Raw genomic sequence first — 57,671 nt, forward strand, 5'->3', positions numbered from 1 at the left:
GTATAGCGCGGGCGAACAACTCTTTACCAGTGCCTGTTTCTCCGACGAGAAGCACATTCGAATTGGTCACTGCGACTTTCCGAATCGTCGCTTGCAAATCGGCCAATCGTTGGCTTGAGCCGACAATTTGATCCAACGGCTCGTGTCGCCCCAGTTCGCGTCGCAGGCTTCGGTTCTCCGCATGTAAGTCCGCGAACTGAAAGAGTGTCTCTAGTTTGTGTCGCAAGTCTTCGAACAACACTGGTTTCACAAGGTAGTCGAAAGCACCTGCTTTAAACGCTTCGACAGCGTTCTCCACGGTCGCGTAGGCGGTGATGATCAGCACAAACAGATCGAGGTTGATCTGCTGTAGTTTGCGCAGCAGGGCCAAACCATCGCCATCAGGAAGTTGGACATCACAAATGGCAACGTCAAAATCGCGTTGCTGACACATTTGAACGGCTTGCCGGGCCGATCCAGTCACTTGCACGGCGTAACCCAACCCCGCCAGAAATTCCGCCAGGCTGGTTCGGATGATTTCTTCGTCTTCAACGATGAGAATAGAACGATGGCGTGTCATGAGGGAAAATTATTACTTGGTTGTTGTCAGTTGGCCAGTAGTCGCAGTGGACTCGACCGGCTTGTCCGACGGTTGCTCGGGACGAAGCCAAATTGTGAACGTCGTGCCTTCGGCATTCGACTGCGTGAGTTCGATGCTGGCGTCACCGATCTCTTGCAGAACGTGACGACACACGAACAGCCCCAGTCCGGTGCCCGAGTTTTTCGTCGTATAATACGGCTGAAAGATCGCCTCGCGGTCGTCTTCGGGGACACCGTGACCGTTGTCTCGAATATCGACTCGGATGTTTTCACCATCCATACTCGTGCGAATATTCAATCGGCCGCCGTCCTGGGTGGCGTCCAATGCATTTAAAATGACATTGAGGAACACTTGAACTAACTGGTCCCGAACGGCTCGCAATCGAGGTAAATCGTCGGCATATTGCGTGACGATCTCTCGGCCTTTTTTTCGTTTATAGTATTTGGCGATGCTGAGCGCAGCGTTGATCACTTCGTGCACATCGCAACGCGTCCGCTCCAGCGAAGCCGGTCGACTGAACCCCACGAGTTCCCGCAGCGTGCGTTGGATGCGATTCAGTTGGTCGGCCACCATTTGTAGCCGCTCCCGAGTGTAGTCATCGAGGTCTCGCATTTGCAGCAACTGTACGAGTGAACTGATCGCCGCCAAGGGGTTGCCGACTTCATGAGCAATGCCCGCGGCCAGCAGTCCGAACGCCGCTTGCTTTTCTTGCTGAACCAACAACGCCTGCGATTGCTGTAACTCGCGAGTTCGCTCGCGAATGCGATCTTCGAGGAGTCGTTGGTGATCACGAAGTTTATCGTTGGCCGCTGAGAGCCGGTGCCCAGTCTGCTTCAAAATTTCAGCCAACGCCGTCCCGGACCAAGCCAACCATCCCATGAGTACCAGCATGAAAATCAAGTCGGTGAGGGTATGCGCTTCGCTGATTCTCACCGAAGGTCCCAGTGAGAAAACGATCAGAAGAATGTAACTCGTCGAATGCAGGACAAACGTCGTGTAGGTGACCGTGCGAGAGTATCGAATGGCGCACAGTAGCAACGAGAGGAAGTAATAGAATCGAAACGGGCTGTTGACGCCGGTATCGAAATAGCAAAGCAACGCAATGAAAACCGCTTCCATCAGCGACGTGAGTAGCGGTAACCGAGCCAGGAAGATTCGTCCGCGAATGCTTTGCCACGCATCCAAGCACGCGTAAACCGCTCCCAAAGCGAGGATCGCATTTAACGCCGGCTGATTCGTGCTCCGTTCAATGAGATTGACCAGCACCCAGCCGACAATCAGACCGAACCAACGAATCCGTACGCTGATCGCCTCAGCCGCCAATTCCCAGGAGGATTCATCTCTCCCGATGTCCGATTGCACACGTTTTCCTTTGAAAAGCTGAAATGGGTGGTGCTAGATTATAATCGCACCACCTGATGCTGCCCACCATCGACCCCATCGACACATTAAACCATCCTTCGTGACTCCACGACCTGAGGACAATTGATCCTGAATCGTCGATTTCGCTTTTTCAAATGGTCCGAGTCATCTGGGACGCCGCCGGTATAATGCTGTGTTCTTCAATCCGATGTTTCGACCGGTTGGCTGCGGCATGTCCCACGAAGAGAATTCCTTTCTAGAATCGATCGAGACGAACCCATTCGAGATCGTCCCGAGGTTGATCTATGCGGATTGGCTCGATGAACAATCGGACCCACGCGGGGAACTTTTACGGGTTCACTGTGAGTTGACAGCCATTTCCACGAATGATTCGCGTTTCAAGGAATTGGTCGAGCGAGAAAAGGCACTTCTGCGATTCTGTGAACGGGAGTGGTACGAAACGATTGCAATCGGTTACGAGTTTGAGATCGAGGGAGTACTTCCGCAACGGGTGGGTACCGCGTTTGATCTTCCGGACGGAACAATCTTGTTATCGGGTTGGCTTCGGAATGGGCGAGCTTGGTCGATGCAGTCGGTGCGTGTCCCGCTTGTTGACGGTTCATATCACACGCATCAACGAACGTTTTTGGAACGGCTTGATGGATTCGTCGACTCGTGGGGCTGCAATGATGAGTCGGTCGGCGGGCTGTATCTCCAATTCGCCCGCACCGCGATCTATCCAGAGAACGTGGTGCGGGGCGGAATTTGCTACGCAGCGAGTTCGCCTTATGAGACGGGTTTTCGCGATGATCCACCATCTCCGACGGTCGCTGCAAACGACGGGAAATGGTGGAAATTCTGGCAGTGATAGGGATTACATCCGAGCCTTGTCGGAGATGTCTTTTCGACACCAGGCGCCTTCCCAGCGGATCTTTTTGACCGCTTCGTAAGCTCGCTTTTTGGCATCGACAATATCGTCGCCCATAGCCGTTACCCCGAGGACCCGTCCACCATCGGTGACCACGGAACCATTCTCAATCCGCGTGCCCGCATGGAAAACTTTCACATCTTCCATGGCATCGGCGTCCTCGATCCCCCGAATCGGTCGGCCTTTCTCGTATTTGCCCGGGTATCCTTCGCTCGCCATCACAACACATACCGCAGGACGCGGGTCCCATTCCAAGTCCGGGAGGTCGGCCAATCGCCCTTCGCTTGCAGCGAGCAGGACTTCAGCCAAGTCGGTCTTTAACCGCATCAACACGGGTTGCGCTTCGGGATCGCCAAACCGGACGTTGTATTCGAGAACTCGCGGTCCCTGGGCGGTCATCATCAACCCCGCGTACAACACGCCGAGAAACGGGCGGTCGTTCATTCGCAAAGTATGAATCGTTGGAATGAGCACCTTCTCGATGATCGTATCCATCGATTCTTGAGAAACCAGAGGCGTCGGTGAATATGCCCCCATCCCGCCAGTATTTGGACCTTTGTCGTCGTCGTATGCGGGTTTGTGATCCTGAGAAGACTCCAACGGCAGAATGCTTTTACCGTCGACGATCGCCAAGATGCTGGCTTCCTGACCGACCAGTTTTTCCTCAATGACAATCCGAGTACCCGCTTGCCCGAATTCTTTGATCTGCATGATCCGCCGAATCGCCTCGTTGGCCTCTTCCTTGCTTTCGCAGACAGTCACGCCCTTCCCAGCCGCTAAACCGTCGGCTTTGACGACGAGCGGTTGCTCGCTTCGGGTTTCGACGTACTGCAACGCGTGCTCGAAGTTTGTGAACGCCCGGAACTCTGCCGTTGGCACACCCGCTTGACGCATCAGGTTCTTCGAGAAAACCTTGCTGCCTTCGAGTTCGGATGCCAATCGGGACGGACCGAACACTCGCAGACCGGCATCGCGAAAGGCATCGGAAATTCCCTCGACCAAGGGAGCTTCCGGGCCAACAACGGTTAGGCCGACCGCGTTTCGTTGGGCAAATTGAACGAGTTCTTTGATGTTGTCGCTGGCGATGGGCACGTTCGTCGCGTCAATGTGAGTTCCCGCATTACCCGGTGCACAAAAGACCTGGTCGACCGACGGCGACTGTCGCAACTTCCAAGCCAACGCATGTTCACGGCCACCCTGGCCAATCACCAAGACATTCATAACCGACTTCACTTATCCAAAAAATCACAGAATCGTCGCGTTCGGTTCGAGTATATCAATCCGCCGCTGAAGTCAGTAGCCCCGAACCTGCGACAATTTGAGAGTGTCCCGGGATTTGCTTGTGATGGAGTTTCGATTTGCATCTGTGTTCTGCTCGCGTCTATAATTCGGACTTAGAAATTGAAGAGGGCTCATCGTGCGCCCACATTTACGCTGGGAGATCAACTGTGTTTGAGACTGTTGCTGTCGTTGGCGCCACCGGAGCGGTGGGGCGGATTATGTGTCGCTTGTTAGAGCAACGCGCGTTGCCCGTCGGCACGTATCGATTTTTGGCCTCCAAACGCAGCGCAGGAAAAACACTGACATTCGCTGGGAAAGAATACCAACTCGAAGAACTCACGCACGATGCGTTTGCTGGCACCGACTTGGTGATCTCCACCACGCCCGATGACGTCGCTGCGGAATATCTGCCCTCCGCCGTCGAGGCCGGAGCCATTGTGATCGACGAATCCGGTTATTGGCGGATGAAACCCGAAGTTGCGTTAGTGGTCCCGGAAATCAATCCGCAAGCGGCACTCGATGCCAAAGGCATCATCGCAAGCCCGAACTGCTCGACCACTCAAATGGTGATGGCTCTCAAGCCGTTGCACGACGCTGCGAAAGTTCGTCGGGTGATCGTTAGCACCTATCAGGCCGTCAGTGGTGCTGGTCTGCAGGGAACTGCCGATCTCATGCAGGGCACGAAAGCCCATCTCGAAGGCGAAGCCTACGACTATCAAGCTTTCGCCCATCCGATCGCGTTCAATGCGATTCCGCAAATCGGTAGCCAGAAAGCCGACGGATACACGAGCGAAGAATTGAAGATGGTCTACGAGACCCGGAAAATCCTGGGCGACGAATCGATTCAGATCAACCCGACCTGCGTTCGCATCCCCGTTGCGAATTGTCACAGCGAAACAATCACCGTGGAGACAGAACGCCCCGTTTCCCCAGAGGAAGCCCGCGAGTTGTTCGAAGGATTCCCCGGCATTGTTGTCGACGACGATCTTGCGAGTGGCGTTTATCCGTTGCCCTCGACCTGTACCGATCGGGATGAAGTCTTCATCGGGCGGATCCGCAAGGATATTTCTCACCCGAACGGGCTGAGTTTCTGGTGTGTCAGCGATAATCTTCGCAAAGGTGCTGCCACGAACGCAGTTCAAATTGCCGAACTGCTGGCACAGCATCGTACTGCTCAACCGGCTACTTAGTTCATCCCCGTTTTCGGAAGAGCGCGTCACGACGCGCTCTTCTGCTTAGTGGTTTGAGAGTCCTGCAATGAAAATCACCCGCATCGCGACATATCAGGTGGACTTGCCGCTCAAGGAAGGCCGTTATTCTTGGTCGGGCGGGAAGTCAGTCGATGTTTTCGATAGCACCGTCGTGCGAGTCGAGACGGATGCCGGCTTTACCGGATTTGGTGAAGTCTGCCCGTTGGGGCCGTTCTATTTGCCGGCGTTTGCCAAAGGCGTACGGGCCGGGTTGACGGAGTTGGCACCGCACCTGATCGGTGCAAATCCCATTGAACTGTCGAAGCTCAATCGCAAGATGGACGCAGCCCTGCAAGGGCATCCCTATGTGAAAAGCGGCATCGATATCGCATGTTGGGACATCCTCGGACAGGTGACAAACCAACCAGTTTGTAGTCTTCTCGGCGGGCGATACAACGAGGATTACGTCCTGTATCGGGCGATTTCCCAGGCAGAGCCCGAGCAAATGGCGGATAACGTTGCGGGTTATCGAGATGAAGGCTATCGCCGATTCCAACTCAAAGTCGGCGGGGATCCCGATACCGATATTGCCCGCATTCACGCCGTCCGTGAGCGATTGCAACCGACTGACAAACTCATAGCCGACGCGAACACCGGTTGGACGATGCATGAAGCCATGCGTGTGGTGCGGGGTGTGCGTGACGTCGATGTCTACATCGAACAACCCTGCCCGACCTACGAAGAGTGTTTATCGATCCGTCGGCAGACAAATCATCCTTTCGTGCTCGATGAAGTCATCAATGGGATTCAACCCCTTCTACGGGGCTATGAAGACCTGGCGATGGATGCGGTGAACATCAAGATCAGCAAGTTCGGTGGACTCACGAAAGCGAAGCAAGCCCGAGATCTCTGCATTGACCTTGGTATCGCAATGACGATCGAAGATAGTTGGGGCGGTGATATTGTCACGGCGGCGATATCTCATCTGGCGCATAGCACACCCCCCGAACTTCTTCTGACCTCGACCGACTTCAACAGCTACGTGACGGTTTCGATCGCAGATGGGGCTCCGCAGCGTCAACAGGGACGTATGTCGGCTTCGATGTCACCAGGATTGGGAATTCAACCGAAATCCGATGTCCTCGGTGAGCCGGTTTGGAGTACATGATTTCCTCAGCGGGGCCAATCAATTCGCACGATGCGGCCAGATGCAAACCCGCAGAGTAGCCAGTGACCGAGTGAGTCGACATCTAGAAAATGAATATCGTCCGGCACGCTTGTCGCCCACAGAAGTTCGCCGCGATTGTTGAGCCAGTATAAACTTCGTTCCTGCGTAGCCACGGCGATAAACCGGCCATCGTAACTGACTGCCACCCGTGATGGGGAACCGTTGACTAAGAAGGTCGGGCCGGGTTCGCCGTCACGGTCGAGGCTGACCACACCATGATTGAACGCGGCTAGCCAAATTCGCGGGCTGATTCCGTCCGTCGTTATATCGCCGAGATTCCCATACCGTTCGGTATGCCATAGCAATTCACCGTCGGCATCAAATCGTTCCACACTTCCGAGTCGTGCGGTGACAGTCACTTCAAACTCTCTTCCCGAAACCACCACAAATCGCGGCCGAGGTTTCGCGGTAAAGTCACCGAAGCGTTGGTTCTCAGCCCCGATGTAATATCCATCGCCCGTTTCCAAAACAATTGCCAACCAGCGACCGTAGGGGTCGACGGCTATCGCGTCGATGGAATGGGGAAAGCGACGCACCCAGTCTGGTTCGAAGTCTGGTGTGAGACAACGAAGTTCGTCTCGGAAGCCGATGAACACCGGAGCTTCGGCGGTCAGTCCACCGACAAGACGCGTGAGCTTGCGAAATCCTTGTGCCACTCGGAGACGATTGCCATGGCTGTCGAGTTTTGCAATGAAACCAGCTCGGTCGGCCAACAAGATACTGCCGGTTTCTCGGATCAGGTGCAGTGACCGCAGTGGTGCGTCGGCGTTGAATGTCCACGCGACTTTCGGTTGTTGTCGCGTGCTTTGTCCAACCCAATCCCATTCCTGCGGCATCGTTCGCCGTTCCTTCAGTCCGTAAAAATGCAGAAAACTCACCCGGCAGACGAGCCGAGTGAGTTTCCATCATACATGAAATTGATGGCTGTGAGACTGGCTTAGCGTGACGCCTGGCGATTCAACACTTCGATCCCCTTCCGCACATCCGCATCAGCCAGCAGGTCCGCATCTGGCGTGTAAGCATAGGCGGCGATGTGTTCGTCGACATCCTCCACAACCACATCCGGTCGCACGCCGACTTTGCCGTGAGTGTGGCCGTGAGGCGAGTAGAATTTGGCGGTGGTGAGTCGAAGCCCAGCCGAACCGCGAAGCGGAAAGATGCTTTGCACCGACCATTTGCCGTAGGTCTGTCGACCAATGATCGTGCCACGTCGGTGATCTCGTAATGCCCCAGCGACGATCTCGCTGGCACTGGCCGAGTCTTGATCCACTAACAAGACAAGCGGAATATTCGAGGTTCCTGACGGGCGAGCCGAGTAACTCCAGTTCTGATCTCGATTCCGACCCCGTGTGGAAACCAACACGCCGCCATCAAGGAATCGATCCAACACTTCGACGGCAGCTGTCAACAAGCCACCCGGATTGCCACGCACGTCCCAAATCAGGGAACGCATGCCTTGTCGATTCAAATCGGCAAGTGCCCGATCAAGTTCGGCGGCCGATGTTTTCTGAAATCCGGTCATGCGGATGTAGCCGATTCCTGCACGCTCATCGAGCATCTTTACAACGGGAATACTTTTCACCTGAACCGCACGCCGACTGAAACGACCTTCGCGTTCCTGCCCGGTCAGATGAACTTCGTACTTCAGTTGGACGAAACTTCCCGACGGACCCCGCAATAACTTGGCGGCTTCGTCGGTCGTCATGTCGCGACAATCCACGCCGTCAATTGCGACGATATAGTCCCCGGGTCGCAGGCCACCGGAGAGTGCAGGACTGTCGGGTAGCACATTCACAAGGTGCATTCCACGTCCGGCTTCGGCTTTCATCTCGATACCGAGCCCAACGAACTCGCCTTCGATGTTGCCGTACAAGTCGTTAAGTTTGTCTGGCGTGAGATAGCTGCTGTAGTCGTCCAACGCGTTGCAACCGCCGAACACGTATTCCAGAATTGTCGCTGTTTGGTTCAGTCCGCAAGTACGTTCCGCCAAACTCGCCACTTCCATAATCGTCCGGCGGGCTGTCAGATCGTCGGCGATTGGTTTGTTCCAATACTGTTCACGGAGAACGTCCCGCATTGCCTGGATATCTTCACTTCGGGCATTCCGCAAATGGCGGGCGCGGAACTTCCGATTGTTGAGTGCGAGATACAGGCTTTCGGTCCCGTGAGCCACAAACGATGTCGCACTGATCGAGTCCACAAATCCGGACTGCACTTTATCGAGCAGTTCGTCGAACCGACTGAGTGCTGACGCACTCGAAAGCGTGAGCAACTGGGTGTCGAAACTACGGTCTGCGTAACGACGTTCAATGCCAAAGTGAACCTTCGACCGCCGCAGGCCATACTTGAGGTAGTCGTTCTCTGGCCACTTGTCGAGCGCCTTTTCGTAGTGATCGATGGCTTGCAGCCATTGATACGAGCGTTCGAGTTCAGCACCCGACTGGATTGCGGTCCGATCGTCCTGTGCCGGTTTACTGAAATTCGGTGCGTCCAACGTCTCTTGAGCGTTGGCTGGAACACCGAGTCCCAAACACATGCCGCCTAGAAACAAGGCTGTCAGCGTCTTACGCATGTGAAATTCTAAGGTCGTCAATCTGAGTAGGCGTTGCAATTCTCATCCCCCCGGAATTCGGCAACGGCAGCACACCTGAAGTTGTTCAAGGTGTTAATGATGGTCGAAGGTGTCTGCCGATGTCGAAGAATTGTTGTTAATAGGCTGCCGCGTTGTTTTGCGTGAACGTCGTCAGCACAACTTGACTATATGGTGAGATTTTTCAGTCGTCAAACAAATCTCGGGCGCCTCATCCCTGTAGAATCGTTACAGGTTGCCCAAAGAACCTTCGCATCCGAACCAAATTCCGATCCGGCGACTTGGGCGTTTTTTGACGGCACTTTGCACGACGTTTTTTCGGATTCGCTTTGCCTCGATTTGTTGGACTGTTGGTTTTCCGAAACATTGGTCTCATGGTTTTGATGCGAAAAGCCGACACTCGTTGATTTGCGTCAACACAAACCTGGGCAGACCGACGTCAGACTTCAAAACGACAATTGCACCATGACAACGCCACAATCGATCCACGTGTTAAACGGTGAACCAACCGTTACAACCGCGTTCCAGCGACAACTGGCCCAAGCGTTCCAGAACATCGCCGAGCGAGGGCTACCGAGGAGCTGGGTCGAGGACATTCGCGAACGTTTTGAGATCGATCTGTCGAGCGACTATGGCGGAATTCCGATTGAGAACCCCTTCGGTAAGGCCTCCGGGCAGTTATCGATGACATGCAATCAGGTCGCAGAGGACATTCAAAGTCGCCTTGGATTTGTGGTGCTTAAGACGGTTATTGCTCAGGACGAATCCGGATTGCAGTCGATGTCGCCGTGGAGCGTGCGGGAATCGAAAATGACGGTGGAGCCGATTACCGGTCGATCTGGCGAAACCGGTTGGACTGTCAGTTGGAAGGGACGCGGCTGGTGGCAGAGCTTTGATGACTACCTGGAATTGGTCGTGGAGTCTGCAAAGCTCGCACGCGGAACAGGTATCCCGATTGTGCCATCGGTGAAATACCATCTACCGACACAGGAAACTGAGAAGTGGCGAGTCGAGGAATATCGCTTCACGACTCAGCGAATACTTGAGGCTTGGCAACGCGGAACCGGCGTGCAGACCGGCATGCCTTTGGAGAAGGATTTCAGTCCCACATTGGCCGGCAGCGAGAAGGCCCGTGATCAGGAACGGATTCTCAAGTGGCTCCGCGAAGTCCCTGGCTTGATCCGCGAAAGTGTGCCAACCGACAGCGTTCGCATCGGACTGAAATTGATGAACACGCTCTACGAAGATGAATTTCAGCGGCGGATGCTCCATGAGGTTACCACGGCGGAAACGTGCGCTGACTTCTTCGTATATGGCAACCGCTTGTTCGACCCGGACCGAATCTATGAAGGCCATCAAGGAATCGCGTTCGGAGGTCCTGATTTGAGCGATCGCAATCTCAAGGTGATGGAAAGCATGGCCGAAGAATGTCGATTGCCTTGGTCCGCCACGGGAAACATCACGACCGGCCGAATGGCGATGGAGTATGCGTTATGCGGTGCGAGCAGTTTTCAGATGCATACGGTCTTCCAACTTCCGACGACTGAATACTCAATGAAAACTGGTTCGCGAACTTCCCGAGCGTTACATGATCTGGTTTATCACCCGAGCGACGGACTCTTGGTCTGGATGAAACACATCGCCACGATCTGCGATATCGACCAAAATCCATTGCGCTTTCGCGATCTCATCGGGCTCCGCCGTCAGATGGCGGATTGAGTGACTACTCAAAAATCATCGGGGTCGGCCAATCGTCGGAGGTAGACGGCCAAGTCCATCTCCAGCTTCAATAAGCGTTGCCAGCGACTCCATTCGATTTGCATCGCGTACGGGCCATTTCCACGGCGATCTTCTTGGGCGGACTTCACCAACTTGTGAATCTGCTCGTGAATATACGCAATAGCATCGGAGACTTCCGCACGATGTGCCGGTCGCAATCCGTTCGGCGGATCGGGAACACCATCTGGGAACAACTCAAGTGAGGACTCGGCCGGGTCCGGGGGATGGTATGCCAAAGCGCCGGAACTACCGCCTGGTAACGTGTGATCTCCTGGCGGACAAGACGCCAATCCCTGTTGCCGAAGATCACGATGCCGTTGTTGCACTTCTTCATGACTGCCGAAAACCAACAGACACCGTCCGATGCTCAGTTGATCCCCGACTTGCAGAATTCGCATCTGGACCGGGTGCCCATTGACCCGGGTGCCGTTTGTGCTCTCGAGATCGGTAAGAATTACCCGACCGGCGTCAAGCTGAATCTTGGCATGAAATCGACTCACCCGCTCATCATTCAGGCGGACCGTGTTATCGTCTTCACGTCCAATCGTGACGGGGAGAGGCATCTGCGAGAATACCCGTCCGCGTTCTAACCCTTCAATTACCTGGATGGTCACCGTGGCCATCGGCCTATCGCCCCGCGAAGTCGCTCGTTTCGGAATCCCGCGGAAACACTGTAACACACTTCGCAGCGAACAGACAGCCTCTAATTTGAGTTCATGGGTTCAGCAGCCAATCTGGCACATGGGGATGACGATCAGCCAACGCAATCGATACAGATTTCAAAAGCAACCGGCGTCGAATCGGTTTCGACAGGATTTCATGGGCTTGCGCGGCGAGAGCATCACGTCGCAGTTGTTCGCTGACATCGGAAGTGATCAGAATGCACGGCGTCGCAGCGTGAACTCGCTTCAGAAGACGGACGGTTTCCAATCCGGTCAGGCGTCGCATATGCATATCGACCAACGCTAAATCGACCGGTTGCGATTCGGCTAGCTCGATCGCTTCCTCACCGGAACCAACTTCGTGGGTCTCAAATCCATCCTGGAATAGGTTCCGCAGTGTTTCACGAAAGCCGGCATCGTCGTCGGCGATTAATAACTGCAACGGCTGACGCGGTTCCGAGTCGCGGTTGTTTTTATCGACGGCAGTGTTGAATCGGTCACTCGACATGGACGGGCCGAATTGCTGATTGGGTAGCGAAACAGGAAATACGGTCTCGCTTAATTCTAGATCAGAAACCGAGTCAAACCAAACAAACGAGGGAAAAAATCGTCACGATCGGACCGGCGACTGCTATGCAGCGTACTTTGCCAGCACCAACGAAATGTTCTGACCGCCGAACCCAAAACTGTTCGACAAGGCCGTCTGGATCGGAACTTCCCGGGCCGTATTCGGGATACAATCGATATTACAGTTCGGGTCGGGTGTGGAATAATTGATCGTCGGCGGCAAAACGCCATCGCGAATCGCCAACAGGCAGGTGATAGCCTCGACACTTCCGGCAGCCGCGATCAAGTGTCCCAGCATGCTCTTGATGCTCGACACAGGAATCTTGTCGGCATTCTCTCCCCAAACTTGCCGAATCGCCGCTGTTTCAACTTTATCGTTGACCGATGTGCTTGTTCCGTGCGCGTTGACGTAGTCGATATCGTCCGGCGTTTTTTTGGCATCTCTCAGAGCGGCACTCATACACGCGACCGCCCCGCGTCCCTCAGGGTGAATGTCGGTGATTCGGTAGGCATCCGCGCTGGAACCGTAACCAATGACTTCGCCATAGATTGTTGCACCGCGTTTACGCGCGTGTTCGAGTTCTTCGAGAATCAGCATTCCCGCACCTTCGCCGATCACAAAGCCATCCCGAGTGGCATCGAACGGGCGGGAGGCCCCTTGTGGATCGTCGTTACGAGTCGACAACGCAGTCAGCAGGTTGAAACCCGTGACTCCGAACGGGTGAATCATACTGTGGGCACCGCCGGTCAACATCACGTCGGCGTCGCCCCGACGAATGATCTCGCGAGCTTCACCAATCGCTTGGCTCGAAGCCGCACACGCGGTCAGGCAATTGAAGTTCGGCCCCTCGGCTCCGAATAACCCCGCCAAATGAGCGGAAGGCATGTTCGGTTCTTGTTCCAATTCGGTTTGCGGAGTCAGCCGTTCGAGACCCGCTTTGATGAACTCCTCTTCGTTGAGTTCGCCATCGTGCGTGGACTTCGCAATCATGTCCATGAAGATTTGGAATTCTTGCTGCCCTTCACCGGCTCCCAGGTACACACCGAATCGGGTGGGATCGAGGGAGACATCACCGATACCTGAGTCCGCGACAGCTTGGTGTGCGGCTCCGATGGCAAAGAGCGTATTTTTACCGGCGTACCGAAAGCGATCAACGTTGTCGACGTACTTGCTGAGATCGAAGTTCTTGATCTCCGAGGCAAATTTCGTCGGGAAGTTCGAGGCATCGAAGCTTTGCGTCGGACCGACACCGCTTCGGCCTTCCCGCAATGCTTCCCAAAGTGTCGGAACATCATTCCCGACCGGCGTGATACAACCTAACCCGGTAACGACAACGCGACGGCTCATAGTTGTGGACCTGAACACTTTCAGTGAAACGAACGAATTTTTCTTCCCATGTCTCGGAAAGGAACCAGGGGTTTGGATTTCGGGGGCAGGAATTTCTAAGAAGTAAACTCCAGCCCCTGCTCCTCGATTCTAAGAAGCCCCATCGCCTGCTTTCCCGACTTGGAAAACTTGCATCAGTCCTGAGTTGAACACGAAGTTCTTTTGGTCGATGCCTTGAATGGCAGGGTCGTCGGCGTTCAAGTGGGCAAACATGATTTCCCCCTCGGCCACCAACCGATCCCCGACCTTCGCGGTACAGGTCACAGTGCCACCTTCGTCACGACGGTCGATTAACTCTGTGGTATAGACCAACGTGTCACCAGGCTGAACCCAGCTATGAAAAGTCATTTTCGGGACCTTCGCCAAAATGACGATATACCGAAACTGGTTACACTCGCCGAGCAAAATCCCGCCAGTTTGAGCCATGCCTTCGATCATGAGCGAACCTGGCATGATCGGAAAGCCTGGAAAGTGATCGTGGAGGTGTTCTTCCGCCAGCGTCACGTTCTTGATGGCTTGCGCGCGAACGCCACTTTCGAATTCGACGAATCGATCGATCCAAATCCAACGCATGTTTCGCGCGACTCCTCAACCACCGTGTTTCTAGTCTGCGACGCGGTCCCGTTCTCTGAACATGACGAAACATGCTCTCCACATAACGCAGGAGCATGTCTGGAATTCGTCAAGTTCGAGGATTCTAGGCGGCTTTGACTTCTGCGTCGCCGTTCAATTTGCGATCGAGGAAGTTCACAATCATTTGGACGGTGAACAAGCTCGGGATGTTCTCGGTTCGAGGATCATCCGCGAAGGAGTCGATGTCTGCATGAGGCATGGTTTCCCGCAATTGGGTAATGCCTTCCTGCGTGACTTGGCCGTCTTTGATGTAGTCAGAGTTCGCCGACAACACATGCTCGGCGAACAATTCTTCACGCGGAATTTGCGTGTCGAAGGTTTTGTCCAAGCGGAATTGGATATCGAGGTAATCGATCGATTCCGCACCCAAGTCACCGGCAAGCGTGGCTTCCGGGGTGACTTCGTCATCGTCCACGCCCAGCGCGTCGACTAGGACTTCTTGTACTTTTGAGAAAATCTCGTCTTGGCTTGGCATCTTTGCTACTCCTGAGAAATGACGCAATCCTTTGGCGTCAGCCCAGTTCGGGTCAAATTACCTAGCGAACACGCAGTCCGCTAGGACTCCAAATTTGCTCCACGCAAATCCGACACGGTTCCCCGCCGAATCAGTCCTGCGTTTCTGTCTTCCGTGACGTTTCCAGCATCCAATTACGATTCCACCGATTGGAATTAGAGACCGCCCAAAGTCAAACCGCCGTCAACGGTGAGAACTTGTCCGGTCACATAGGTGGATTCTTCGCTGACCAAGAACAACACCGCCTTCGCGATGTCGGCTGGTTGGCCGAGACGTCGCATGGGGATGTGTTTCTTGATTTGGTCCTCGGCGGCATTTCGCACTGCCTCGGTCATTTCCGTTTCGATAAATCCGGGAGCCACTGCATTGACAGTAATTCCGCGTTTCGCGTATTCGGTCGCCAAGCAACGGGTGAATCCTTCGATTCCGCCCTTGCTCGCGGCGTAATTCGATTGCCCGGGGTTCGAGTAATGAGAAGCCACACTCGACATATTCACGATCCGCCCGCTTCGAGCAGACATCATCGAGCCGATGGCCGCCTGGCAGAAATTAAATACGCCAGTCAGGTTGGTGTCGATCACCTCTTGCCATTGTTCGACTGTCATTCGGGCCAACAACGTGTCCCGCACGATCCCCGCGTTATTCACTAGAATGTCTAATTTGCCCCACTCGCCGACAACTTTTTCAACAACAGCGTCGGCGGCGGACTTGTCTGCCACATTGGCTTGGACCGCCAATGCCTCGTGACCTTTGGATTTCAGTTCTTCGACCAAAGCATTGGCTGCGTCGGCATTTGAGTGGTATGCAAAAGCAACTTTCGCACCTTCGCCGGCCAACGTTTCCACAATGGCCCGACCGATTCCGCGACTGCCTCCGGTGACGATCGCTGTCTTGCCTTCGAGCCTCATAAATCCGTCCTTCAGTTCAAGCGTCTAAATGTTGTCGATCGAGTGTTTCAATGATGTGTTGAACTACGCGAGTTTCGTTCCACCAATTCGAGACCATAACTGCTTGGCGTCATTGATATTACGTTCGTCAATTTCGGCCAAGTCTGCGTTCCGGTCTGCGAGATTGATTTGTTCGAGCGTGAGTTTCGCGCTCACGGTCGTGCCGACAGGTTCATGACCGCCGACGCTCCGAGTTCGCCCCTCGGCTTTAAATGTGTATTCGGTCGCTGATTTCTTCTGCAACGTCGCGGTGACTTCCAGAGTGTTTCCTGGGGTTACGAAGTTGTTGAACCGCACCGCCCGCGTTTGTTTAACCAGAATCGTACTGAAACGAAACTGCTCTTCATATCTCATAAACCAAGCACCGGTCTGGACTAACGACTCCAACATCAACACACCCGGCATCACGGGGAAACCGGGGAAATGATCGGCCAGGTATTCTTCGGCGGCCGACAAATTCTTGATGGTGGTAATCGAACGACCGGGTTCATGTTCCAGAATCCGATCGACCAGGGAAAATCGCATCAATTATTCCAAAGAGTTCTCACGAGGCAAACGCAGCTGGCAGCCGGGTACGCCTTTGTTCGTCATCGTTTCATCAACTGCAACCATTCAGCCGATGAGTCAATAGTTGAATCGAATGACACGATCTTTCTGGTTATCGACCGAAGATCATTCCGAAGTATAGTTTAAGCGAAAAACCGCTACAACCCCCATCATCGGAACTGGTTCTCACGACGACGGGAAATCGTTCCAAACCGCAATTTTGATTCAAATCAACGTCTGCCGGAAGACAAAATGCGGTTCCGACGGGAATTTAGTTTGTTCTCCGATTTGAGGAAAGATAGGTTTTCCGCAACGCGATAGGACAAACAGACAGCAATCCACAGGCGATACGCGATGGTGAATCAAACCGTAGTCGATCACTCTTCCCACAACGATGTGGTAGAAACCCGACAGCCGTCAACGGCGGACGTGTCGTCCGGTTTTTGGTCAGGAATTCGTCGCAACGACGCTGCAGGTCATGCTTCGTATAAAATCGCGTTGATGGAAAGGTTGGTTCCAGACCTTGTTTCCGAGGCTCTCTTGTGTGTACATGGTCTCAAAATTCCCACGGTTTCCGAGGTTGCTCCGACGACCGAGGCTGAGGGGGAGTTACCGGAGGAGGCTACAGAGACATTGACGGAAGTAGCCGACGCGGACGAAGACGGTTCGGAAGAATGTTTAGAGCAATTCGAAGAAGCCTTAGACCCGGAATCCAATTCTGATGACGCGCCGGTGATGCCTGAAGTCATCCTGGAACGTCGGGTGCTCCCGCGTCATCGTGGGAACGCGAACGTTCGGATCGTTCGTGTGCCCCAGAATGCCTCGTTGACTGGTCAGCAGAGAAACTGGGAACTTCACGGGACATCGCTTCGAGGCGAATTGGCCGAGATTACGTTGCGAAGTGTCGTTTGCTTGTTGGGCGAGCCATTTACTCCCGGCGACACCGTTTATGTTCGACTGACGAATCCTCGGACCCACCGCACGCTCGATGTGCCTGCCGAAGTTGTTCGGGTACGGTTTGTCAACGGAGACGATCGGTGGAAGATCGTTTTTGAACTTGGTCGGTCTTTGACGCTAAGCGAATTACAGCACTATGCCTATGCCTCCGAACAACCGTTGGCAGTCAGTGCCGTGAACGATGAACGCCCTCCTTCGGTGGAGACGGTTTCTGCGACGTAGGCGTTTCAGTGTCGGTTTGATATGCTCTCGGCAAGCTCTCACTGAGGAACTCGCCGATGAATTCGCCGCCCCGTCCACCACTTCTCAAGCTAATTGGCCCCGGTCTGTTGGTCGCCGCGACCGGTGTCGGAGCCGGCGATTTAGCCACGGGCGCTTTCACAGGCAGCAAGCTCGGATTGGCGGTGTTATGGGCGGTTGTCGTTGGGGCGTTTTTTAAGTTTGTCCTGAACGAAGGCCTTGCACGTTGGCAACTCGCGACCAATGAAACGCTGCTCGAAGGCGTAATTCGTCGCCTGGGAAAAGTGGCGGGATATGGTTTTCTGATCTATCTCGTCGCTTGGAGTTTCTTCGTTGGCAGCGCTCTGATGAGTGCGTGCGGCGTCACGTTCCACGCAATGTTGCCCTTGTTGGATCCGAGTCAGGACAAGATCATCTATGGCATTGCCCATAGCATCATTGCAGTTGTACTCGTGCGATTGGGCGGGTACCGCCTATTCGAACGTGTGATGAGCGTGTGCATTGGCATTATGTTCGTTGTCGTGTTAGCAACGGCGATCGCTATCCAACCGGATTGGTTGGCCGTCCTCAAAGGACTGACGATTCCCACCATCCCGCACCACAATGGCGACGGCTTAGCATGGACGGTGGCTCTGATGGGCGGTGTCGGTGGAACAGTGACCGTACTCTGTTATGGATACTGGATTCGCGAAGAGAACCGCAGCGGTGAAGCAGAACTTTCCGTATGCCGGATCGACTTGGCCGTGGGTTACGCGATGACGGCTGTTTTCGGTATCGGAATGGTCATTCTTGGTAGCACGATTGCAACCGACGGCAAAGGTGCCTCACTTGTTGTGCATTTAGCCGACCAACTCGAAAGCGTGTTAGGGGGCGTCGGGCCGGTCGCACGTTGGGCGTTTTTAGTTGGTGCTTGGGGAGCAGTCGGAAGCAGCCTGCTCGGAGTATGGCAAAGCGTGCCGTATCTGTTCGCCGATGTTATTAGACTTTTGCAGACGGATGAAAATCGCGAACTGGAACCAGTCAAGACCGATTCAGCAAGCTACCGCGGCTTTCTCTACGCCCTTGCGACAGTTCCCGCCATCGGATTGTTCTCAAGCTTTGAGCAAGTTCAAAAAGTTTACGCGATCGTTGGAGCGACTTTCATTCCATTGCTAGCTGTGGCGTTGCTGATCCTAAATACTCCATCGCGTTGGGTTGGATCACAGATGAAGAATTCGATCGCAACAGTCATTTTGCTAGTCTTCGCGATCGTGGCCTTTGCGTTGGCGGCCGGATTTGAGATTTATCAAAAAGTGTCAGGATGATGATTCACTTTCGGCCCGGTTAACGAGGTCGTCGACCTTCTCGACGTAGGCGTCGATATCGCATTTCCGTTCCAGACCACTGGCGGCCATGTAGCGGATTTTTCCGAAGATGGGGCGTTCCTTCCAAGGTCGATCGTGTACCCCGAATACCCAAGCCACGCCGGTGAAGGAATTCGCATCACGTCCGTCTAGAAAATACTTGTTGTTAATGGCGAGTGCGAAGCGATGCGCAGTTTGCGGGGTGTTCGTCCATTCGAGGATCTTCTTGCCCCAGTACATTCGCATATAGTTGTGCATATAACCCGTGTACCGCATTTCTTTCATGCAGGCGTTCCAATATGGGTCGTGAGTCTCGGCGGCTTCGAGTTCCTTTTGACTGTAGACATGTTCGCGGGGGTCGTCTTTGTGTTCGTCGAGTGTCTTTTGAGCCCAGTCAGGAATGCAGTTGTACGAATCGTAATTCGGGTTGTAGTAGACGAAGTTCATCGCCAACTCGCGACGACATAACAGTTCTTCGAGAAAGGAATCCCGGTCGGCTTCTGGATGGTTTCGCGCATCGAAAATCGTCAACGCGACATCAACGGGTGAGATCTGCCCAAAGTGCAGATACTTGCTCATGTGCGAAACGTAGTTGGTTTGCGGTTGATTGCGATTCTCATCGTAATCGGTCAGGCGTTTATCGCGGAACTTGCGGAGAATCGATTTTGCTCGCGAAGTTCCACCGCGAAAAAACTTCGTTAGGGCTGCAACGCTGGTATCGAGTTTCATCCGGCTAAGCAACGCATCGAGATCCGATAAGTCCTCGCCGGCTACACCGAGGTTGAGTGAATCCTTCTTCAACGGATTCGTTTTCAACTCGACGAGAAATTTCTCTCGATGCTTCTTAAGTTTCGGACGGATTGTACGAGCGGCGTACTCGGCTTTGTCGGAAGCGATTTCAATCGGGACAACCACGTCGGCTTCAACTTGCCAGACTTCGCAATCGGTTTCCTCGGCTACCTGTTTTCGCCAAGCTCGTTGATGCCGAAGATACCCGCGATCACACACGACAACAGAGGCGTCCTGAGCAAGTTCGACAGCCACATCGGCGGGTGCTCCACGCTGAAGGACAAACGGGATCCCTCGTTGCTCCAACTCTTGGGCGACATCCTGTAACCCTTCCAGCATGAAACGGTAATGCCGAAGGTTTGCCTCGGGATAGTCGTCCATTAAACCAAAAGCGACCAACAATCGGTCACCCCGATCATTGGCCGTGCGGATCGCGTATTCTAACGCGTGATTGAATTGTGCCCGTTGCGACTGCTGCATCCAATACAGCACATACTTGCCGTCGCGCGGCGGTTTGTCGTTCAGTTTTTTGATACGCTCGTCTTGGATCAGTTGCGTTGCCATCGTTGATCTTCGAATTCTCGGTCGCAATTCGTTGCACTAATGTTCTGTTCTAGACTTTAGCAACGAAATTTGAACCCCAAGAATTGTTGAATCTCGAAACAACTAGCAGATCATTTACTCGTCGAGCGCTTTGCGAATAGATTTGACAACCTCCGTCGCAAGTGCCTTGGAACCTTCCGGCGTGAAGTGCACGTTGTTCGGACGTTGGATGTCGTCCAGCCGCGAGTTCGCAAAGGTGTAAAGGTCATTAATCGCGATGCCGTTCTCCTTCATGATCTTCGCCGCAGCCGCATTGTATTTTTCAGGGTCGGTGGTATCACGGTGCGGTGAAACGCCTGTCGGCACCGGAGTCGTGTTGCAGAAGATGAGTTTGGCATCGGACTGCTTCAACTTCTCGACGATCGCCCGCAGTTGTTTCTCGTATGTTTCGACGTCGGCTTGTCGAGGGTGCTCGGGATTGCGAGATGCCTTTTTCGTTTTCGGGTCTTCCCGTTTCATATCGTGCAGACCCCAGTTGAAATGAATGACGTCCCAATCGCCACCATCGATCTTCAACCAACGGTCAACATTCTGCACGCCGTAGGTGGTGCCGGAACAATTCTCTGCACGCTTGTTGTCGGCTCGCATCGGCCGCAACACGACGGCTTCGCCTTCCATCATTTTCTGTACGTAAGGGGTGTAGCCGATGGAAATTGAGTCACCGAGAATCAACACGCGAGGTTTGTCGGCCGAGAATCCAACCGAACAGACGACCAAGCAGATGGCCGCAGCCAATCGCAATTGACGTAGCGAAAACATGGGGCGTTCCTTTCCGAAGTGAGAAGATCAGAGTCAGGCGTACCGAACCCAATGACGGTCCGCATTTGTTGTCGCTCAACCGGTGACATCAGAATCGAAGACGCGAACCGTTGCCCAGTTGTCTTTGTTCTCGTCAATGAACTGCAGGTGAGCTTCGACGGTTTGATAAGCATCATGCGATTCGCGGGAATCGAACACCACATGCAATGCCACGTGAAAATCGCGATCGTTGACCGGGCGTGCGAGATCAGGATTCAAAGTTCCAGCGGCAAAGAATACGACGCCGTCATGATCCTTCAAATACTTGTGACACGCCGCCACCAATTGCTCGCAAGCGTGGTCCGAAGAATCTTTGAGCGTAAAAAAAACGTTATGAGACAGCATGATGGACCTTCGAGCGGGTGTATAAAATGTTAAGGGGCGTCGACGAATTAGACGGAGGCGGCGTTCCTATTGAGGATGGATGATAGAAGATGGCAGCTTCATTCGCTCTCTGCCAATGCGATCCTCCATCTTCCATCCTCAACTTCAGAACCGAAGCGACGACTTCGTCGAAACGTTTCGACAAAGACTTACTCGGCTTTAATCGGTTTGATCCGTAGGTTTCGCCAGCGGACTTCAAAGGGACCTTGACGTCTGCCGATGCCGTGAACTTGCAGACCGATGAAGCCGGAAGACATTTCGGTTTTGTCATCGTGGAGATCAGCAATCGGCACACCGTTGACCCAAGTTTGGATGTGATCGCCGACGGCTTTCACGTAATACTCGTTCCATTCGCCTTTCTTGAAGGCAGCGTTCTTTTCCGGATCGGCTCGACGCTCATCAGGGCTGAGCCAACCGGTCCCGAGTCCTTCGCCGTAAATGAAACCAGCCGTACCGTTCGTCGCAATTTCCACTTGTGGACCATGCACACGGTATTTCGGTTTGGCTCCGAATGCGGACGACCGAATCTGCACGCCGGAGTTGAGTTCGTTGTCCACTTTGACTTCAAATTTCAGTTCGAAGTCGCCGTACTCTTTTAACGAACAAAGAAACGAGTTCGGGCTGCCCTCGCTCGTGCGTCCGACGATACAACCGTCCTCGACGGTGTAGTTCGCGGTGCCGTTGAGACGTTCCCAACCGGACAGCGTTTCGCCATCAAAGATCGGTTGGAACCCTTTCTCATCGTCGGCAGCAAACAGGGGCGAAGTCGCCAACAAAGGGATTGCGATTAACGTAGCGAGCGTTTTGAACACGGGTGTCTCCTTGGAATATTGGTAAGCAGAGCAAGCAAGATAACCAGCATTCTGGCTGGAAACAACTCAGGGGTTTCTGGTGGGATCACTGTTGCAGCAGAGTTTCCAACCGGCTCCGCTCGGCCAACCAATTAAGAACCCGACTCGTAACAACCTCGCCCCGAAACCGCGTGACGATTTCGACATCCTCAGCCTTACGGAGGAAAAAGAAGAATTGGGCAACCTGTATGAGATGATGGTCGGGAATGGTGACTTCCAGCATTCCACGATTCTGACGCAAAACTGGTTCGTTCACGAGAAACCCAATCAATCGCGCCCCCTGCTCCAAGTTCTCGACTCGATTCTCTTGGATGGGGTTGTCGGCGATAAAGTCAGCTGTGAACACACCGTCGGCGAGAATTAACGCCATCCGCACGGCAGCGGGATCGACCGGCCCCGGCAAAAATTCGCCACGCTGAAAGTCGATGGGACCCACCAAATACTGACCGGACAGACTCATGTCGCTTCAGATCGAACGCCTCGGGGAACACGAAAGTTATCTACCACTAGCTTCTGACCTCGGCAGATGTGCCTCATCGAAGAGCATGTCGGATCGGCTGAGGACAACGACTGCCTGCCCGCAGACATTATAACAGACTCGCTCTGTGAGCTACCGACTGAGTGCGGAACCTGAATTCGGATCGGGATCATCGGGCCCGAACAGTCGACTCACGCAATCGGCGATGAGTTCGCTGTTACCGGTGGCGTCGGCGGATTGCATCGCTTGCCAAAGTACACGTCCGTCGGCAATCGTTTGTTGCATTTTAGGTGAGAGCGACCGGTTCCCCCGCAAACCACCCGCACTTTCCGTGCACGCTTTGACCAACTTGTCCGGGAGATCATCGATGCAGTCATGCGTGACGAAGTCGACCAACCCGACCAACAACGGGTTAAATCGCCCAGCGATCAAACTGCGAACGTCGTCGGTGTAGGCCACCAACGGTTTTCCCAATGACCACGCAAGCGCCGCTTCGGAGACGGCTCCTTCATCAGGCGTGCGACCATTGAGGTTCCAGACCATCGCGTCGCATTCGGCCGACAGTTGAAACACGTCCAACGCAAAGATCGCTGCGTGCAGGAAGTGGGCTGCCTGGGCGGGTTCGTACCCGCGTTCCATCAGGACTTCCACAACCAGGCGAAACTCCATCCCATCGCGATGCGGCAAAAATACCGGAAAGCCGGCGTCGCACAGGCAATCGGCAATCGCCTGCATTTCGTCACGTTCGGACTGATTGAACAGCGGTCCGGCACAATACACGCGGCACTGGGAACGGTCGAATTCGGTGGCAGACATACGCAATCTTCAACGGCTTCAGGGTGGGAGAAATGGTCAATGAGCAAGCCACGACATTCTCTCAGACAAATCGACAAATGTCCACAGAAGTCTTCCCGGAAATCTCATCGCATGGTGGCTGACGCAATGCGGAGAATACCACATCTTGTAGGTTGTTCCCAACTCGACATCGAAAAACACGCAGAATTTTGGAACGCCTGTCGGCCCTGCAAACTCTGTTATACGGTTTTTCCCGGTTTTTTCTTTTGTCGGCTGGATTTCTCCTAATGACCTGCGGTTCACTTTGTTCTTGGGGTACCTGTCGAACGCATAACAGCGAAAGCGACGTATGAGTCGGAACGGCAACACTTCCGCCTGGATTCAATCGGCTCTCGATGAATACGAGAGTCGGCTGATCGGTTACGCCCGTCGAATGACCGGCTCGACCGAAGCTGCCTACGACGTCGTGCAGAATACGTTCTTGAAACTCTGTCGTCATTCGCCCGCTGAAGTCAACCAGAATCTCGGTGGGTGGCTGTTTACCGTTTGTCGCAATGAGGCCCTGAACCACAATCGTCGGGAGAACCGAATGACCACATCGGCTGAGATTTCGCTCCAAGCGGCCCAAGATGCCATGCCCCTGCCGAACACCCGTATCGAGCAGCAGGAAACGGCGGCACGTTTGCTCGATTGCTTGCACGCCTTGCCGGAGAACCAGCAGGAAGTTGTCCGGCTGAAGTTTCACTCTGGCTTGAGTTACCGGGAAATCGCACAAGTCACGGGCCTGAGCGTTTCCAACGTGGGCTACCTGATTCATCAAGCACTGACCACGCTCCGCAAGCAATTAAGCTCCCTTCGCTAATTCCCTTCCCACACGATTCTTGAGGCTTTCCCATGACATATCCCATCGATGATCCCCGGATCACTGCTTTTATACTTGGCGAACTCCACGAGCCGGATTTGAGCGTGTTCAAAACCGAGTTGGCTCGCTCGACCGAATTGCAATCGGCCGTTGCGGAAACTCGGGAAACAATTGCAATGCTCGGCGAGGTCTTTGATCACGAACCCGCCTGGCAGTTGGACTCAGCACGCCGGGCACAAATTGTCTCCGCCGCCGGTCACACGGTGACGGTGTCACGAACCGAACAATCCCCGCCGCGTCGCGGATCGGCTCCGGTCCTTGCGGTTGTTACGTTAGTATTGCTCACCGGTTTCGCAGTGCTGTTAAACTCGCACGGTTCTCCTCCGCCGTCGGAAACGTTGGCTCAGCTCGATCCATCTGCAGAGTCTTCCGAATTCTCGACCGAAGGATTCGATTTTGTCGCCGATGCTCCAGTCATTTCCAATTCGGAATTGGCTGCGGTGGATCAACTGTCTGGCCTTAGTGATTCCCTACAAGTGGAATTAAAATCGATCGAAAGAACCGCTAACACGACCAATTTCTTTTCCGATCTCTCGGCGAATAACCCGCGGGGTGTGACCAGTCTCTCGATTCAGGAACCTGAACCCCGCAGTGACGGACAACAAGGGGTGTCTTACGGGATCGTGGCTGGAACGCCAGGAGGTCGAGGCCTCGGTGTGTCGTCTTCCAATCACCATTATTATGAGAAACAACATAGCCCAACGAATCCTCAACAAAACCCGCCGTTGGGTTGGGCCAGACGAAGCCTGGATTGGGAGGACGGATACCAGGCGCCGAAGGGGCAATTCCAGAGCGGTGCCAATCATCTCAATCCGAAAAACTGGGGTTTCCCGGCTGGGCCGAGTTCTAGCAAGAACGGACGGCTGGCAGGTGAAGAGATGCGGTTTGGACGGCCAGCTCTCAATGCCCCCGGCAAACCGGCTGACGTCCGATACGATGCGTCCAAGAAACGAGTCCTGATTTCTAGCCTTGTGCGGGAAACGAGTGAAAGACTGTCAAAGCAGCTGCCGGCTTTGGGAGAAAAGCTTGCCGAGGTCGAAGAACAGATTGCGGGTTTCAAGAACGTGGAAATCCAGCAACAGCAGTTCGAAGCGAAAGAACTTGATCGTAAACGTGTTGCGGGTAAGGCGCTGTTCGAACAACCGGCGGCCGAACAATATGAGCCAATCGTCGAAAACCCATTCATTGAACCGGTCGGGCAATCGGCACTCTCGACATTTTCGATTGATGTCGATACCGCGTCTTATGCAAATGTGCGTCGCTTCCTGAATAACGGACAACTGCCGCCGCCGAATGCGGTGCGGATCGAGGAACTTGTCAACTACTTCCGTTACGACTACCCCCAACCGGCCGACGGGCAACCGTTCTCTGTCAACACGGAAGTTGCCCCCTGCCCTTGGCAACCGCGACACCGGCTGGTGCGGTTCGGTCTTAAAGGTCGCGAGATTCTGAAGGAACAACGCCCCGCGACGAATCTTGTGTTCCTCGTTGATACGTCCGGTTCGATGTCCAGCGGAAACAAGCTGCCGTTGGTGAAAACTGGGTTGGAAATGCTTGTGAAGCAACTGGGCGAAGGCGATCGAATCGCAATTGTCACTTACGCTGGGAATGCCGGTCTCGCATTGCCCAGCACGCCCGCCGTTCAACAAGGAGACATTCTCGAAGTGATCCGCCGACTCGAGAGTGGTGGTTCGACGAACGGAGCCGCCGGCATCACATTGGCCTATCAGCAAGCGGTGCAAAACTTCGTCAAGGACGGTGCCAACCGAGTGATTCTCTGTACCGATGGCGATTTCAACGTCGGTGTCAGTAGCGACAACGAACTTGTGGAGATGATCGAAAAGAAACGCGACAGCGGCGTGTTCCTCAGCGTGCTGGGCTTCGGGATGGGAAATTTGAAGGATGCGAAACTCGAAAAGCTCGCCGACAAAGGAAACGGGTTTTACGGGTACATCGATTCCGAGAAGGAAGCGAAACGCATCTTCGAACGAGAAGTCGCCGGCACGTTGTACACGATTGCCAAGGACGTGAAGATTCAGGTCGAGTTCAACCCTGCCAAGGTGGGAGCGTATCGGCTTGTCGGTTACGAAAACCGCATGCTCGCCGCTCGCGACTTTCACGATGATCGCAAAGACGCAGGTGAAATCGGGGCTGGTCACACAGTCACCGCATTGTACGAGATCATTCCCTTCAATGCCCTGCCCGCCATCGCTGCGAAGGTCGACGACTTGAAGTACCAACGCACCGATCGTCGCCCCGGCGAGAATTCCAAAGAACTCTGTACGCTGAAACTTCGCTACAAAGCACCGGATGCCGACAAGAGCGACCTCGACAAGTTTCCGGTCATGGATTTGGGGACCGAATCGGTAGAACCATCGCCGGACTTCGAATGGCAGGCATCGGTCGCAGCGTTTGGGATGTTGCTGCGGCATTCCGAATACAAAGGCCAAGCAAGTTGGCCGTTGGTGAGCGAACTCTGTGCGGGCGCCATTGGAGACGACCCCACCGGACAACGGGCCGAATTCCAGACGCTCGTGAAAGCCGCTGCAACTCTCTCGAATTAGATTCACAACGAGTCAAGAAAAAACGGCCCGCCGATCAACAAGTGATCGACGGGCCGTTTTACGTCTGCGGGGATCAGACTAGGGTTCTCAAATTTTTTCGTGGTCTTCGTCGGCTAAATCACGACCCAGCCGAAGACGCGATCAATGGATGATGAAGAACGGTACCGCAGTGAATCCGGCCTGCACTAACACAGCGTCCGCTTGCAAGGGGACGTAATTGAATTGGTAGGGTGTGCAGTCGCCGGGCCGGTATTTTCCAAGCGGATATTCGCATTCCCATGGCTTCGACACCGTCGCTAAGTACGGCAGGAACGGCACGCGTCCGAAGAAGTGAGCCGCGGAAACCAAGGGTTGCACGCAGTGGAAGTGATGCCCGTATCGCTCGAGATTGACATCCTCAAAATACAACGGCCGATGACAAAACGCGGGAGCTTCATACGCTTTACTTTGCACGAGCCATGGACGGGACTCCTGCCCGTGTCGCGTTTGACCCTGTTTCTCCAAGAACGCTGCACCGTAGTTGGTGGGAAGTTCCTGCAAACGTCCGTCAGCGTCACGGCGTTGGGGAGCCGTGTTGATGGTTACGTAGCGGATTGGTTTCGTTTCGCCAGGCGTTTGCGCGGTCCACGGTTTGACCGGAAGATTCGTGTCGAATTCCGGCGGAACGACATCAGCGGTATCTGTGGTGGGAGCGTTTGTTTGTGGTGAAGGCACTTCGACCTGCACCAATTGAACTTGAGCACCGCCCGGCAACACAGTTTCGATGAGCTTTGCCTCAGATTCTTCCGCGGTATCGGCGATCACAACCGGATCAAATACGGGGACTTCCTCAACCGCAACTGGTTCTGGCTCTGGTTGCGGTTCTGGTTCCGCAATCACCACCGCCGCAACGCCTTTCGGTTCGGTATGGAATCCTGTGAGGGTAGTGTCGGCGGCCATTCGGACGCGAGCACTTGCGTCGTTCTGAGCGGTTAACAACGCCGGAACAACAAGCTCTCCCTGATGAGGAGCCGCTGCAACGAGGGCACACGCGGCGAAGAATCGACTGGACTCATCCGCAGCGCTGACAGCGTTTGTCAACACGGTTGCCGCGTGACCGTCCTGTGGTTCAATCCGCAAGATCGCCTCCGCGATGTGAAGCTGATCCATGCCGACCGACTCGGATAATGCTTTTCGCAATGCTGGCAACGCGGTGATGGCCTGCGAATCGAATTCGCCCAGGAAGTAGGCAGCCAACGGACTCACACCCGGCTGAAGCGATTGCACCAACTCAGCCAATACCGCAATGGCTTGCTGATCGTAGTCCGGAGCAATGTCGTGCATTGCTTTCGCGGCGTGAGCACGCACAACTTCGTCGGTCGAAGTTAGACATTTTTGCACATGGGGCAAAACGGGTCTGGCATCCGCTCCGTACCACACCAATTCGCTCAATGCATATTTCAATTGAATCGCATCAGTTGAGCCAAGTCGCGTCGCGAGCTCAGCTAAATCCGGTGAGAGTGTGGGCGCGGTGGTAACGGCTGCGGTCTCTATCTGCTCGACTGAGTCCCTTTCCACTTCGGTCGGTGGTTCAGGAAACAAGGTTTCCAGCGGCGTCGAACTTGGCTTGGTCTCTAGGAAGTGCTCGTCAAACGCATCCGCTTGAGGTTCCACGACCGTTTGACTTGATACCACATTAACTGGCTGTGGTGCAGGAGAAACCTCGACTTCCGTCGCGATCATGGCATCAGCGGCTCGGGGCGTCGCTTGGACGGTTCGCGTCGGTAGCTCGTAGGCTTCCTGCGGCAAGGGAGCGATTGGCTCAGCATTGTCGATCGGCATGGCCGTCTCTGCCAACAGTCGCACGTGCTCTTTCGGATCCGATCGCAAACTCTGCAGCGATTCCATGGCTCTCGCACGATGAACCGGTGCGACACTCATCAACGCGGTTGCCGCCATGACTCGCACTTCGGAGTTGCTGTCTTCTAAACCACGCAACAAGGCTTCATATGCGGCTTCGTTTCCTGGACTCAACTTGGCCACGGCCTCTGCAGCGTGGAGCCGCACCATCGTGTAGTTGCTGTGCATCGACTGACGCAACGCCGGCAACGCAATCCGCGCAGCTTCACCGTATTCTCCCAACGTGAATGCCGCCATTTGACGAATCTCGTGGTCGTCGTCGGTAAGTTCTAGAATCAGCGTTTGAAGTTCTGGATCAATACCGGGCAAACTTTCTTCGGCGGAAACCGTCATCACGCTGGAAGTGTCAGCAGTTGTCGGCGTCTCCACTTCCGGTAAGGATTCAACAGTGAAGATCGCGGGTTCAGCCGGGATAGCATGTGTCACGCCCGAGGACCGCGGTACTTCGAAGACTGATTCTTCAAACGGATTGGATTGGACGGCCGGTGACTGGACGACACGTGGTGCTGAAGACACCCTCACCGTATCTGATGTCGGCTCGTCGACGACTTCGAATAATTCGTGTGCGGTGGTTGTCGTCGGTTTGACAACTTGAGACTTCTGCGACGGCAGCACGATTGCCGGTCGTTTTTTGACCAAGTCCTCCAATCGCAGGATTCGTCGTTGCGATCGTGCCTCGATCCGTTGGACGCCCGGGTCGGCGGCTTCTGCAAGAGATGTCCCCGGTGTGGCTGGCCAAAGTCCACACATCCACGCAGAGACAAACACACCGGCAATGCGACGTCCGCGAGTTCGCAAACTTTGACTCAAACTGTTCATGGGGATCATTCCTGGAAGACCTGGGCGTTTCCATTTCATCGAGTTTGTATCGACCACAGGACCGTCGATCGGACGAACCGTGATAATCCTTTCGACCAAATATCACCCCCACATTCAACATCTCAGGAGCAATCGCAAGAGTCGGCCTAATCCGAAAACTAGGCCTAAGTTCGCTAGCTTTCGGTACTCAGCATGCGAAGTACAAACCCCTAGCTTCTAAGTCCCGATTGTGTAGAATTGACAACCTTTCCAATAGAACATTGATTCAGGGCTCGATGCGAAGATAATATTTGTTAGAAATGATAACGATCTGAGGGAAGTGAAATGACGCGACGGTCAGTTCGAGCCGACCGTTAGATGCAGGTTCGTTACAGTTGCCGGAAACTGATTCGACATCCATGATGACACGATCCGACCTCACCGAGTTTGCAATCGCGTTCGGAACGGCTCTCATATTTGCGAGCTTGGTGGAATATGTTGTCCACCGTTGGATGCACTCGGGAACGCTGCTCGGAAGAAAACACGCCCGACATCACCAAGATGGCGAAGGGCAGGGATGGCTAGGAGAGTTTCGAGATTACGCGCTTGGCAGCGTACCGATTCTGTGGTTCGGATTTCTTGTGTCCGTTCCGGCAGGAATCGGTTACGCCTCGGGAGGTATCGTCTACGCCGCACTTTCCGCCTACGCCCATCAGCTGCAGCACGAATACCCCGAGATGGTGTTTTGGCTCCCGCGACCTGTTCACCACTTGCATCACCATCATAAAATGTGGCGTCACAATTTCGGCATTCTCGTCGACGTTTGGGACCGGGTTTTCGGAACCTATAAAACCGTGGAGTCGTCGCAGGAAACTCCGTTACCAGAACGCTCTTTCGCGAAACTCTTCAAGATCCGCTGGTTCTAAATCGCATCCCTTTGCCGCTACCGGGCACACACATAACGGCAACCGTACCGTGGGAGACTCTGTCGAAGTCGGACGAAGGTATTAGTCCGCAATGCACATAAGACCGATGTGAACGCGACTACTCTTCGACGTTGTTCTTGCGTTTTTTCGACTTCGGCATGCGTTTCAGTTCGCGTACCGAATTGATCAGGTCATAGCAAAGATAAGCGCCACTTAAAGCCGCAACGGGGGCGAAGAACATTGAGTAAGGCAACTCGTAGGCAACCAAGACCCCAGCCGTTGCAAAGCAAGTTGTGGCCAATCCAATTTTTAGCACAACGGCGTTGCGTAACTTGTTCCAACTATGTCGAGCAACCGCACTTTGAGCTGTGAAGTTTGCCAACTCACGCATTGTTGCTAACCCGGCCCGTTCGGCTTCCTTGTCGATCTTCTTTCTCGGAGCCCGTGGTTCGACCGGCTTCGACTCTTCTACGACGACTGCAGGAACTTCGTTCTCCGGTTGCTTCTTGACACTCGTTGCCGCGGGTTTCTGCACAGGTTGTGACGGTCCCGTGTTCGACGGTGTCCCCGACCCTGGTCGGCGATTTCGTGCGAGAAGTCGCTCCATGTAAAGCGCGATCGAGTCTGGATCGTCGACATCGATCTCTTCTTGGTTCTGGTTCGCCGGATTCACATCGGACGGTGTTTCCGGTTTGACCTCCTCCTCCTCAACGTTATGAGTATCCTGTGCAACCGGCGTATCATTCTCGGACTGCTCGGCCGTCGCAAAGATATCGAACGGGTCGGCCGCTGTGTCGTTGTCCGATGCTTCTGACTTTGCAGCCGGATCGATCCCGAACATCGCTGCTAGCTCGGAATGCATCGACGATGTCGTCTTCGGAGGGAGCGTTTCCTCATTCGACTTATCGCTAGCACTATCGACCGGCTTGTCGTCCGAAGTCACTCCCAAACGCGCCAAGGCTTCTGAAATTAGGTCGTCGCCATCAACTTCTTCAGGATCACTGTCTATCGAACACAATTCGATTTGTTCCGCTTGAGTAGACTCAGAGGTGTCGTTCAACGGTTGTTCGAAAACGTCTGGCAAATTGAGATTCGCAAGCGTTTGATCCACATCAAACGCTTGTGTTTCTGTCGGCTCAGTGACTTGGTTTTCTAACTTAGCACGCAGTTCGTCGAGTTCTTGCTTCTCACGCTGCAGACGATCTCGTTCAATCTCTAACTCTTGCCACTCACTAGTAAGATCGGACTGGTGAGATGGTGCGATACTAGTTTGAGAACCGTCTGGTTTATCGTCCGTCGACGGACGATACGCCTCGGCAGACGCAACGCCTTCGTCACCGTGCGTATTACTAGCATCTGCCAAAGAACTCAGGAGTTGATCGACCTCCGACTCACGTAATGCAAGACGCTCGAATTGCTCGTTGAGCTGTTGCTCTTGATCCGCTAGCAATGATTGGTGTGCCGCTAATTCTTCATATGCAACCTTGAGTTCTTCAGCCTGATTCAACAACGCGAGCTTTTGATCGACGTCTTCGTCAATCGGATGTGGTGTAGTAGGCTCAGCGAGCAAGTGTTGTAGTTCTTCCAACTTTTCGGATTGACTAACAACGACGTTTTGAGAATCCTCAAGCTCTGCGAGGGCGTCTGCTAACTTCGCTTGGCATTCTTCAAGCTCTTGCGATCGCGTAGCGAGATCATCCTCGAGCCGGCTAACGTCCTCGGTGGCGATCTTGTCACTATCGTTTGTTTGATCAAGACGTTCGTTCGCTTCGGCGAGTTGTTCCCGCAACTCGGCAACTTGCGAATCTCGATCTTTAAGTTCCGCTTGCAAACGTTCGACGTCAGCTTCTAGTTTCTGACATACCTCATGCTGTTGATCTAATGCCGTTTGCAAATCACGATGTTTTGACTGTAACTCCGCGAGGTCATCGCAAGCAGTTGTCTCTAGCTCGTTCTGCCTCAACTCGAACTCTTTGCGTTCGTTCGCTAGTGACTCGATGGAGGACTCTAACTGTTGTGCTCTGTCATCCAACTCGGCTCGTTCAGAGTCTAGTTCTTGCTGGAGTTCGTCGAGTTTCTGCTTTTTGTTATCGAGTTGCAGACGGAGTTCTTCGATCTCCGCGACTTGTGTTTTGAACTCTGCTCGTTGAGTTGCAAGTTCTTCGAAGTCTGCTTTGAGGGACTCTGTTTGTCCATATAGCGAATCCTTGTGAGAGTCGAATTCCTCCCGCTGCTGGGCTAATGACTCTTTCTCGCGTTCGATCTCCTCCGCGTGGTTGTCGAGAGTGTTGAGCCGTTCTTCGAGTTCCGCTCGTTGTTTGGTGAGGTTGTCATGCTCTGCTTGAAGTTCACTCCGTTCTTTGTCGAGAGTATCTCGTTGAGACTCTAGCTCCGAACGTAATTCGTTTAGATCATGCGATTGTGCTTCGTATGATTGAAACTGTTCCGCGAGTTGTGTTTCATCAGCCTTGAGTTGCTCAAGCCGCGACTGATAAGCCTGCTCGTGGTCTGCAAGTTCCTGTTCTTTCTGAGCCAGGTTTTCTTCGCGAGCCCGCAAGCCATCTTCTTGATCGGCGATCGTTGCCTCTGCCTGACAAACGGCTTCCAGTCGTTCGTCAATGCGTTTCGCGGCATCAGTAAGTTCAACACGTTCCGCATCAAGTTCCGAACGCTCGGATTCAAGTTGCTCGCGGAGTTGAGCGAGTTCTTGCGTTTTCTGTCGGATCTCTGAAGATTGCTTGTCCGTTTCTTGTTCGCGACGATTTAGTTTTCGTTGGTGGTCTAGTAGTTGTGCCGATGCGGCATTTAGTTCGTCCTTGAACTCAGAAAGTAATAGGTGATGCCGTTCGACATCTTGTAGTTTTCTTTGTGTCTCCCGCGATTTGTTCCCGAGATCAGACTCTTGTTCATTAAGTGTCGCGGTTCTTTGTTCGAGCGCGTGTTGCTGCTGAGCGAGTTCTGATTTTCGGGATTCGTACTCGCTCTCTTTGGTAAGAAGCTCTTGATGCCGACGCTCTTGTTCGGCGGCGGCGTCTGCGATTGCCACTTCACGCTGCTGAATCTCTAAGCTTTGATGGTCGAGTTGCTCTTGAGTCGAGTTCAACTCGCGATCACGTTGCGACAGTTCATCTGCTTGCTGATTGAGCTTGATCTCTCGATCCCGAAGGTCCGCACGTTCGGTGCGAATTAGTTGTTGTTCCTGGTCGAGTTTCGCCCGTTCCTCGGCGAGCAATTCGTTTGCTGTCTTGTTTTCGTTGACAAACTGTTCACGTTCATTTGCAAGTGTTTGACGTGCCGCCGCCAATTCTTCCTGAACCGTTGCGATCTCGGCTTCACGCGAAGTTGTCGACTGCTCGAACTGCTCCGTCCGACTTTGCAGCATACGAGATTGTCGCGCGAGACTTTCCTCTTGTCTTGCTAGCTCCGCTTTGGTTTTACGGATCGAGGCTTCTTCGGATTCGAGAGCGGCCCGTTGTTGACTGATTTCCTCATGAAAGGAACGCTCTTCGGCGATTAACTCATGTTCGCGACTTGCGAGGACATCGGCTTTGCGTTCGAGTTCCGCCCGAAGTCTTGCGAGGCGATCGGCTTCTAGGTTGAGTAGCGACGAGGTGTTTCCCGAGCCTATTGAATCCGATTGCTTTGGCGTATCTTCAGCAGTTGTGGATGTGGCCCTATGGGACGGAACCGATGGTTGCGTTCTGGTATGCGTACGGATTTCATCCGGTTTGGCTGCTCGCACACGGAACTCGACCGGACCGATTGCGATTCGATCTTCAATTTGAAGTGCGACTTTGCGGAACGGGCCATCATTGTGCCACGTTCGTGAATCCAATGCCTCTAGAGAAATTTGGTTACGCTCAACCGAGATGATCGCATGGCGGGCATGGATTCCGGGGACTGTCAACCGGATGGCGCACTCATCAGAGGACCCGATCGTCCAAACGCCATGTTCCAGCAAAATGGGTTGGACGTTTGCAATGCGACGCGTCGGTTCAAGAACCAGACCGATCGCCATCTCTCCTTGACGCGAGGAGTGCTCAGGGGGTTGATCGGAGACGGCAAACATGTAGGATTCCCTTGCCTTGTGACATGCACAAAAAGTCGTTGGGGCGACGTGACGGCGAAGTGAACACACGCCGTCAGTCATCTATACTTCCTATTCGACTATTGGTCAAAATAGGATCGCGTGTCTGACGGGAGGAGTTTGGCAACTTAGTCCGGTGATGCGGATCAACCTGTTGGTGTATTCGTTGGATTCGCTACAGCACAGATAATCTCGCAATTCGGAAGTTGGAAAGAGCCTTCACGTGATGGATTCCGGTAAATCGAACACCTACGAAATCCTGTGCGGATGTGGCCGGTCTTGGAACGGGGGGCGGTTATCGCGTCCACAGAATGTTCCGTGTCCGAACTGCGGTGAGCGGTTCCTCGTTCTTCCGGAGGCGTCACCGCTGCCCGATTCTTTTACGAAACATACCGCTCGACGTCAGCGGATCAAACGCTTGTCTCAACCCAAATGGCGTTGGCCGTTTTCGGTGGGGGAAACACTGCTATTGTTGCTCGGGATCGCGTTAGTGATCGCCGGGTATGTTTGGAAGTTAAACCACCCGGTTGAAAACTAGATTGTTCGACTATTGTCGATCCAAATCAGCCGTGGTCGACCAGGAATTCAACGCGGGTGACTTTCGGATTCGCGTCGCGAGAGCTGGCTTGTAAATGTGTGTAGCACATTGCATTCTAGAAGCACTACGCTGAGGAAAGAGACAGTCATTCTGTCTAGGCGGCTCGCGATTGTGTCGGTGTCGATTGGGTAGAACTTGTCACCGATGGCTTGTGTTTCTTCTTTCTGCCGATTTGATTGAGGGCATCTAAGAACCACGGCGCGACACGTTTTGTTGTGTACAGCACGTGCGCCAGTGGTGTTAAGAGAGGCATTCGGCGATTTTTCCGAATGGCTTTGACGGCCGCTTTGGCGACTTTCTCCTCTGTCGTGCAGATCCATCGAGGCGGGGTTGGAACCGGTTTATCGGAACGACCGCTGGCTGCGTTCTCATAGAGTTTAGTGCGGACCGGCCCTGGACACAGCACTGACACACCGATGCCTTTGCGGCCGTATTCGGCTCGCAACGCTTCGCTGAATCCGACGATTCCAAACTTGGACACGTGATAAGCGGCAAACCGCCCACCGGCGACCAATCCGGAGATACTACCCATATTGAGGATATGAGCTTCCGGGCGATCCAACAACGTGGGAAGTAGCTCGTGAACCAAACGGACTGGTGCTCGCAGATTGATATCGAGAATCCAGTCCCATTGTTCGGCGGTCATCTTGTGTGTGGGACCATAGTAAGCCACACCGGCGTTGTTGACGAGAATATCCACGTGTTGCCAGCGGTTGTGCAGGTCTTCGATGGCGGCCGTGATTTCACCGGGCTGCGTGAGGTCGCACCGTCGTCCCACGGCACAAACTCGCAGAGCCGATACCTCGAATACAACTTCGCTGAGACCCGCTTCATCGATATCGAGTAGAAAGAGGTCGACACCTTCTTTAGCCAAAGCGATGGCGATTGCTCGGCCTAAGCCGGATGCGGCTCCGGTAACGAGTGCTTTTTTTCCACGTAATGTCTTCATGCCCGGCTTCCCTGCCTTCAAAACGCGGTGTACGAATTGCGTGGGAGTCTAACGAAAACAGAGGGATCTCGAAAAGACGACTTTCCGTCAGCTAACAAAAAACGCCTCATCCGATCAGGACGAGGCGTTCAGTATTAATGGCGAAGCTCGATGTGGTCACAGATTATTGCGGCAAACTCACCCGTTCGTTGCCGTTGCGGGTCGCCATTGCGTTGAGCACGGTGGAATCAATCGACTTGGAAATCCGTTGGGAACGACCGTCACAGAACGCAACTTGACACACATCGCCATGCCAACTTCCGAAGCCAAAGTAGTGTTGTTGACCGCCGTTGGTCCAATAGCTATCGAAGTTCGGTCGGTCCGGTCGGAGTCGGGCACAGCAACTCGAGCCATCCGGCCAAAACCCCATCAAAGTATCACTACAAAGAATGGTGTTTGTACTGCCGTCGACTTGGACATCTCGCATCCGGATTTCGCTACCAGGGAACAAAACACCATTTAGTGCCGCCACTTGAGAGCCGCTGGAGTCGACAATCGTCGTTCCCATGTTGCCGCGATAGGTCGAATACCCCGTTCGCGGACCGAGCGAATTCAAACCCGGCAAACTTGCACTGGGGCAGACCAATACTGGGATCTCAATCGCAATTGCTTGCAGGTTCACGCCCTGGTCTTTTTGGAGATTCCATTGCGGATCGACGTTGCCCTGCTCGATTCCATCGAGAATCGCAGCTTGCCACGGCCACTCGGGCGTCATTTCCCACGTCTGAATCTGAGCGGGTGCCGGTTGCGGACTTACATTGAGTGCCTGATAGGGAATCACCGCGGGCGATTGCATCTGTATCATGACCGAGGTGATCGAATTACCGTTGATGTCGGTCGCAGGCGCTGCGGTATTTCCTGCTGGGAATACGCCGTGCTGATCGTGATAGGTTTGAATGGCGATGCCAAGTTGGTGCAGGTGGTTCAAACACTGCGTTTGTCGTGCACTTTCCCGAGCAGACTGAATTGCCGGGAGTAACAAGGCGATCAAAATGGCGATGATGGCCATCACGACTAGCAATTCGACCAAGGTGAACCCAGATCGGCGTTGCGGTTCTTTGCGGAGAGTTGACCGCGCGGAATCAACTATCATGAATCGTCTCCAAGCACTTTGGGTTTCTGCGGGCAATCGCTGAAACCATCGACAAAGGCACGCGATTCACAAGTTGGCACGGAGTCCGACTCGCGAACTGCGAAGGCAAGTTGGTCGAAAGTTGTATCGTTATTATTCAAACAATCACTGCCAGCATACGAGATGCCGAATAAAAAATCTATCCCGAAATTGATAGCGGGAAATGCGTTTTAACAGATGTCGGCGAAAGAGACGTCTGCGATGTATTTCGCGAATTGTATCGGTTGGACGGTCGGATTGTCCGATGATTCTCCACCAAAACGCTCCCAGAGTTCGTGGATCTCGACGTCGATCATGTCATCGAGACCAAGTTGTTTTCGGAACGTGCTCCGCCAGTCTTTTTTTCCACCAAATGCCGATCGGACCGCGTTGCCGACTTGAACCTCCGTCTGTGCGTCAAGTTCGCCGATAGTATCAAGAACGTAATTTTCTAAAAGAATCAACAGCGGTCTTTCGGCATACCGTTCCGGTTCCGGTTCGGCAGTGGGCCATTCTTCAGGAGGATCAATCGGTAATTCGTCGGACATTCGCTTCCTACGCTGTTTCAGATTGGTTACACAACTGCGATTCTTTGCAATTCATTCACCAAGACGACATGATATGAGGACACGTTCCGAGAAAGTTGCTGAACTCAAGGTCTGTTCCTGCAAATTTCGAAACGGTCGATAGTGTTTGTTGAGGAGTTTGAAATATGACATCGCTTCCGCGACTGTTCGCAGTGACCGTGTTGCAGGTTGGCCTCGTCAGCTTGGTCGTGGAAGCTCAGGAACCTGTCAATTTCAATCGCGACGTCCGCCCGATTCTATCGGAATACTGCTTTGCTTGTCACGGTCCAGATCAACGCGTTCGAGAAGCCGACTTGCGATTGGACACCAAGGGCGGACTCTTCGCCGAGCGGGACGGCTACGATATTGTAAAGCCGAACGATGCCGACGCGAGCGAACTGCTTGTACGAGTCACGAGTGACGACCCGACTATGGTCATGCCGCCCCCGGAGTCGAATAAACGACTCTCCCCGCGACAGGTCGAGATTCTGAAGCGTTGGGTCGCTGAAGGTGCCCCGTGGGAAGGACATTGGGCGTATGTTGCACCGGTTCGACCGACGGTTCCCGAGGGCAAAACGACTCAGGCAATCGATTCTTTCATAACCGCACAACGGGAAGCCCGGGGTTTGAAACCATCGTCTCAGGCAGATCGAACCACTCTGATTCGTCGGCTGTCATTTGATTTGCGTGGTTTGCCGCCCTCCGCCGAGGAAGTTCGGGCGTTTCTCGCAGATGATCGGCCGGAAGCATACGCGGAGTTGGTGAGTCGGTTCTTGGATTCACCCGCATATGGCGAACGGATGTCACAATATTGGCTGGATCTCGTGCGGTACGCGGACACGAACGGCATTCACGGCGACAATCACCGCAACATCTGGCTGTACCGGGATTATGTGATCCGGTCGTTCAACGAGAACAAACCATTCGACCAGTTCACGATCGAGCAACTGGCAGGCGACTTGCTCGAAAAACCCACGGACGAGACACGGATTGCCTCCGGCTACAATCGTCTGTTGATGACGACTCGCGAAGGCGGTGCTCAACCGAAGGAATACACGGCGAAATACGCGGCCGATCGGGTACGGAACGTGTCCGAGGTTTGGCTCGGCACGACGATGGGATGTGCCGAATGTCATGACCACAAATACGACCCAGTGCTGACCAAAGACTTTTACGCGATGGAGGCGTTTTTCGCCGACGTGCAGGAGACCGCCGTCGGGCAGCAGGCGGAAACAGCTTTCCCGTCAGTCGAACAAGCCCGAAAGTTGAAGGAATTGGACGGCGAGATTGCTCAAACGCGGTCGGAACTGGCGAGTCGTACACCGAAATTCGCGGTGGCGGAGAAGCCCGATGGCAAGACGAAACCGGAAGACGTCCGCGTTTTGGCCACTCCGGAACTGAATCCGCTTCGGAACCAATTGAAGAAGCTAGAAGCGGCTCGGAAACAGGTCGATCAAAGCATTCCGCGAACCCTGATCACCACCGCCGTGAAGCCCCGTACGATTCGTGTGCTACCACGTGGGAATTGGCTGGACGATTCCGGGGCCGTCGTGACGCCAGCCGTGCCGGAGTTCTTACCAGCATTGAAAGTTGAAGGACGCGCGAATCGACTCGATTTAGCGAAATGGTTGGTGTCGGAGCAGAACCCACTCACGGCTCGCGTCTATGTCAATCGACTGTGGAAACTATTCTTTGGCGAAGGATTGGTGAGAACACCCGGCGATTTGGGTTCGCAAGGCTCGTGGCCGACACATCCGCGATTATTGGATTGGTTGGCCGTCGAATTTCGCGAAAGCGGTTGGGATGTGAAGCATATCGTGCGACTGATTGTCATGTCCGAAACGTACCGTCAATCTTCGATCGCAAGTTCCCAGCAACGGGAAGCGGACCCATTCAATTACTGGTTGGCTCGACAATCCCGATGGCGTTTGCCGGCGGAGTCGATTCGCGATAATGCCCTTGCTGTCAGCGGATTACTCAATGAAACCGTAGGCGGCCCCAGTGTCAAGCCGTATCAGCCGGCCGGATATTGGAGTCATCTCAATTTCCCCCGCCGAACCTGGCAGGCGGACACGGGAAACAATCAGTATCGTCGTGGACTCTACACGTATTGGTGTCGTACGTTTTTGCATCCCAGCATGTTGGCGTTCGATGCCAGCACCCGCGAGGAATGCACCGTCCAACGTCCTCGTTCGAATACGCCACTGCAGGCATTGGTCTTGCTGAACGACCCGACCTATGTCGAAGCTGCTCGCGCTTTGGCTGCGAAAATCTTGCAAAACGCCGGTTCCACGGACGAAGCCCGGATCGAAGCGATGTTCTTCAGCGTGTTGTCACGGACACCGAATCCTGAAGAGTTGAAACTCGTGCGAGACTTGGTGCAACAACATCGATCCCAGTACGCCGAGGAACCGACCGCTGTCGCTGATTTACTCGCGGTGGGTCAGTTCCGACACTCCGATGCCGTTGATCCCGTTGAATTAGCCGCTTGGACGAGTGTCGCTCGTGCCATCCTCAATTTGAACGAAACCATCACACGGCCGTAGGACGACCAAGGAAGCGAAACTTCATGCGGACCGCCGAAAGTTATCTCAAGCCCGAAGTCATCCAAACGGTTGCCCGACTGGATTTGCGGGCACGGTTTATTGTGGAGGGATTTCTTGCGGGGTTGCATGCCAGTCCGTTTCACGGATTCAGTGTCGAGTTCAGCGAACACCGGCGTTACAACCACGGTGACGATCCGAAAGACATCGACTGGCTCGTTTACGCCAAGACGGATCGGTTCTACGTCAAGAAATACCAGGCCGAAACGAACATCACCGGTTATTTGATGCTCGATCTTTCGGAGAGCATGGGGTACACGTATCGGCAAGAGTTGACGAAATTTGATTACTCGGTCTGTCTGGCGGCGGCGCTGGCGTATTTGATGATTCACCAGCAGGACCCGATCGGACTGGTCACGTTTGACGAAGTGATCCGCAGCAGTTTGCCACCGCGGAGCAAACGCACACAGCTCGGGCAGATGCTGGCGTTGCTGTCACGAGCAAAACCGCAAGGCGTGACGGATATCGGTGCGAACCTGCGACGGATGGCCGCCATGATTCGACATCGCGGCTTGGTGATGTTGTTATCCGACTTGCTGACCGACCCCGAACCGGTCATCGAAGGCATACGACTCCTGCGTCATGCCGGGCATGATGTCATCGTGTTCCATGTGCTTGACGAAGCCGAGGTCTCGTTCCCGTTCGACGGGCTCGTCGATTTTCAAGACCCGGAAAGCGGCGAACATCTCGTGCTTGACGCTTCCGGGGCCCGCGCGGATTATCACGAAGCACTGAACGAGCTGCGCTCGAAGTATCAGCAGGAGTGTCTTTCGGTCGGGGCGGACTATGTGCCGCTCGACACCAGCATGCCTTTCGATAAAGCGCTGTTAGAGTATCTTTCCCAACGCCAAGCCCGATTTTAAGCGTTGCATTGCGAATATTCGGTGAAGGAAGCGGCATCAGAGAGCAATTTGTTCCACGAATCCCTAGAATCGGCCCTCCGTGGACGATGACGGAACCGCAACGATGATCGGCGCTTGCAATCGAAGTTCCGTGACTCTACAGTAAAAAATCTGTCTATCAGCAGATTCCCTAACATGCGCGGATAGACAATTTTCGCTCCAACGACTTGGGGAAATCCGACGTAGTTGGTTTCAAACCCAACCGTGTTTTCTGGTTTCCAGGCGTTGTGACGAGCGTGATCGCTCCGGGCAGGTTGATTTTGTTTTTCTCTCTCGTTTTTTCATAATTCGACACCCTACTTCCATCAAAGGCCTGCGATGAGTTCCGAACCGGTTATCGAGATTCGCAACTTAACCAAAGACTACCGTGACTTCTGGGGACGGCGTAAGACACGTGCGGTCAACTCGCTGAGTCTTACGATTGAGAAGGGCGAGGTCTTCGGACTTTTGGGGCCAAACGGGAGTGGTAAAACGACCACGATGAAGCTGCTGCTGGGCCTCTTGTTCCCCACCGAAGGCGACATTCGCATCTTCGGGGAACCGGCTCTGGAGGTGAAAAAGAACAGCCGCATCGGGTATCTACCGGAAGAATCGTATTTCTATCGCTTCCTAACCGCCCGGGAAACGCTCGACTTCTATGGCAAACTCTTCGGGATGTCGAAGCAGGAGCGGAAAGACCGCACCGAGAAGCTGCTCGACCAGGTTAAACTCAATCCACGGTTCTGGAATCGTCAGCTCAAAGAGTATTCCAAAGGGATGACTCGGCGAATCGGGTTGGCGCAGGCGTTGATTAACGATCCCGAGTTGGTCCTTCTCGACGAACCGACCAGCGGTTTGGACCCGATCGGGCGTCAGGAGATGAAAGACATCATCCAAGGGTTGCGCGAGCAAGGTAAAACGGTCGTCATCTGTGGGCACCTGCTGCCGGACATCGAAGAAATTTGCGACCGCATCGCGATTTTGTACTCTGGCGAATTGAAAGTGCTCGGTCGCTTCGACGAACTTCTGGTCTCCCAGGGCGAAACGCAGTTGCGTACCGATAGTCTTAGTGACGAAGCGATGGCCGATGTGCGTGCCGCTTTGGCCAAACACGGGGCTGAAATCCGTGGTGTCACGCATCCGACGAACAGTCTCGATGATCTCTTTGTGAACACGGTGAAGGAAAGTCAGGCCCGACCGGGACGGCGATTCGTTCCACCGGGACAATCGAGCGACAGTCCCGAAACCGCGACCGCGAGTTCGAACGACGAGTAATCCGTGGACACCGTTCCACTATCCAATGTTGTCGTCTTGATTATTCCAAATTTCTTTCTTTCGCGGACTGTGATTCATGTCCTTTAATCCGACGCCGTTCGATTTCTGGAATGGTTTGTTGAGTTGGGGAATCGTTTTCGGGCTATTCCTCGGCGTTGCGGTTTTGATGGTTTTCGCCGCTGCATTGATTTCGTCAGGTTTCAGTGTCGGCAGCGCGGTTTCCAAGGTGTTTGCTGGTTTCGCAAGTGCCGGTGAAGACTTGTTTCAGTTGTCCTTGGAGCGCATCTGGGCCTTAACGCAACTCACCATTCGGGAAGCCATCCGCCGTAAGATTCTGCTGGTGTTTGTCGTCTTCGGGGCGTTATTTATGTTCGCCGGGTGGTTCCTGGCGGATTCGGAAATGCCCACATCTGAGCAACAGGTGAAGGTTCACGTCTCCACCATGTTGCTGATGATCAGCTGGCTCACCTTGCCGTTGGTTCTTTTGATGTCATGTTGGGGGATTCCGCAAGACATTAAAAACCGGGCGATGCACACCGTGGTGACGAAACCTGCCCGCCGAAGTGAAATCTACCTGGGTCGACTCCTCGGTTACAGCGCTGTCGGCACCCTGATTTTGGCCGTCATGGCGGTGATTGGCTACTTCTGGATCATCCGGCTTGTGCCCGCTTCGGCGAAAGACGCTTTGGTCGCACGGGTGCCGATTTATGGAAATCTCTCGTTCCTCGGTCCCGATGGTCGCCCTGCTCGACTCGGGATCAACGTGGGGGACGTCTGGGACTTCCGCAGCTACATTGCTGGTGCCACACAGGCGGCCGCCATTTGGGATTTCGATGACATCGATGAGTCGGATGCGGTCACACGAGAAGTACAATCCGGCGACATTGAATCGTACAGTTTGGACCCTAAGCAGAATGAAGAGCTTGGGGATGATGTGGAACTCGTCTCTGCCGAACGACTCCAGTTCGAAACACACTTTGAGTCCTTCCGAACCAACAAAGGGGACATGAAGCAAGGTCTTCTGTGTCGGATGCGGATCGTTCGCGACTTGCGTGATCGAACGGCGAGAGCACTCGGCGCGGGTGTGAGTTTTCAAGAATTAACCGGGATGATCGACGAAGGCGAGTTCGAGCAAGCCGGGATTCGGATGGCCGAATTCGCGAATGGAATCGAAACCGGGGCCCTCGAAGTCAGTGATGCCGAGTTGAACGCCGCTGCGGCCGGATATCGGGATTTCATCGCCGTACTGGAACCCTTCTCGAGCGACGATGCCGGTTTCCCGGTCGATCAATTTGTGTCGGCGGCGCAATCCATCGTAGAGACGGGTGAAGCCACAAATGTCGACAAAAAGGCGTTCGCAGCGGCTTTGAAAACACAGAGTGAGTTAATTCGCGAACATGCCGACGTACTCAGTGCCAAGCTGACAAATCTCGCGGTCGATCACCTGTTTCGCGTGAGTGAATATCATGGCGACCTGCACTACATTCCTCGTGAGTTGTTTAGCGAAACCGGCGATCCGGTCGACTTGTTCAACGATCTTTGTCACGGCGGACGGTTGCGAGTTGAGATTTTCTGTCTGAGTCCTGGCCAATACCTCGGGATGGCTCGGCCTGACTTATTCATTCGTACGCCGGACCGACCGTTCGCTTCGACTTACTTCAAAGCCGTCGCGGGGGATTGGCTAATGATCTTGCTGGTCGTCACCTTCGGGGTTACGGCGAGTACATTCGTCAAAGGACCAGTCGCGACGCTATTAACAATCACATTGGTCATTGTCGGTGCCGGTTTCTATCCGTTCTTAGAGAAATTGGTGCTCGAAGATCGTTGGGGGTCATTGGAGTCCGTCAGACGGATTATTGACCACAAGAATCCGACGGTCGACTTGGAACAATCGCGTAGTCAAGAAATCATCGAGGCGGCCGACCAAGGAATTTTGGGCGGGTTGTGGGTGGTTTACAAAACCTTCCCCGACTTCCGCGTCTACAAACTCTCGCCATATGCGGCTGCAGGGTTTGACGTGCCTTGGTCAGCGGGACTTTTACCCGCGTTCGCCGTGACATTTGCATATTTTATTCCGTGTTTTCTTCTCGGATATCTGTCCTTGCGATTCCGTGAACTGGAGTCCAAATGAACAATCTGTCTTCACAGCAACGCAAATTGGTCTATCTCGGCGGCATCGTGCTGCTGTTGATTCCCACCATTCTTTTGGGACGTCCCTCATCCGGTAAGAAGGATGCGAACGGCCAAGCAGAAGATCCCGGTGGCATCCTCGCCCAACAGCGGGCGGAATACGAGCTTGGCGAAAGCACGCTCGGGAATGTCGATCCGTCGAGTGCCGCCATGAACTTGGTGTTGCTGGGCATGCGGGGCATCGCCGTCAATCAGTTATGGATGCAGCACGATGAAATGAAGAAGGTCAAAGCCTGGGGAGAGATGCGGGCCTTGGCCAACAGTATCATCACACTTCAGCCGCACTTTCTCGATGTCTGGCGGTATCACGGTTGGGACTTAGCCTACAATGTGTCGTCCCAATGGGACGCCGTCGAAGACCGGTATTTCTGGGTCAAGGAAGGCACGAAGTTCACCAAAGACGGACAGCAGCGGAACCAAAAGTTTCCCGAATTGGCTTGGGACGTCGGTCGGTTGATCGGACATAAGATCGGTCGCTCCGACGAATGGCGATTCTTCCGCCAATTCTTCCTCAGCGATCCCGATCCGAAGTTCGAAGGTGGTGTCGATCCTGAGATGAACGACCGTGGTCGTGACAACTATCTCGCATCACGGGATTGGTTCCTCGAAGCCAACCGGATCGACTCTTTGCCGGGGATTCGTCAACGTTTGATGGCTCCGATGCTCTTTCGGCATTATCCATCGCGATCGTATTTTGATTACGCCGATGCTCGTCAACGCGAAGGGAAGTTCACCGATAAAACGGCGACGGCATGGAGTTTAGCGTACCAAGACTGGATCGAACGTTTTGGGCGTGAGGAGTTCGAAACCAGTGCCGGCAAGATGTACCTGGAATCGACTTCGGATGAAATGCGGGCGCTCGCCAAGCAGGAAGGAATTCCGCCGGAAGAGAAGGTATCCCGTTGGCGGTTCTATCAGAATCTGACCAACTACCGGTATTGGCGAGAACGAGCCAAGCTGGAGAGCGATCCGGAAATGAACGATGCTCACCAGGAAATGTACGAAGGGCGTCTCGCTTTCAAACGTGGCGAACTTGTTTACGGACCTGACGGCACGCCACCGGAATCGGTGCAGAAGCTGGAATCCGGAATGAAGAAGTTCTCCAATATGCTCAAGAAGGCCTCGGAAGAACAAGCGGATTACGAAGATAAAGAACTCCGCGAAGCGAACAAATACGACTTAGCGGAGGACCGCAATCTGGTCGAGGAAGGCATGCTAGCCCTGATTTACTGGCGACGTGCCCTCGAACAGAACAACCGCGACATTCCCAAAGAGTACCCCTTGAAATGGCTATGGGATCGCGAGCAGGATTCCATGGGGGAGTACTTGCAGGAATTCGAACGCGACTTGCGGACCGTTCAGCAGGACTAGCTTCCGTCTCAGGGGGATGTCGACGAAAGTGGGCATCCCTTTGAAATCGTGTGCTAGTCGAATGGTCGTTCCGCTGCGAACACCGAGAAGTGAAATGGAAAGGTCAAGGTTTCCTTTGTTCGAGGAATTCGAATACGAGCGTCGCTTTCATGAAGCGTGGAATTCCGTGCGAATTGAACGATCGATGCCCTATACGCTATTCACGTTTGGGGATAACGATCTTCCTTACTATCTCGTGCTCGACGCAGACGAACCGGGTGGAACTGTGACGATTCGCAAGGGGCAGGTGAACATCACACGCCCCAAGTTGATCACGCCCGATACTCTTCGCCCGGAGTTTCGGGACTTCTTCGATGAGTCCGATGACTCACAGATGATTGATTTCTTGCTAGCCCGGACGGCTGCCTTCTCGAATCTCAAAATGGTGAATCGACGAGGAGCCGAACGCGTTGTCACCGATTCTGTCGAGGAAGCCGTCGCGAAGCTTGATCGGCAACTCGACGAAGAAGAGGAAGATCGCGTTGCGATTCTCAGTGCTCCGAAGCCGTTGGCCGGAATCGCCGTTCTTCGATATGTGGCCGATCGCGTGACCGAGAGTGCGCCTGGCAACATCCAAGAACTTCGCGAGCGGGGTTTTCTTTCTTAAATCCGGTCCGCACATGACTTCGAACTCCCACGACTCCACCGACGAACAGCAGTCGCCCCCGCTGAATCTTTTTTTTCGTCTGGCTGTCTTTGCTGCAACAGTGTTCGTGGTGACGATTTTGGCCTTCGTGGCCGCAATCTTTGGAGATCCGCAGTCTCCCGCAATTCGTACCATCAATAACTATGGTGGACAGATCATTTTCTGGGAGGTGGTTTTGCTCCTCGTCGTCACAGTACTGGCGATGGGCATGGACCGTTGGCAGAGTCGAACTCAGCAACGGCATCGATCGAAAGAGCTACCCGAAACCCAGTAGTTTGCCGCCAGTTTCGTTTTGTAGGGCACGGTTTCATTCGAAGGGACCCCGTTCATGACGGCTCGCGTGAAGACGAAGATTGAGAAACTACGTGCGGAACTCGAACGGCATACGCGACTGTATTACGTAGAAGCCCGGCCGGAGATTTCGGACCTCGAATTCGACAAACTCTTAAAAGAACTCGAACAACTCGAAGAGAAGTATCCCGAATACGATTCACCGGACAGCCCTACGAAGAAAGTTGGCGGCGAACCGATCAGCGGATTCGAGACGGTCGAGCACCGCGTGCCGATGCTCTCGATCGACAACGTCTACGATGAAGACGGCGTGATCGAATTCGATAAGCGAGTTCGCAAACTTCTGCCGGACCGCAAACTTGAGTATACCGTCGAATACAAAATCGACGGAGTGGCACTTGCGTTGTTGTACGTTGATGGCGAACTCACTCTAGGCGTGACTCGCGGCAACGGGGAACAGGGCGACAACATCACGCATAACGCCCGCACCGTTGGAGGTGTCCCCCTGCGACTTGCCGGGAACGATGTGCCTCATGAACTCGAAGTTCGCGGCGAGGCCTACATTGGCAATGCAGATTTCGCAAAGTTGGTTGCCGAGCAAGAGGCCCGGGGAGAACAACCCTATGCGAACTCGCGAAACGCCGCTGCTGGTGCGCTGAAGTTGCTCGATCCCAAGCTCTGTGCGAAACGCAAGATTCGTTTCATTGCCCACGGCGTTGGATACACCGATCACGATTTCAAAACCCATCAGAAGTATCTCGCTGCGTTGGCGAAAATGGGAATTCCCGTTACACCGAACGTAGAGGCTTTCGAGACGATCGAAGCGGCGTTGGAACGCGCAAACGTGATGGCGGAAGAAATCCACACGCTAGACTTCGAAGTCGATGGCATTGTGATCAAAGTCGATGATTTCGCTCTTCGCGACGAACTTGGGTCGCGAGGAAAAAGCCCACGGTGGGTGATCGCCTACAAATGGGAGCGATATGAAGCTGCCACCAAGGTGAACAGCATCACAATCCAAGTCGGCAAAACAGGCACATTGACGCCGGTTGCAGAATTGGAGCCCGTACAAATCGCAGGTACGACGGTTTCGCGATCAAGTTTGCACAACTGGGATGAAATCGAACGTCTCGGCGTTCAAGTGGGTGACCACGTCATTGTCGAGAAAGCTGGCAAAATCATCCCGCATGTGGTGCGGGTCGAGGAACATCTTCGCGACGGTTCTGAGACGCCGTTTCCTCAACCAACCGCATGCCCGGAATGCGATTCTGATGTAACCAAAGATGAGGGGGGCGTGTACCTGCGATGCGTCAATCCTCAATGTCCAGCTCAGCTCCGAGAAACGCTGCGATATTTCGCCAGTCGGGAGGGAATGGATATCGATGGGTTGGGGATCAAGTTGGTCGAGCAACTTCTCGAAGCTGGCCTGCTTCACTCCATTCCGGATTTGTATCGTCTAGCGTCGCGGCGGGAAGAAATTCTCAAACTCGAACGGATGGGCGAAAAATCTGTCGATAAGTTGCTGGCCGGTATCGAGCAATCAAAGTCACAACCGCTATGGCGTTTGCTGACGAGTTTGAACATTCGGCATGTCGGTTCAAGCAACGCGCGTTTGTTGGCAGACCGTTTCGGCACGATGGACGAATTGATGTCCCAAGGCGAAGCGGAACTGGCTGACGTCGACGAAATCGGTGCCGTTATCGCGCATTCCGTCCATGCCTTCTTTGCGTCCGAGGCTGGGAAGACGTTGATTGAAGAACTCCGTGCCCAAGGATTGAACTTTGGCAATCCGGTCGACGAGAAACCGGCCGATGCGGAAGCTGGCGTGTTGGCGGGAAAAACGGTCGTGGTAACCGGGAAGCTTACGGAACTCGATCGGGATGGTGCCAAAGAGCTGATCCGACAACACGGCGGACGGGCGTCGGGGAGCGTTTCCAAGAATACCGACTACCTCGTCGCTGGCGAGAAAGCCGGCAGCAAATTGACGAAGGCGAACGAGTACGGAGTGACCGTTCTCACCGAGCAAGAGTTCCTCGACCTCGTCAACAATTCCGCAAAATCCGACTAAAAACTTTAAATCCATCTTGCCTCGGAATCTGCGAAACCCCATCATATTACCCATGTTCGCCATTTTACCAATTCGGTATAAATTGCGATTGATTCACAATTGACTGACCATGGGAAGTCGAAGGGGAAGAAATGAAGTTAGCTCATTCATTGGCAGCAGTTGCTGTGTTGGCTTTAGGGACACCGGCTTTTGCAGGACACTGCTCGAAGTCCTCCGCACCAGCCTGCACACCAACCTACACAACCTGCGAAACGGTTTACTACGAAGTCGAAACCGTCTGCACGCCATGCGAATCGGAAGTCATCATTGAAGCGCCTTGCGCTTCTTGTGAGTCCGAAGTTATCGTGGAATGCGAAGGCTGTTCGGAGTCGGAAGTCATCATCATCGAAGAGCACATCGTACCTGAAGCCGAAGCGAAACCGGCTGAGACGGTTGAAACTCCAGAACCGAAGAAGCCCGAAGCGAAAAAAGCCAAGAAGCCCGAAGCAAAAGCACCAAAGGCTAAAAAGCCAGAAGTGAAAAAACCGGAACCAAAGAAGCCAGAAGCCAAAAAGCCGATGAACAAGGCTAAGAAGGCTCCGAAACCACCGGTCCCGCCAGCAACCCCGGAAGCACCAGAAGTACCGGAAACACCGGCTGCTGAAAAGGCGACGACATAACGTCTTGCAGACGTAAGATGCAGATCCAATCAGCGAAAGCAGGCTCCGAGACTTCGGGGCCTGCTTTTTTGTGGATTCAGCAGCGGGAAATGTCTACACCGTCTTAGGTCTTCTGCGTCGCTGAAGGTCGCGAGAAAATATTTGTTGACCGGACCCACGAATCAGAGACTGCTACCAGGCAAGGAAAACTGCACTAGGCAGCCGAGCGGGGGTGCCCGTCAGCGAACTTGAAACCCTCGCTGGTCCAGCGTTCCTCCAACCATTGCGAGATCGTCCCCAAAACGGTCTCCCATTCCGGCTCGCTATGCAATTCGTGGAAGCAGTCGGGAAACTCGCGGAAGGTTCGATCCGCTGAAGATGTTTGCTTCAACCAAGCCTCCGGTGCGTCCGGATCGACAATGCGATCGTCACCGGCTTGGAGAATCAGAAACGGCTGAGTCACACGATTGGCTTGCTCCCAGACGGCTTTAAGGGCTGCTTGAATGGCGAAAAACCAACCGGCAGTGACGGACCGGTGCAGCAGGATGTCGGCTCGACGATCGTCGACGACATGCTGATTGCGAGACACGTCTTCATGTTGAATTGGCGTGCGAAACCGTGTGCGAGGAACCACCCAAGATAGCACCCGTCCGACAGCCTTGGTATGCGATGGGATCGGCACACGGATGCCTAGTAACGGCGAACTCAGGATAAACGCCGGGACCAACTCAGGATCGGCTTGGGCGAGTCGAGCGGTGATCAATCCCCCCATACTGTGACCGATTCGGACACAATGTCGGGGGGAAAGTGCCAGATGCTCTTGGATCAAACGCTGATCCGAGAGGTACTGGTCGAAGTGTCGGAGGTGCATCGGAACACCGTCCGACAAGCCATGTCCGCGATGGTCATCCACCACCACGTTCCAATTGGACTTCAAAAACCAGTCGATAACGTGCCGATATCGGGCACCGTGCTCGGCAGCCCCGTGGATCAAGAAAATCGTGCGACCGGCGGGAGTCTGGGGACGGGTGAAATGTCGAACGAATAATCGCCGTCCGTCCGAACTGGTCAACCACGTTTCAGTATAACGCATGATGAGTCTCCCAGGGGGACAAGTGTTCTCGAAGAAAGGAGAACAAAGATCGGCTAGAAGTCGATCCCTGAGACATTCGGCAACGTCCGCAGATGCGTTGCCAATCGGTCACATAGATTATCGGCGATATGTCCCGCATGGCGACGATGAATTCGGCTCCAGTCACCCGGATTGCTCGAATCTGGCGTTGAAGGTCGTAGAATCCGTTCGATTTGCTGTTTCTGTGTTCAACGAGAATTTTCCAACGAACAGTCTGGCGATTTGCTGGGTAATATAAGTAGTGAAATCCTGCGAAAAATGGAAATTCGTGGACATTTTCGTGGAATTTTGGTAGTCTAATATTGCGTCAAGAGATCTTTCACGCCGACGTACGTATCACGGACCCCTCCCGAGATGCTCGGCATGAGTACAGCGTTTAGACCGTGTCCTGCCCATTCGGGGTGATGCTGGTGCATCCCTCGACCCCACCATACAAAGGAGAATTCGGTGAGTTTTGCTGCTCCCAATCCTCAAAATGCATCCGCGGCACCTGGGGACTCGAAATCGCAATTTTCGAGTCTGATGGAATTGCCGTCATGGGCAATTAGCTGCGTTTTGCACGTCGGTCTGTTGCTGTTCCTCTATTCGATCACGCTTTATATGCCTCAAGATGAGGAAACTGTGATCGACACTGCCATGAGCGACGAAGACGTGATCCCGGATGAATTCGTTTTCGACCCAACGATTACGGATCAACTTGGTTCTGATAGTCTGATGAATACGTTGAGTCCGTCGCAGGCGGCGAAGACGCAAGCTAACTCCGATCCGCAAGAGCAACTCGAAAAGGAGATCGATCAGGAGTTGGTCTCGGTTCAGCAGCCACAACTCGACATGGTTGCATCACCAGAGCAGACCGAGTTCGTGGATACGATCGACACAACCGGAGCGACGGATTACGTGGGTGGTGTGGAAGGTTCGATGGACCGCCTGACAGCCGAAATTGCCGGTTCACTGCGAGATCGTAAAACGCTCGTTGTGTGGGTCTTCGATGCCTCGCTGTCACAACAAGCTCGACGCGACGAAATTGCCGATCGCTTCGAGAACGTTTACAAGCAACTTGGTCAGTTGGATGTCGATTCCGGGCGGGCATTGCAAACTGCCGTCGTGAGTTTCGGCAGCAGCACGAACTTTATCACGCCGGAACCGGTCGATGATGTCGGCGAGATTGTCAAAGCCATTCGCAAAATTAAATCTGATGGTACACCGACCGAAAATGTGTTCGGTGCTGTCGGCCAGGTGATCAACAAATGGCGGTCGTATCGGACGAAGTTGCGACGAAACATGATGGTCATCGTTGTAACAGACGAACGGGGAGACGATTTCGAGCTGTTGGAACAAACCGTGCAAACCGCTCGGCGAGTTGGTGTCCGATGCTATTGCGTCGGGAATGCGGCTCCCTTTGGACGTGAAAAGGGATACGTCCTCTGGAAATACGAGGACGGCGGCGAAGAGTATCTTCCGATCGATGCAGGTCCCGAGTCGGTCGCAATGGAGCGTTTGAACCTGGGGTTCTGGGGCGGACGTGGTCGTGACCTTGACCAGATGTCGTCCGGTTATGGCCCTTACGCATTGACTCGGCTATGTGCGGAAACCGGTGGGTTGTACTTGGTCGCTGAAGATAGTGTCCGTGGTCCGCAGTTCGATTTCTCGGTGATGAGAAGCTACACGCCAGACTATGGCCCGATCCGCGAGTACGAAAAAGAGCTTGTCAGCAACGCAGCCAAAGGCGCTTTGGTGATGACCGCTCGAAAGACCAATGTTGACCGAATTGTGTCGCCGCAACTTGTGTTTCGGGCCGATACCGACACGGTCCTCCGGCAGCAGGCGACAGCGGCTCAAGAACCGGCCGCGGTCTTTGACTTCAATCTACAGCAGATGCAATCGATGCTCGAACGTGGTGAGAAGGATCGGGAAAAACTCGTCTCGCCACGCTGGCGTGCCGCCTACGATCTCGCTATGGGACGTGTGCTCGCGATGCGAGTCCGAGCTTACGGATACAACGTCGTGCTGGCGGATATGAAATCCACCCCAAAGAGCTTCGAAAAGAAGGGCAGCAACCACTGGCGATTGGTCCCGGCTGCAGATATTTTGGGAGGTCCAAGCGTCAAGAAGCTGGCAAAGAAAGCCAAGGAATACCTAACCCGCGTTATCGACGAGCATCCGGGAACACCTTGGGCGGAATTAGCCGAGCGTGAACTCAGTCAAGAACTGGGTTGGGACTGGCAAGAGTTCGCCGTCAATTTGGCTCCCGCCAATCGTGGTGGCAACAACAATCCCGATGGACCGCAGTTTGCAGATGAAGAAGAGAAAAAGAACGAAATGAAAAAGAAGGCGGCTCAGAAAAAACGGGTTCGGCCTGCTCTCTAATTGGCCTATTAAATAACGGCAACGACGCCTCTCCAAAAACTCTGTCACGGATGGTTTGGCGGAATCCACCCCAGCGAATTTGAATTAGCCCACGATCGAGAAGGACTCAACGATCGGCGTGGCCTAAGGGAATGCAATGTCCAAAGCTCCTAACGCCTCGACATTCTCATCTGTCGGTGTGTCGATCGTCTTTCACGGCATCTTGCTCTTCGGTTTGTTTCTCATCAAACAATCGCTTGACGATCAGCAGGAGGAAATCGTCGTTGAGTCCGTGTTAAACGAAGATCGAACCGAAGAAGAATACACGCAAGAGCTTGAACTGAATCCGACTCCTGCGGACAGCATGAATGTTGTTGCCGGAGGTGCCGTCACCGGAGCAGTCGGTGCTGCCGCCAGCCCTGTTTCCGCGGCCACTCAAAACGTGGAAATCGATAAGTTACTCGAAGACCCGCAAATCGAGGTCAATCCTGGTGACATCACCCGACCTGGCGAAGGTGAAGTCGCCATGGACCTTGGCGAAGGCGAAGTCACCGGGGAGATTGGCGCAATCGTTGAAGGTTATGGGGCAGCCCTGAGCCGGTTGACACAAGAGCTGACCCGGATCATGCGTGAACAAAAAGTGCTGGTGGTATGGTTATTCGACCAGTCCGACAGCATGAAGGATGACCAAAAAGAGATCGCAGCGAATTTCCATCAGGTCTACGAAGAATTAGGCTTGGTTCAAAAGCAGGATGAAAAAATCCGTGCCCAAGACGAAGTGTTGCATACCGTGATCGGTGCGTTTGGTCAGAACGTGAGCTACCTCACACCGGAACCGACAACCGACGTGAAGAAAATTCGCGAAGCCATCGACAAGATCAAAATCGATGAAAGTGGTTTCGAGAATCTGTCGCAAGCGGTCGTGCAGACGATGGAGCAGTACGGCCCTCGTGCTGTGCGGCAGAAGCGTCGGTTGGTTGTCGTTGTGGTCTCGGACGAATCCGGTGACGATGGGATGGGTGTCGAGGAAATCGTCGCACGAGCGAAGAAAATCAAAAGCCCGATTTACATCCTGGGGCGAGAGGCGACTTTCGGATATCCCTACGCACGTATTCGTTGGCAAGACCCGAAATACAATTTGTGGCATTGGTTGCAAATCCGCCGCGGGCCGGAAACTGCGTTCCCGGAATGTCTGCAGTGGGACGGACTGCATAGCCGTTGGGACGCCTTCAAAAGTGGGTTCGGGCCTTACGAACAGGTTCGTATCTGTAAAGAATCCGGCGGGATCTTCTTCGTGTTGCCAGGCGAAGAGGAAGACCTGACGGGGGCGGGTGCGAACGACAAGCGGAAGTTCGATTTCTTGGACATGAAACGCTACACGCCGCTTCTCTTACCACGACGGGAATACGCGGCCGAACGCCAACGCAGCGACTTTCGAAAAACTATCTTCGATGTGATTGCTCGGTTGAATCCGAATAAGGATGCGGTCGAGAAAGGGTTGCTACCTGCGTACGATCCGAACTTGAATATTCGGGAGCACTGGTACCCACTCGACGTGGCTGGTTTTCGTCAGGAAGCCGCCAAGGAAGTTCAGAAGGCAGCCCGCGCGATGGCGTTGTTGAACACCGGAATCGGCTTACTCGAAGGCGTTCAAAAACTGCGAGCGAAAGAAGACTCCGACCGCTGGCGAGCCGCCTACGATCTCGCCTACGCCGAATGTCTCGCGTATCGCGTGCGATTATTCCAGTACCTGTTGGCGATGGACGCCCATGCCAACAATATGCCCGAACCCGCGAAGAAGAATCACAATCGTTGGAACGTCGGCCGAACGCCGAAGATGATTGTCGCGGACGATGCTCAGTTCAAACGTCTCAAAGCAGCGTTCGGTCTTAGTATGGAACGCGAAGAGTACTTGAAATATGTCGAAGAGCAAGAAACATTTGCTCGCGAGATGTATGCCGATGTCATTAAAAATCACCCCGGTACACCGTGGGAGCGACGAGCGGAATATGAGTTGAAACGCGGGTTTGGAATGCGATTCTACAGCGTTTTCCGCGATCCCAACTACGACAAACTCGATATCAAGCTTCCGAAACCGTAAAGACGGTGCCTCGGTGGTTTTATAATGTCTCTCTGTGGTTTTGATCTCACCGTTGTCGTTCACTGTGGAACGACAACGGTTTCTTTTTTTGCCAAGTAGCCAGCGACTGCGGTGTCGATGAATAATTGCGAAGCGTGAAACATGAGAATCGGGAAGACCGCAAACGGAACTCCAATTCCGTTGCCAAGAAGATTCGGGTTTCCTAACATCGCCGGATCCGTTGCAATCAACACGCCGATCGGAAGCGTCTTTTGGCTGGCCGCGAATATGACGGCCTTTGTGTCATCCGTTTCGAAACGCAACGCGGTGCTCGCAATCCAGGCAACTCCCATGGCGACAAGGTGCAATCCGATCCCGGTGAGCCAGACGAGAACGATTGCCCCAACCCCTGCGCCGCTTCCACTTGAGTTCAAGGTCTGTCCACCGCCGACAGACGCCAGAAAGATCAGGCTCAAAATCAGAAGTTGAGCCACAACTCCCAGTTGGGTTTTATTGCGTGTGGCCCACTCGCGGGGCGACTTTCCGATCCGCATCAACTGGCCGATGAAACAGGGAAGCAAAACCGACAACGCCAGTCGCCACATCATGCTGGCGGCATCAAGGTCGATGGCTTTGCCGACCAGAATGGCGATCCAAAACGGCGTTACGACGAAGCAGATTCCGTTCGTAACCATGGTTACCATCAAGGAGATTGCGTCGTTCCCGCCAGCTTTGCGTGTCCAGACGGACGCCGCAGCCATCGTGCACGGCACACTGGCGGTGATTGCAAGTCCGATCGCGAAATCGGTGGTGAGTTGGAGTTTCGCAAGGGGGATCGCCAGCAACGGAATGGCCGCGTAATTGATTAGGATCGCCAAGACGGTCGGCATTGGCGAGCGAACCGCCGCACCGAGTCGTCGGCTTTCCAGACTGAACGACATCAGAAAGAGAATTGCTGCCGTCGCAAGACGTGAGTAGAGCCCCATGAGACTGACCACCGATGCCGGTAGTCCTTCCGTCACTGACTGCCAGTCGGCCACCGTCATTTGCAATCCCAAACCAATTCCGGCGGGGATGACAACTAGCAAACTCGCAAGAAACCACTGCTTTCGAATCAACGCCCATCCCATGAAATCTCAATCGCCTTTCGCCTGGCATTTATCACAAGAACTCAGTCGCCCAATCATTACGCACGCGATGCCAATTTAAGAGATAGAGCGTTGCTCTACGGGTATTAAATTGTTGATGACGAACGCTTTCATTACCCGGACTTCGTCACACCCGCCCCGTTTACCTCTCTGCTGGTACTGCGTGAGGCTTCGTTGTCAATTCTCTTCCGCATCGCCATCGGTTTCTTCGTTTCCGGGAAGTTGGAGATTCCTGTTGTAGTCGCTGAGGAAGCGACAAACCAGCAACTTGAGCTTTCGAAAGTGGTACGACGCACTTCCGGCCAGTTACGGGCACGAATTCCGTTCGTTCGACAAGCCGGCTGAGTTCACGAGCGAACCATGAGTTCTTGCACGGATCGGCAAAATCGGGAATCAAGTGAGGCATCGGTCGCGACGTCTGTTCGCCTGACGTGCTATCTCCGCAAATCTGTCATCAACCGAAGAACCCGCATAACTCGCCAGTGCGTTAAAGCTGACTCCGAATCGGAGAACATCGGCCGCGGTGGTGGAACAGTGGCTCACCAGCATTTTCTACGTGCATAAGATCACATAGCGAGAATGCTTCCGCCGCATGCCGTTAAAGTCGCTGCAAACGGTACGTTTCCCCTAGTTGCCCGGCCCTCTGGAAATTGCCTGAATTGCGTGGTCTTTGTTTCCAGGGCGCGCGGAGTTTTCGACGATGAATGGGGTAACGTCGCTTGAACTCATTCATCAACCACGTTGCCGATCACTTGATGGTCGGCTTATCCCTGTGAGATCAGCGAATGACTCCGCTCACGGCGATATGTGGTTTATTTGGTCCATCCACCGGGGTGCACCAGTTTGAATATATACAGCACGGACTCGCTTTCGACCATCCCGCTCCTCAACACGAAGACCCACCTGTTATGCAGAAAACTTCGCGTCGTCGCTCTTCGTCGGCCGTTCAATCCCCTTTGGAGACCTACCTCCGGGAGATCAACGAGACGGCTTTACTGAGTGCTCGGGAAGAGAAGGAACTCTCCAGACAAATTTCCGCCGGGGACAAGGAAGCCCGCGACCGTATGGTTCG

At 53.9% G+C, this 57,671-nt stretch carries 47 protein-coding genes (2 of these 47 running past the window's edge); 22 read left to right on the top strand and 25 right to left on the bottom strand.

The genetic code is table 11. The annotated features are described in order from the left end of the window. Window positions 1-559 carry the 5' portion of a sigma-54-dependent transcriptional regulator gene (locus AC5DDB_RS15300; protein ID WP_491740605.1) on the bottom strand. It extends 794 nt beyond the left edge of the window, so the window shows 559 of its 1,353 coding nt (coding positions 1-559); its start codon is at window positions 557-559; the stop codon falls past the left edge of the window. A gap of 12 nt (window positions 560-571) precedes the next feature. Continuing rightward, window positions 572-1,942 carry a sensor histidine kinase gene (locus tag AC5DDB_RS15305; protein WP_491740606.1) on the bottom strand — a complete coding sequence of 457 codons (1,371 nt, stop codon included), beginning with the start codon at window positions 1,940-1,942 and terminating at the stop codon, window positions 572-574. Window positions 1,943-2,174: 232 nt separating this feature from the next. On the opposite strand from AC5DDB_RS15305, the gene AC5DDB_RS15310 reads away from it, so the two are divergent. Further along, window positions 2,175-2,810 (top strand): TIGR02996 domain-containing protein, encoded by a 636-nt coding sequence (locus AC5DDB_RS15310; protein ID WP_491740607.1) that lies wholly within the window; start codon window positions 2,175-2,177, stop codon window positions 2,808-2,810. Between the two features lie 6 nt (window positions 2,811-2,816). On the opposite strand, the gene purD is transcribed toward AC5DDB_RS15310, so the two are convergent. After that, the gene (gene purD / locus AC5DDB_RS15315) at window positions 2,817-4,091 is read right to left on the bottom strand and encodes a phosphoribosylamine--glycine ligase (RefSeq protein ID WP_491740608.1); all 1,275 of its coding nucleotides are present in this window, start codon (window positions 4,089-4,091) and stop codon (window positions 2,817-2,819) included. Window positions 4,092-4,318: 227 nt separating this feature from the next. On the opposite strand from purD, the gene AC5DDB_RS15320 reads away from it, so the two are divergent. Then, a complete protein-coding gene (locus tag AC5DDB_RS15320; protein WP_491740609.1) occupies window positions 4,319-5,341 on the top strand; it encodes an aspartate-semialdehyde dehydrogenase in 1,023 nt (340 codons plus the stop codon). A 67-nt stretch (window positions 5,342-5,408) separates the two neighbouring features. Continuing rightward, window positions 5,409-6,509 (top strand): cis-3-hydroxy-L-proline dehydratase, encoded by a 1,101-nt coding sequence (locus AC5DDB_RS15325; RefSeq protein WP_491740610.1) that lies wholly within the window; start codon window positions 5,409-5,411, stop codon window positions 6,507-6,509. A 5-nt stretch (window positions 6,510-6,514) separates the two neighbouring features. Here the strand turns inward: AC5DDB_RS15325 and AC5DDB_RS15330 are convergent, their stop codons facing one another. Together AC5DDB_RS15330 and AC5DDB_RS15335 are read right to left on the bottom strand one after the other, a co-directional pair. Next, window positions 6,515-7,405 carry a hypothetical protein gene (locus tag AC5DDB_RS15330; protein WP_491740611.1) on the bottom strand — a complete coding sequence of 297 codons (891 nt, stop codon included), beginning with the start codon at window positions 7,403-7,405 and terminating at the stop codon, window positions 6,515-6,517. A 101-nt stretch (window positions 7,406-7,506) separates the two neighbouring features. Beyond that, the gene (locus AC5DDB_RS15335) at window positions 7,507-9,141 is read right to left on the bottom strand and encodes a S41 family peptidase (RefSeq protein WP_491740612.1); all 1,635 of its coding nucleotides are present in this window, start codon (window positions 9,139-9,141) and stop codon (window positions 7,507-7,509) included. 483 nt (window positions 9,142-9,624) lie between these two features. Here AC5DDB_RS15335 and AC5DDB_RS15340 point away from each other — a divergent pair, with 483 nt between their 5' ends. Next, entirely contained in the window at window positions 9,625-10,878 is a 1,254-nt protein-coding gene (locus AC5DDB_RS15340; RefSeq protein ID WP_491740613.1) for a hypothetical protein, read from the top strand. A gap of 8 nt (window positions 10,879-10,886) precedes the next feature. On the opposite strand, the gene AC5DDB_RS15345 is transcribed toward AC5DDB_RS15340, so the two are convergent. The 7 genes from AC5DDB_RS15345 to AC5DDB_RS15375 form a co-directional block, all read right to left on the bottom strand. Then, complete coding sequence (locus AC5DDB_RS15345; protein ID WP_491740614.1) at window positions 10,887-11,561, bottom strand: FHA domain-containing protein; 675 nt, start codon at window positions 11,559-11,561, stop codon at window positions 10,887-10,889. A 91-nt stretch (window positions 11,562-11,652) separates the two neighbouring features. Then, a complete protein-coding gene (locus tag AC5DDB_RS15350) occupies window positions 11,653-12,108 on the bottom strand; it encodes a response regulator (RefSeq protein WP_491740615.1) in 456 nt (151 codons plus the stop codon). Window positions 12,109-12,231: 123 nt separating this feature from the next. Beyond that, the gene (gene fabF, locus AC5DDB_RS15355; RefSeq protein ID WP_491740616.1) at window positions 12,232-13,515 is read right to left on the bottom strand and encodes a beta-ketoacyl-ACP synthase II; all 1,284 of its coding nucleotides are present in this window, start codon (window positions 13,513-13,515) and stop codon (window positions 12,232-12,234) included. A gap of 129 nt (window positions 13,516-13,644) precedes the next feature. Further along, a complete protein-coding gene (locus tag AC5DDB_RS15360) occupies window positions 13,645-14,127 on the bottom strand; it encodes a 3-hydroxyacyl-ACP dehydratase FabZ family protein (RefSeq protein WP_491740617.1) in 483 nt (160 codons plus the stop codon). A 124-nt stretch (window positions 14,128-14,251) separates the two neighbouring features. After that, complete coding sequence (locus AC5DDB_RS15365; RefSeq protein WP_491740618.1) at window positions 14,252-14,662, bottom strand: acyl carrier protein; 411 nt, start codon at window positions 14,660-14,662, stop codon at window positions 14,252-14,254. Window positions 14,663-14,856: 194 nt separating this feature from the next. After that, window positions 14,857-15,609, bottom strand: a complete 753-nt coding sequence (gene fabG / locus AC5DDB_RS15370; RefSeq protein ID WP_491740619.1) for a 3-oxoacyl-[acyl-carrier-protein] reductase — start codon at window positions 15,607-15,609, stop codon at window positions 14,857-14,859. A gap of 63 nt (window positions 15,610-15,672) precedes the next feature. After that, window positions 15,673-16,173 (bottom strand): 3-hydroxyacyl-ACP dehydratase FabZ family protein, encoded by a 501-nt coding sequence (locus AC5DDB_RS15375; protein WP_491740620.1) that lies wholly within the window; start codon window positions 16,171-16,173, stop codon window positions 15,673-15,675. 522 nt (window positions 16,174-16,695) lie between these two features. On the opposite strand from AC5DDB_RS15375, the gene AC5DDB_RS15380 reads away from it, so the two are divergent. Further along, window positions 16,696-17,373 carry a PilZ domain-containing protein gene (locus tag AC5DDB_RS15380; protein ID WP_491740621.1) on the top strand — a complete coding sequence of 226 codons (678 nt, stop codon included), beginning with the start codon at window positions 16,696-16,698 and terminating at the stop codon, window positions 17,371-17,373. Between the two features lie 56 nt (window positions 17,374-17,429). Beyond that, window positions 17,430-18,695 (top strand): Nramp family divalent metal transporter, encoded by a 1,266-nt coding sequence (locus AC5DDB_RS15385; protein ID WP_491740622.1) that lies wholly within the window; start codon window positions 17,430-17,432, stop codon window positions 18,693-18,695. Here AC5DDB_RS15385 and AC5DDB_RS15390 read toward each other — a convergent pair. The 6 genes from AC5DDB_RS15390 to AC5DDB_RS15415 form a co-directional block, all read right to left on the bottom strand. Then, window positions 18,687-20,087, bottom strand: a complete 1,401-nt coding sequence (locus AC5DDB_RS15390; protein WP_491740623.1) for a deoxyribodipyrimidine photo-lyase — start codon at window positions 20,085-20,087, stop codon at window positions 18,687-18,689. The two genes, AC5DDB_RS15385 and AC5DDB_RS15390, sit on opposite strands and share 9 nt — an antisense overlap. 114 nt (window positions 20,088-20,201) lie before the next feature. Continuing rightward, window positions 20,202-20,885 carry an SGNH/GDSL hydrolase family protein gene (locus AC5DDB_RS15395; RefSeq protein ID WP_491740624.1) on the bottom strand — a complete coding sequence of 228 codons (684 nt, stop codon included), beginning with the start codon at window positions 20,883-20,885 and terminating at the stop codon, window positions 20,202-20,204. Window positions 20,886-20,960: 75 nt separating this feature from the next. Then, window positions 20,961-21,269, bottom strand: a complete 309-nt coding sequence (locus AC5DDB_RS15400) for a Dabb family protein (RefSeq protein WP_491740625.1) — start codon at window positions 21,267-21,269, stop codon at window positions 20,961-20,963. A 188-nt stretch (window positions 21,270-21,457) separates the two neighbouring features. Beyond that, window positions 21,458-22,120: a 3-keto-disaccharide hydrolase gene (locus AC5DDB_RS15405; RefSeq protein WP_491740626.1), complete on the bottom strand. Its 663-nt coding sequence runs from the start codon at window positions 22,118-22,120 to the stop codon at window positions 21,458-21,460. 85 nt (window positions 22,121-22,205) lie between these two features. Further along, window positions 22,206-22,619, bottom strand: a complete 414-nt coding sequence (locus AC5DDB_RS15410; protein WP_491740627.1) for a hypothetical protein — start codon at window positions 22,617-22,619, stop codon at window positions 22,206-22,208. Between the two features lie 150 nt (window positions 22,620-22,769). Further along, window positions 22,770-23,453 (bottom strand): nucleoside 2-deoxyribosyltransferase, encoded by a 684-nt coding sequence (locus AC5DDB_RS15415; protein ID WP_491740628.1) that lies wholly within the window; start codon window positions 23,451-23,453, stop codon window positions 22,770-22,772. Between the two features lie 328 nt (window positions 23,454-23,781). Between AC5DDB_RS15415 and AC5DDB_RS15420 the strand changes: the two genes are divergently transcribed. Further along, window positions 23,782-24,294 carry an RNA polymerase sigma factor gene (locus tag AC5DDB_RS15420; protein ID WP_491740629.1) on the top strand — a complete coding sequence of 171 codons (513 nt, stop codon included), beginning with the start codon at window positions 23,782-23,784 and terminating at the stop codon, window positions 24,292-24,294. Between the two features lie 32 nt (window positions 24,295-24,326). Next, entirely contained in the window at window positions 24,327-26,918 is a 2,592-nt protein-coding gene (locus tag AC5DDB_RS15425; RefSeq protein ID WP_491740630.1) for a vWA domain-containing protein, read from the top strand. Between the two features lie 141 nt (window positions 26,919-27,059). Here the strand turns inward: AC5DDB_RS15425 and AC5DDB_RS15430 are convergent, their stop codons facing one another. Then, on the bottom strand, window positions 27,060-29,636 hold the full coding sequence (locus AC5DDB_RS15430; RefSeq protein ID WP_491740631.1) for a HEAT repeat domain-containing protein: 2,577 nt from the start codon (window positions 29,634-29,636) through the stop codon (window positions 27,060-27,062). Between the two features lie 398 nt (window positions 29,637-30,034). On the opposite strand from AC5DDB_RS15430, the gene AC5DDB_RS15435 reads away from it, so the two are divergent. After that, window positions 30,035-30,541, top strand: a complete 507-nt coding sequence (locus AC5DDB_RS15435; protein WP_491740632.1) for a sterol desaturase family protein — start codon at window positions 30,035-30,037, stop codon at window positions 30,539-30,541. Window positions 30,542-30,659: 118 nt separating this feature from the next. On the opposite strand, the gene AC5DDB_RS15440 is transcribed toward AC5DDB_RS15435, so the two are convergent. Beyond that, window positions 30,660-34,610: an FHA domain-containing protein gene (locus AC5DDB_RS15440; RefSeq protein ID WP_491740633.1), complete on the bottom strand. Its 3,951-nt coding sequence runs from the start codon at window positions 34,608-34,610 to the stop codon at window positions 30,660-30,662. Between the two features lie 244 nt (window positions 34,611-34,854). Between AC5DDB_RS15440 and AC5DDB_RS15445 the strand changes: the two genes are divergently transcribed. Then, window positions 34,855-35,166: a hypothetical protein gene (locus AC5DDB_RS15445; protein ID WP_491740634.1), complete on the top strand. Its 312-nt coding sequence runs from the start codon at window positions 34,855-34,857 to the stop codon at window positions 35,164-35,166. Window positions 35,167-35,320: 154 nt separating this feature from the next. Here AC5DDB_RS15445 and AC5DDB_RS15450 read toward each other — a convergent pair whose 3' ends face one another. From AC5DDB_RS15450 to AC5DDB_RS15460, 3 genes are all read right to left on the bottom strand, one after another. Continuing rightward, window positions 35,321-36,175: an SDR family NAD(P)-dependent oxidoreductase gene (locus AC5DDB_RS15450; protein ID WP_491740635.1), complete on the bottom strand. Its 855-nt coding sequence runs from the start codon at window positions 36,173-36,175 to the stop codon at window positions 35,321-35,323. A gap of 163 nt (window positions 36,176-36,338) precedes the next feature. Next, on the bottom strand, window positions 36,339-37,307 hold the full coding sequence (locus AC5DDB_RS15455) for a DUF1559 family PulG-like putative transporter (RefSeq protein WP_491740636.1): 969 nt from the start codon (window positions 37,305-37,307) through the stop codon (window positions 36,339-36,341). 209 nt (window positions 37,308-37,516) lie between these two features. Then, a complete protein-coding gene (locus tag AC5DDB_RS15460; RefSeq protein WP_491740637.1) occupies window positions 37,517-37,873 on the bottom strand; it encodes a hypothetical protein in 357 nt (118 codons plus the stop codon). Between the two features lie 164 nt (window positions 37,874-38,037). On the opposite strand from AC5DDB_RS15460, the gene AC5DDB_RS15465 reads away from it, so the two are divergent. The 9 genes from AC5DDB_RS15465 (at window position 38,038) to AC5DDB_RS15505 (ending at window position 49,914) form a co-directional block, all read left to right on the top strand. Beyond that, on the top strand, window positions 38,038-40,437 hold the full coding sequence (locus AC5DDB_RS15465) for a PSD1 and planctomycete cytochrome C domain-containing protein (RefSeq protein ID WP_491740638.1): 2,400 nt from the start codon (window positions 38,038-38,040) through the stop codon (window positions 40,435-40,437). 23 nt (window positions 40,438-40,460) lie between these two features. Next, window positions 40,461-41,357 carry a DUF58 domain-containing protein gene (locus tag AC5DDB_RS15470; protein WP_491740639.1) on the top strand — a complete coding sequence of 299 codons (897 nt, stop codon included), beginning with the start codon at window positions 40,461-40,463 and terminating at the stop codon, window positions 41,355-41,357. A 357-nt stretch (window positions 41,358-41,714) separates the two neighbouring features. Then, the gene (locus AC5DDB_RS15475) at window positions 41,715-42,650 is read left to right on the top strand and encodes an ABC transporter ATP-binding protein (RefSeq protein WP_491740640.1); all 936 of its coding nucleotides are present in this window, start codon (window positions 41,715-41,717) and stop codon (window positions 42,648-42,650) included. A gap of 76 nt (window positions 42,651-42,726) precedes the next feature. Further along, window positions 42,727-44,781, top strand: a complete 2,055-nt coding sequence (locus AC5DDB_RS15480) for an ABC transporter permease (protein ID WP_491740641.1) — start codon at window positions 42,727-42,729, stop codon at window positions 44,779-44,781. Continuing rightward, window positions 44,778-46,211, top strand: a complete 1,434-nt coding sequence (locus AC5DDB_RS15485) for a hypothetical protein (protein WP_491740642.1) — start codon at window positions 44,778-44,780, stop codon at window positions 46,209-46,211. Before AC5DDB_RS15480 ends, AC5DDB_RS15485 begins: the two co-directional genes overlap by 4 nt. Window positions 46,212-46,305: 94 nt before the next feature. Further along, window positions 46,306-46,857 carry a hypothetical protein gene (locus AC5DDB_RS15490; protein ID WP_491740643.1) on the top strand — a complete coding sequence of 184 codons (552 nt, stop codon included), beginning with the start codon at window positions 46,306-46,308 and terminating at the stop codon, window positions 46,855-46,857. A gap of 13 nt (window positions 46,858-46,870) precedes the next feature. Further along, window positions 46,871-47,170, top strand: coding sequence for a hypothetical protein (locus AC5DDB_RS15495; protein ID WP_491740644.1), 300 nt, complete (start codon window positions 46,871-46,873; stop codon window positions 47,168-47,170). Between the two features lie 54 nt (window positions 47,171-47,224). Next, window positions 47,225-49,255 carry an NAD-dependent DNA ligase LigA gene (ligA, locus tag AC5DDB_RS15500; RefSeq protein ID WP_491740645.1) on the top strand — a complete coding sequence of 677 codons (2,031 nt, stop codon included), beginning with the start codon at window positions 47,225-47,227 and terminating at the stop codon, window positions 49,253-49,255. Between the two features lie 131 nt (window positions 49,256-49,386). Further along, window positions 49,387-49,914 (top strand): hypothetical protein, encoded by a 528-nt coding sequence (locus AC5DDB_RS15505; protein ID WP_491740646.1) that lies wholly within the window; start codon window positions 49,387-49,389, stop codon window positions 49,912-49,914. Between the two features lie 193 nt (window positions 49,915-50,107). Here the strand turns inward: AC5DDB_RS15505 and AC5DDB_RS15510 are convergent, their stop codons facing one another. Further along, window positions 50,108-50,986 (bottom strand): alpha/beta hydrolase, encoded by an 879-nt coding sequence (locus tag AC5DDB_RS15510; RefSeq protein ID WP_491740647.1) that lies wholly within the window; start codon window positions 50,984-50,986, stop codon window positions 50,108-50,110. A 486-nt stretch (window positions 50,987-51,472) separates the two neighbouring features. Here AC5DDB_RS15510 and AC5DDB_RS15515 point away from each other — a divergent pair, with 486 nt between their 5' ends. Then, window positions 51,473-53,392 carry a vWA domain-containing protein gene (locus tag AC5DDB_RS15515; protein ID WP_491740648.1) on the top strand — a complete coding sequence of 640 codons (1,920 nt, stop codon included), beginning with the start codon at window positions 51,473-51,475 and terminating at the stop codon, window positions 53,390-53,392. Window positions 53,393-53,528: 136 nt separating this feature from the next. Then, window positions 53,529-55,472 carry a vWA domain-containing protein gene (locus AC5DDB_RS15520; RefSeq protein WP_491740649.1) on the top strand — a complete coding sequence of 648 codons (1,944 nt, stop codon included), beginning with the start codon at window positions 53,529-53,531 and terminating at the stop codon, window positions 55,470-55,472. A 59-nt stretch (window positions 55,473-55,531) separates the two neighbouring features. Here AC5DDB_RS15520 and AC5DDB_RS15525 read toward each other — a convergent pair whose 3' ends face one another. Beyond that, entirely contained in the window at window positions 55,532-56,581 is a 1,050-nt protein-coding gene (locus AC5DDB_RS15525) for a bile acid:sodium symporter (RefSeq protein WP_491740650.1), read from the bottom strand. A gap of 926 nt (window positions 56,582-57,507) precedes the next feature. Between AC5DDB_RS15525 and AC5DDB_RS15530 the strand changes: the two genes are divergently transcribed. Further along, window positions 57,508-57,671, top strand: the 5' portion of a protein-coding gene (locus AC5DDB_RS15530; RefSeq protein WP_491740651.1) for a sigma-70 family RNA polymerase sigma factor. The gene runs 676 nt beyond the window's last position; only the first 164 of its 840 coding nucleotides appear in the window; the start codon lies at window positions 57,508-57,510; the stop codon falls past the right edge of the window.

The sequence above is a fragment of the Thalassoroseus sp. genome (assembly GCF_984380535.1).

Bases quoted from the DNA above. Each gene is read 5' to 3' on its own strand.
- AC5DDB_RS15310 (WP_491740607.1), top strand. From the start codon at position 2,175: ATGTCCCACGAAGAGAATTCCTTTCTAGAATCGATCGAGACGAACCCA.
- purD (WP_491740608.1), bottom strand. From the start codon at position 4,091: ATGAATGTCTTGGTGATTGGCCAGGGTGGCCGTGAACATGCGTTGGCT.
- AC5DDB_RS15325 (WP_491740610.1), top strand. From the start codon at position 5,409: ATGAAAATCACCCGCATCGCGACATATCAGGTGGACTTGCCGCTCAAG.
- AC5DDB_RS15330 (WP_491740611.1), bottom strand. From the start codon at position 7,405: ATGCCGCAGGAATGGGATTGGGTTGGACAAAGCACGCGACAACAACCG.
- AC5DDB_RS15335 (WP_491740612.1), bottom strand. From the start codon at position 9,141: ATGCGTAAGACGCTGACAGCCTTGTTTCTAGGCGGCATGTGTTTGGGA.
- AC5DDB_RS15340 (WP_491740613.1), top strand. From the start codon at position 9,625: ATGACAACGCCACAATCGATCCACGTGTTAAACGGTGAACCAACCGTT.
- AC5DDB_RS15345 (WP_491740614.1), bottom strand. From the start codon at position 11,561: ATGGCCACGGTGACCATCCAGGTAATTGAAGGGTTAGAACGCGGACGG.
- AC5DDB_RS15350 (WP_491740615.1), bottom strand. From the start codon at position 12,108: ATGTCGAGTGACCGATTCAACACTGCCGTCGATAAAAACAACCGCGAC.
- fabF (WP_491740616.1), bottom strand. From the start codon at position 13,515: ATGAGCCGTCGCGTTGTCGTTACCGGGTTAGGTTGTATCACGCCGGTC.
- AC5DDB_RS15360 (WP_491740617.1), bottom strand. From the start codon at position 14,127: ATGCGTTGGATTTGGATCGATCGATTCGTCGAATTCGAAAGTGGCGTT.
- AC5DDB_RS15365 (WP_491740618.1), bottom strand. From the start codon at position 14,662: ATGCCAAGCCAAGACGAGATTTTCTCAAAAGTACAAGAAGTCCTAGTC.
- fabG (WP_491740619.1), bottom strand. From the start codon at position 15,609: ATGAGGCTCGAAGGCAAGACAGCGATCGTCACCGGAGGCAGTCGCGGA.
- AC5DDB_RS15375 (WP_491740620.1), bottom strand. From the start codon at position 16,173: ATGCGATTTTCCCTGGTCGATCGGATTCTGGAACATGAACCCGGTCGT.
- AC5DDB_RS15380 (WP_491740621.1), top strand. From the start codon at position 16,696: ATGGAAAGGTTGGTTCCAGACCTTGTTTCCGAGGCTCTCTTGTGTGTA.
- AC5DDB_RS15385 (WP_491740622.1), top strand. From the start codon at position 17,430: ATGAATTCGCCGCCCCGTCCACCACTTCTCAAGCTAATTGGCCCCGGT.
- AC5DDB_RS15390 (WP_491740623.1), bottom strand. From the start codon at position 20,087: ATGGCAACGCAACTGATCCAAGACGAGCGTATCAAAAAACTGAACGAC.
- AC5DDB_RS15395 (WP_491740624.1), bottom strand. From the start codon at position 20,885: ATGTTTTCGCTACGTCAATTGCGATTGGCTGCGGCCATCTGCTTGGTC.
- AC5DDB_RS15400 (WP_491740625.1), bottom strand. From the start codon at position 21,269: ATGCTGTCTCATAACGTTTTTTTTACGCTCAAAGATTCTTCGGACCAC.
- AC5DDB_RS15410 (WP_491740627.1), bottom strand. From the start codon at position 22,619: ATGAGTCTGTCCGGTCAGTATTTGGTGGGTCCCATCGACTTTCAGCGT.
- AC5DDB_RS15415 (WP_491740628.1), bottom strand. From the start codon at position 23,453: ATGTCTGCCACCGAATTCGACCGTTCCCAGTGCCGCGTGTATTGTGCC.
- AC5DDB_RS15420 (WP_491740629.1), top strand. From the start codon at position 23,782: ATGAGTCGGAACGGCAACACTTCCGCCTGGATTCAATCGGCTCTCGAT.
- AC5DDB_RS15425 (WP_491740630.1), top strand. From the start codon at position 24,327: ATGACATATCCCATCGATGATCCCCGGATCACTGCTTTTATACTTGGC.
- AC5DDB_RS15430 (WP_491740631.1), bottom strand. From the start codon at position 29,636: ATGAACAGTTTGAGTCAAAGTTTGCGAACTCGCGGACGTCGCATTGCC.
- AC5DDB_RS15435 (WP_491740632.1), top strand. From the start codon at position 30,035: ATGATGACACGATCCGACCTCACCGAGTTTGCAATCGCGTTCGGAACG.
- AC5DDB_RS15440 (WP_491740633.1), bottom strand. From the start codon at position 34,610: ATGTTTGCCGTCTCCGATCAACCCCCTGAGCACTCCTCGCGTCAAGGA.
- AC5DDB_RS15445 (WP_491740634.1), top strand. From the start codon at position 34,855: ATGGATTCCGGTAAATCGAACACCTACGAAATCCTGTGCGGATGTGGC.
- AC5DDB_RS15450 (WP_491740635.1), bottom strand. From the start codon at position 36,175: ATGAAGACATTACGTGGAAAAAAAGCACTCGTTACCGGAGCCGCATCC.
- AC5DDB_RS15455 (WP_491740636.1), bottom strand. From the start codon at position 37,307: ATGATAGTTGATTCCGCGCGGTCAACTCTCCGCAAAGAACCGCAACGC.
- AC5DDB_RS15460 (WP_491740637.1), bottom strand. From the start codon at position 37,873: ATGTCCGACGAATTACCGATTGATCCTCCTGAAGAATGGCCCACTGCC.
- AC5DDB_RS15465 (WP_491740638.1), top strand. From the start codon at position 38,038: ATGACATCGCTTCCGCGACTGTTCGCAGTGACCGTGTTGCAGGTTGGC.
- AC5DDB_RS15470 (WP_491740639.1), top strand. From the start codon at position 40,461: ATGCGGACCGCCGAAAGTTATCTCAAGCCCGAAGTCATCCAAACGGTT.
- AC5DDB_RS15475 (WP_491740640.1), top strand. From the start codon at position 41,715: ATGAGTTCCGAACCGGTTATCGAGATTCGCAACTTAACCAAAGACTAC.
- AC5DDB_RS15480 (WP_491740641.1), top strand. From the start codon at position 42,727: ATGTCCTTTAATCCGACGCCGTTCGATTTCTGGAATGGTTTGTTGAGT.
- AC5DDB_RS15485 (WP_491740642.1), top strand. From the start codon at position 44,778: ATGAACAATCTGTCTTCACAGCAACGCAAATTGGTCTATCTCGGCGGC.
- AC5DDB_RS15490 (WP_491740643.1), top strand. From the start codon at position 46,306: ATGGAAAGGTCAAGGTTTCCTTTGTTCGAGGAATTCGAATACGAGCGT.
- AC5DDB_RS15495 (WP_491740644.1), top strand. From the start codon at position 46,871: ATGACTTCGAACTCCCACGACTCCACCGACGAACAGCAGTCGCCCCCG.
- ligA (WP_491740645.1), top strand. From the start codon at position 47,225: ATGACGGCTCGCGTGAAGACGAAGATTGAGAAACTACGTGCGGAACTC.
- AC5DDB_RS15505 (WP_491740646.1), top strand. From the start codon at position 49,387: ATGAAGTTAGCTCATTCATTGGCAGCAGTTGCTGTGTTGGCTTTAGGG.
- AC5DDB_RS15510 (WP_491740647.1), bottom strand. From the start codon at position 50,986: ATGCGTTATACTGAAACGTGGTTGACCAGTTCGGACGGACGGCGATTA.
- AC5DDB_RS15520 (WP_491740649.1), top strand. From the start codon at position 53,529: ATGTCCAAAGCTCCTAACGCCTCGACATTCTCATCTGTCGGTGTGTCG.
- AC5DDB_RS15525 (WP_491740650.1), bottom strand. From the start codon at position 56,581: ATGGGATGGGCGTTGATTCGAAAGCAGTGGTTTCTTGCGAGTTTGCTA.